Raw genomic sequence first — 43,793 nt, forward strand, 5'->3', positions numbered from 1 at the left:
ATGTCAGGCACCAAGAAAAGGAAGAGGTGCAAGAGCAGGCGCAGTTAACACTGCAGTAAACAACGCCCCCTTCTAGGGGGCTAATGCAAAGCCACCTTCTTTAGAAGGTGGATCTTTTACTTTAAATTCGAGTGAATGTTTACGATATGGTTTTACTTTCATGATTACTGACTCCAAAAAGGTGTCTACTTTTATGGAGTCAGATCATTTTGCCGAGCGGTGCGGTTGTTGGGTTTTGAAACACCCCTCAGCCCCAAGGGGGCATTTTGCCTAGCACCCAGAGCCTAGCGCCTATAACTCAAATCTAAGTACCACTTCAGCCTCTATTAAAGCAACTTTTGTTCTATTTATAAGCGGTCAAGTTAAACTATGCTTAATCTACAAATAACCTTGAAAAATGTGTGCTTATTTGATTGAAAACTAATCATTTAAGACTAGAGTACGATGGTGTTTGAATACATCTTATAATACAATCTGCGGTCTGAACTATAAGTGAACTCAATCACTTAGTACACAATATCGGTAGGGTAGCATAGCGTGGGTACATACGACTTAAAGCGTATTGTTGAAAGCATTTCAAATCTTAAAAGTGAGAACTTTTATAATGCAATATGCCTGTCTTTATCAGAAGTGCTTGGTGCTTCTCATGTTTTTTTAGCTCAAGTCGATGAGTCAACTTTGCATGCAACGACTATAGCTTTGTGTGCGCATGACGAAATTGTTGAAAACATCAGCTACGATATCCGCTGTACGCCTTGTAACAATGTCAGCTGTGGCAGTATCTCTAGTTTCAGCTCTGGTGTTCAGCAGTTATTCCCAGATGATCAGCTACTTGTCGATATGGGTATTGAAGCCTATGTGGGTGTGCCTTTACAAAGTATATCGGGTAAAACCGATACCATTCTTGTCGCGCTATTTCAGCATGAAATAAATGATGCGATGCAAATTGAGTCTTTTTTCTCGTTATTTACTGGTCTTATCCAGCGTGAAATCGAAAAAGACCGTTTTATTGCTAAATTAGATTTTGCAAATCAACTTATAGAACAAAGCCACGAAGCGATTTTTATTTGCGACCACAATGTACATATTACCTACGCGAATACCGCATTTACTAAAATGACGGGTTATTCGTTGGATGAAGTCTTAGGGCAAAATCCAAAAATTTTAAGCTCAAACAAGTATGACCCGCATTTTTATAAAGCAATGTGGCACCAAATTAATACTGAGGGAAAGTGGTCTGGTGAAATCACCAACAAAACCAAACAAGGTAAGTTGTACACGCAATTTTTATCGATAACCAAAATGCAAAATAATGGTGAAGATTGCTATGTGGCGTTTATTTTGGATATCACTGAGAAAAAAGAAGCTGAGCAGAAAATTTATTTTCATGCAAACCACGATCAACTCACCGGTTTGACCAATCGTTTTTACTTCAAAGAGTACTTATGCCAGTTGCTATCATCTTTGTCTTATCAAGATGATGAGAATACTAACTTAGCCGTTATCTACTTTGATGTTGATAAGTTTCAAGATATCAACACCGTTTACGGTTTAACCTTTGGGGATAAGGTTTTATGCGAGCTTGCAGAACGCCTCGATGAAAGCTTTAAAGAATCTGCTTTTTCGCGGATCGATGGTGATAGTTTTGCTATTTTACAAACTTATCAGCATGTCAGTGAACTTGAGCATGTTTGTAAACAAATTACCGCGTTACTTGTTGAGCCCGTTTCTATTGGCGGCATTAGTCAGCAGGTGTCAGTTACGCTGGGTATTAGTCAATTTGAGCAAACTAGCGCTGCTAGCTCACAAGAAAAAATCGAAAGAATTGCTCGTCGTTTAGTTCGCCAAGCTGAGCTTGCTACCTTGAATGCAAAACAAACAGGCGATGAATATCTGTTTTTCAGCAAAGAGATGGATAACAAGGTTAAAAAGCACAACTTACTGGTTGAGCAGCTTACACAAGCCGTAAAGAACAACGACATAGAAGTGTATTTTCAACCTATTATTGATATTGAAAATAATACGGTCGCTAAATTCGAAAGTTTAGTGCGATGGAACAACCAAGGGCAATGGGTATCACCTGCTGAGTTTATTCCGTTAGCAGAAGAGTCGCGGGTGATTATTCCCCTCGGTGAACTTGTATTGATTAAAACCTGCCAGCAAATAAAGGTGTTAGAAGCACAAGGTTATGAAAACTTTGTTTTTAATGTGAACCGTTCTTTATTTGAATTTACTGAGTTTAACCCTGAACGTAATGCATGGCTTGAGATTATTAAAGGGCAAGGGGTTAAACCATCTCAAATTTCATTTGAATTAACTGAGAGTGTTTTAGCGCCAGAAAATACCAACCATCTCGATGTGTTAAAGCAGTTGAAGCAAGCTGGATGTTTAATTTCGCTAGATGATTTTGGTACGGGTTATTCGTCTCTTAGTTATTTACGCCGCTTCCCAGTTGATGTACTAAAACTAGATAAGTCATTTATTGATGAAGTGCATGTTGATTTAGGCGATGAAGCGCTGGTTAAATCGATTATTCAAATGAGTCGTGTTTTGGGTATTAAAGTCGTTGCTGAAGGAGTTGAAGAGCGCGAGCAATTGGCTGTGCTAACCGAAGCCGGTTGTGACTATATACAAGGCTATTACTTTTCTAAACCATTGCCAGCAAATGATGTAATTCCATTTTTAACGCAATTTTCTCGAGAGCAGTAGGTAATTACTGTATGATTTTGACATCAAACAGTTAGCAAAGCTTGTGATGTCAGAATTAACCGCAAAGCAAAACATAAAGGCGATTGTTACAGCCATTAAGGCCGAAGAGCAATCGCTTAGATCGCATTACCCTATTCTTAACCAGCAAAACGCCATTGCGATGATTATTCTGCTGGCGTCGTTGTTTTCACTAATCGGTGTTGCGACACTTTATTACTTAGCGATTATTCCCTCGTGGCTTTGCATCATTCTGGCTGCCTTTATTACCTCGGTATCGCATGAGCTTGAGCATGACCTTATCCATAAGCAGTATTTTAGTAATCACCCTTTCATACATAACTTTATGATGTTAACCGTGTGGCTTATGCGGCCCAATACGGTTAATCCTTGGTATCGCAGAAAGATTCATTTACATCACCATAAAGTATCCGGCACCTCACAAGATTTAGAAGAGCGTTTAGTGGGCAATGGCATTAAATCGCCATTTTTAAGAGCCTTGGTCATTACTGATGGTCTGCTAGGTTTATTAATCAATACCAAGCGATTTAATAAAGAAATTAGTGGTTTTAAGTTTTTAAGCGTGTTTAATGCGGGCTTTCCGATTGCAACCGCGTATTTTGCGATTCTTTATGGGGTAATTGCTTATTATGCTGTGCAGTTTGTGCAGCCGTTTACATTGCCGCCGTGGGGAGCTGAGTTACTGGCGGGAGCTGAGTTTTTAATGGTGGTACTTATTGTGCCTAATATCATTCGCTCAACGTCTCTTAACTTAGTGACATCTTCAATGCATTATTATGGCGGTGTAAATAACTTGCTTGAGCAAACGCATGTGATCACCAGCCGTTGGTTTTTACCGTTTCAGTTATTTTGTTTTGATTTCGGCCGAACCCATACAATCCATCATTTTGTGCCGAACCAGCCCTTTTACATTAGGCAATTGATTAGCAAAAAAATACGCCTTATTATGGCCCAGCATGGAGTACGTTTTAATGATTTACAAAGCTTAAAACATGCCAATCACTATCCAGTAAAAGAGCAGCCACCTCAACAAGGAGTTTAATATGAAGGTTACCGGTCGTTGTCATTGTGGTGAGGTAACTTACCACGCAGAAGTGGATGAAAATAAAGTGATTAACTGTCACTGCACTGACTGCCAAATTATCTCGGGTGCGCCTTTTCGTACGGTTGTGGTGTCTGTGCCAGGTGGGGTTACCTTTACAGGTGCTGAGCCAAAAGAGTATATAAAAGTTGCCGAAAGTGGTAACCAGCGTGCGCAAGGGTTTTGTGGTAACTGTGGTACGGCCTTATACGCGACTTCTGTAGGTGCAGGTGAGCGTATTTATGGCTTACGTATTGGCGCCGTAGAGCAAGCTGATGAACTTATCCCTAAAGCGCATATTTGGTATCGCTCACATAAACCTTGGCTAGATAGCCTTAGTAATATGAGTGCCTTTGAAACCGCACCTAAATAGCTGTGGTTTCATATTTATTGCTGGCCGATGGTGATATTTCGGCCACTTAAATAACCAAATAAAGCACACAACAGGCTAGATGCAATACACAGCCAAAGTGCTCCTGCCCAGTTATTAAAATAACTATGTAAGGCGCCCGCAATAATAGGGCCTGTTGCAGCCAATAAATACCCGATACATTGCGCCATACCCGATAACGCCGCAGCTTGCATTGAGTCATGAGTACGCAGGCTTACAAATGATAAGCCTAAGATAAAGCAGGCACCTGAGCAAAACCCTAAGGTGACTGACCAAAGCATAGCAAAACTAGGCGCAACTAATAATCCAACAGAACAAAGCGCGCCAAGTAATGCCAAGCTTAGGGTTAAGATGCGTTGATCTTTTAATTTGGCAAGTAGTGGAATAAGCACAATACCTGGTAGCGCTGAGGCTACTTGAAAGGCGCCTTGCAAAGCACCCGCGTGCTGCGCACTATGGCCGCCTTCTATTAAAATGCTGGGTAGCCAACCTAGCATGATATAAGTGAAAAATGAGTTAAAGCCAAGCAATAACGTAATTTGCCAAGCAAGTGCAGAGTGCCAAATTTTGCTTTGTGTATTGTTCGACACATGTGCCTGTTTTGGCATGGTATGTTGCTTAAGTTGTGGTAACCACACAACAATAGCCAGCACAACCAATAAGGCATAACTGGCAAGCGCCAATTGCCAACCAAGTTCTTTATACTCAGCCAGCGGAATGATGAGTGCTGAATAGCTGCCACCAAATATGCCCATCGCTAAAACATAACTAGACGTCATCACAGCGACTTTGTGTGGAAAGTCACGTTTTATTAAGCTTGGTAATAACACATTGCCAATCGCGATACCGACACCAATTACAGCGGTACCAATAAATAGTACGGTGGCAGAATCAATAACACGAGACACAACCCCTATGCCTATGAGTACCAGGGCAATAAACAGTGATACTTCAAGGCCGCATTTTTTAGCAAGGCTTGCAGCCATAGGTGAAGCAACAGCAAATGCAATTAAAGGTAAAGTCGTCAACATGCCGGCTTGTGATGCATTTAACTTAAATTGTTCAATGATCTGTTCAAGTACCGGTGCAATACCAGTGATAGGGGCACGTAAACTAGCTGCAATAAGAAAAATGCCCAGCACTAAAAGAAGGTTACGAATTAGATTTTGAGAAGATGACACGCTGTTTAGGAACTATAGCAATAGGTACATTTATCATACCAAAACACTAAACAGCGTGGGTGAACTATGAGATAGCTCACCAAATAATGCGGTTACTTAAAACTGATAACTTGCTGATAACATGGCGTTGCGCGGTCTACCCGGAAAGTAGCGGTCGCCACTAAATGTGGTGTAGTCAGCGCGCTCTGCATAACGCTCGTCAGTTAAATTGTTTATTCGTGCCGTCACACTAAGGTTAGCTGATAGCTGCCACGCTGCTCGTAAATTTACTAATGAGTGGCCTTGGTAACTATGCTGGTTTTCAGGGTCAGTAAAGTAGCTGCTGGTGGTATGTAGCTCAAGACCAACACGCGTCATGTCGTTTGCTTGCCAAAGTAGCTGCAAGTTCGCGATGTTACGTGGAGCAGTATCTATGAGATTACCATTGATATTAATCCCGCTGAGTAATTGGTCATAACTGTATGTATGTTTGGCGTGGCTCGCGGCTAACTGCATAGATAGACTTGGCGTAATGGCATAAGCTAACTCAAGCTCAACACCACGGTGCTGGGTTTGGCCATCATTGACGTAATAAAAATCACTGTCGCGGAAAATTACGTTCTTTTTATTCATTGCATAAAAGCTAACTACATAATGCAACTGTGCTTGTTGACCTTTTAAACCAAGCTCTAGGTTTTTAGCTGTTTCAGATTTTAGATCTGCGACATTTTGTTCACGCTGTAACTGATAAAGCTCTGCCGCTTGCGGTGCTCGATAACCTTCTGAAGCATTGGCGTAGATAAACTGGTTTTCAGCATATTGATAGCTTAAACCAAGCTTAGGCGAAAAGTTGGTAAAGCGATTTACACCGCTTTCTGGTCGAGAATAGCGACATCCACCCATTGCGCATTCTGTGCCATCTTCTTTTGTACGACCAGCCAACATATGGTTGTTGTAGTCATATCGCATACGCTCGTATCGGCCACCAAGGCTTATAAGTAACTCATCAAGTTGCCAATCAAGATTCACAAACGGTGCTAATAGGGTGCTTGTTACTTGATAATCATAATGTTTGCCTTGTGGCACGGTGGCGACTAAAAATGCTGAGCCTTCAGTTGGGCTATCTTGATATTGTAAAAAATCAGCATCCGTAAGCTCACCATCAAAGCCAACAGTTAACAGGCTAGAACCTGTTAACTTATGCTGCCAGCTTGTTTGTAGGCCAACACCTTGCTGAGCATTTTCTTCAAGGGGAGTACCCGGTAAAAAGTGCTTAAAGAAGGTCATGTTTTGATCGCGGATATAAGGCGTTAGGGTAAAGCTGTTAGCCTCATCTTGTGTCCAGTTTAGCTTTGACCAAACACGCAAAGAGCGAGCTTTACGAAATGCATCAGGATTAAAATTAGACTGAGCTATTTGCTCATCCTTATAGCTTTCAAAGCCCTCGATGTAGCCAGCTGTTTGCTGATCTAAATGGGTGTAAGTCAGGCCTGTACTTACACTTAATTTTTCGCCATCAAAACGGTGGCGTAGCGAAAGTTTTTCTTGATCAACACTTTCGTCATCACGATAACCGGTATCTCGGGTGAGCGTGGCATTAATGCCTAAACCTTGCTGGCCAAAGTCACGCCCCGTACCAAGTTTGTAGCGAGTGTAGCCAAACGAGCCATAATCAAAACCAAGTTGGTTGTGGTCATAGGTCGTATCTGGCGTGATCACGTTGACTACACCATGCACTGCATTTGAACCATAAAGGGCAGAGCCCGGGCCTTTCAGTACTTCGATACGTTCAGCCATTTCTGTGTGGGCTTCGAATAATTCATTGATGTTGCAAAAACCAGCTGCGCGAAGTGGAATACCATCTTCAGCGGTAAGTAAGCCACCGCAGGCACCAGCACCAGAAAGTACAGGCGAACGTAGAGCGGGTAAATACTCTTGGCCGTTACCGTGTTGAAGATTAGCACCGGCCACTTGCTTAAGGGCTTGTTCAATATGGGTAGGAGCGATTAGGGCTAGTTGCTTTTGTGAAATACTGCTGACCACAACTGGCAATGGATCTGCCAACACTTCGCTGCGCGAGGCGGTTGTTGTAATATGTTCTAGCTCATTATTAGCGAAAGCTTGATGGTTAAATAATGAGGTGCTCACAAGCACTGAGAGTATCGACAACTTCATGAAAACCCTTTGGTTAGGTACAACAAAAACCAAAGGGTAACTGCTTTTTAGGATGGGTAAAAGCTTTCGCGATTAATAACTTTGTCTGTTATGCGCTACGGCGATGTACGGCAAAACCTGCCAGTACTGCAACTAACCAAAATAAGCTACTGCCGCCAGTACCATTTCTGTGCGTGACATTAGCTACTTTTTCTTCTTTAACGCGGGTTTTCGTAAATAGTGCCAAAGAAGTTTAAAGAAATGTAAAGATTGGCTTTCTAATGTGTTGATATGTAAGCAGTTACGTTTTTAAATTGTAACCCTTCATCTATGATTCAGGCTAAAACGTTAGGCTTTTTATCAAGAGCAAACGTTGAGGGTCTCTATTATGAATAAATTACTTACTATCTCAGTTGCCATTTTAGGTTTGAGTTTGATGCCTATGGAAGCAAACGCGAAACATGATCGTGACCATGATAGATATGAACATAAGCACGAACGTAAAAAGCATAAAAAGCATAAAAAACACCACAAACATCACCATCATGACAGACATGATCGTTACGATAGATACGACCGTTACAGCTACCGTGATTTACCACCTGGTTTATACAAAAAAGTAGGGCATGGTGGTGGCTTACCACCAGGTTGGTATAAGCGTTATCACCATGGTGATATTCTTGACCGTGATATATATCGTCATGGGCGAGTGATTAAACGTCGCGACCGAAATGGGATTATTGCCATCGAAATCGATGACCGCCTTATTCATCTAGTACACGATACGCGAGAGATTTTATCAATCGTTACTCGCCATCGTTAATCCTGTCAAAAGCCGCTTAGCGGCTTTTTTTAGCTGTTTCATACCCAGTTCAGAAAAACTTGCTACGCTTAATTGGAACTAACAAAAGGAGCACTCGTATGAAAGCATTGTTAACAGTTGCAGTAATAGGTTTGAGCTTAGTGACGGCTGGCGCACTTGCGAAAGATAAAGACAAGGATAAGGACAAAGGTAAAAGCCTGCCACCTGGCCTAGAAAAGAAACTTGATAATGGTGGCGATTTACCACCTGGTTGGCAAAAAAAATTACGTAAAGGCGATATTCTTGACCGTGATATTTACCGCCGCGGTAAAGTGATTAAATCACGAGACAGAGATGGTCTAATTTCAATTCAAGTTGACGATACTGTCGTGCGTTTAGTGGAAGATACCCGAGAAATTATTTCTATTCTGAGCCGCTAATTTTGCTTGAATCGATCATGACTTATGGATTGAGTTCACTATTGGCCATGTTGCTAGTGGTCTCAATCTTGCCATTTTCATACTCCCAACATTACTTAATTCGCAGTTGTGACTTTGTACGCTTACAAGTGGCTTACCTTGCTTGTGCGAGTTTAATTACTGCAAGCTATTTAATCAGTCGAACGGGCTCTGTGTTTTATATTGGTTGCGCTCTGGCGAGTATCATCGTGCTGCTTTTACAAGTTGGCTGGATTTATCCTTACACAAGGCTCGCTAACAAAGAAGTTGCCTCAAGTAATAAAAGCGATAAGCACAGTATTCGTATAATGTCGGCAAATGTACTGATGTCGAACAATGAATATGACAAACTCATTGGCTTAGTTAAAACGCACCAACCTGATTTCCTCATTACGTTAGAGTCTGATCAAACTTGGCAAAATGAACTGAGCAGTTTAGAACAAGAGTACCCATATCGTGTTTACTGCCCAAAAGATAATCGTTATGGCATGCACTTGTACAGTAAGTTTAAAATCAAACAACAGCAAGTTTGTGAGCTTATAGAAAGCGATATCCCCTCAATCCATATTTTGTTTGAAGATGCCGATGGCGTAGAAGTACAAGGGCACTTTATTCACCCTGCTCCTCCGAGCCCCACAGAAGAAGACAGTTCACGACCCCGTGATACTGAGCTGATAATTTTAGCGAAAGCACTTAAAAACAGACAGCGACCTTGTATTGTTGCCGGTGATCTAAATGATGTTGCATGGTCGCGTAGTACCCGCTTGTTTATGCGTATTAGTGGTTTGTTAGACCCACGTAAAGGGAGAGGCTTTTTTAATACGTTTCATGCCAGTTATTTCTTTATGCGCTGGCCACTTGATCACCTTTTTCATAGTAATGAGTTTAGTGTTAAGCGTATTGAGCGTTTGGCTAAGTATGGCTCAGACCATTTTGCACTACTTACTGAACTTGTTTATAACCCCGATTCTGACAATCAAAAACAACAAGCGCAGATTGATAAAGAAAAAGCAGTGGATGAGTTAAAAATGCCAGCAGCGTCTAAGCAGCAAGTGCCAATGTTTGAAAAGTGATAACCTTATTCAGGGCGGACAATTAGATATAAGAAAGGGCTCTAACGAGCCCTTTTTTGTAGTTAGTCGTTGATCATAATGGTTTTGATATTAACAAATTCTCGTAGTCCAAAGCCGCCGTGTTCACGGCCATAGCCACTGTCTTTTACACCACCAAATGGTAAGTTCGGCTGCGCAAGACCATAGCCATTAATATTAACCATGCCGGTATCAAAATGGTGCTTTGCAAGCTCAATGGCTGCTTGTTCGTCTTTTGAGAAAATACCGCCACCAAGACCATAGCGAGAGTCATTAGCAATTTGCATAGCCTCATCATTATCTTTTGCTCTGATAAGCGATGCTACAGGGCCAAATAATTCATCATCATAGGCGGGCATGCCCGGTTTAATGTTTTCAAGCAGAGTCGGGGTGTAATAAAAGCCTGTGTGCTCAGCAACGTTACCGCCGGTAACAATGCTCGCACCCGCATTTACTGATTCAGTCACTTGCTGATGAAGTTTATCGCGCAGATCTTTACGGGCCATTGGACCGAGCGTGGTTTTTTCATCATTCGGATCACCAAGAACAACTTGTTCAAATTGCTCTTTAATTAAGGCTTTAAAATCATCGTATAAAGCATCAACAACAATAAAGCGTTTTGCAGCAACACAGGTTTGCCCGTTATTGATCAAGCGCCCTTGTGTACATGCGGTAATCGCGGTATTTAAGTCAGCATCATCGAGTACAACATAGGCATCGTTACTGCCAAGCTCAAGTACCGTTTTCTTAACCTGTTTACCTGCAAGCTCAGCCACTTTTTTGCCTGTTTCGTCGCTACCAGTAAATGTCACACCTCGGATAGCTGAGTGCTCAATAAGTTTGCTTGCGGTTTTGCCGTCAATCAGTAGGTTTTTAAAGCAATAGTCATCAAAGCCAGCTTGAGCAAATAATTGCTCAATTTTTTCCGCCATGCCAAATACATTGCCAGCATGTTTTAGCACCGTGGTATTACCCGCCATGATATTTGCACAAGCATAGCGAATGACTTGATAAAGCGGGAAGTTCCAAGGTTGGATACCTAAAACGACACCGATTGGTTGGTAGCTAATAATTGCACGGCCGTCTTGCATATCACGGCTTTTATCAGCAAGCACTTGTGGCCCTTGCTCTGCGGTATAGCGACAAATTGCAGCGCAAAGCTCAACTTCTTGTAGGCCTTGTTGATATAACTTGCCCATTTCATCGGTCATTAATTGGGCTAACTCTTGTTGATTAGACTCAATTACTTGTGCAAGTTGATTGAGTAATTTAGCGCGCTGCTCATGGGATGTGGTGCGCCACTTTAAAAAAGCTTGATGACATTGGTCAACTTCACTCTGTGCTTGTTGCAGCGACAATAAATTATACGTATTTAAGGTTTGCTCATTGGCTGGATTGATTGTAGTAACAGTATCAGTCATCATTATCTCCTTACAAAATTGTAGGAAAAGGTTTGCAAGGCTAATACCTAATTTTTCGCTGTTCTAGCTATTTGATTTAATTGCCTTTTATTTTAATTTAATCTTAGCTGGGCACTTTTTTTCTGTAAAAACTGCAACAGGCTGCAAAACTTACAAGGAATACGTAATGACAAATTCTGTGTTAAATACCAAGCTTGCGATTATTCAAGCGCCAATGGCGGGTGTGCAAAACGCCAAACTGACAGTGGCTGTTTGTGAAGCTGGGGGGCTTGGCTCGTTACCTTGCGCTATGCTCTCGGTTGAGCAACTAGTCTCAGAGCTTGATTACATTAGTCAGCATACGGACAAGCCGTATAACCTTAATTTCTTTTGTCATCAAACACCTGACTATACACAGGCTCAGCAAACTGCATGGCATAATGTACTTGAGCCTTATTTTGATGAGTTTGCTGTCGATGCCTCACAATTTACCCGTAACGCTTCACGTCAGCCTATTAATCAGCAAGTGATCGATATTATCGCCCCTTATAAGCCTGCCGTTGTGAGTTTTCACTTTGGTCTGCCAAGTAAAGAGATTGTTTCTCAGATTAAAGCCTGGGGCGGGACGGTTCTTTCATCAGCCACAACATTAGATGAAGCTCGCTGGCTACAAGCAAATGGTGCCGATGCGGTTATTGCACAAGGGATTGAAGCTGGTGGTCATCGAGGCCATTTTTTATCGATGGATTTATCGCTACAACCAACCACTGTGCAATTAGTACGAGAGTGTGTAAAGCTTGATATTCCCGTAATTGCAGCAGGTGGAATTTGCACAGCGGAAGATGTAGCTCAGTACCAAGCATTAGGTGTATCTGCTGTGCAGGTAGGGAGCGCTTACTTACTTTGCGAAGAAGCGACAACAAGTGCTTTACATCGTGAAGTATTAAAAACGGTTAAGCCAAATTCAACTGAATTGACAACCTTATTCTCTGGCCGACCGGCCCGAGGAATACGCAACAGAGTGATGCAAGAGTTAGGCGCGATGCCAGAGCAGGCGCCGCCTTTTCCGTATGCATCGATTGCGATGACGGCATTACGTGCAAAAGCAGAGGCTAAAGGCGACAGTGGTTTTTCACCGCTTTGGTGTGGTGAGCGCTTTGTGGCTCGAGAAGGTATTAACGCCCTGCAAATTACTGAATTACTAATGCAAGGTTGGCAATCTTGACAGATACCCAGTTACTTCCACTAGGTGATAGTTATCATCAGCTAGCCTGTGAATTTCGTAACAAACTTGCAAGGCAATGCGCTATAAAGCGGTACGCAAAAGGTGATGTTTTATTGCAGCAAGGCGACGAACAAGATGCAGGTTACTTAATTATATCTGGGGTGCTTGGGGCGTTACATGCATCCTCGCAGGGGGCGCAAAAGTGTAAAGAGTTTTACTTTCAAGATGAATTTGCATTACTTTATGGTAACTGGTTAACTAAAGCTCCAGCGCTTTATCAGCTAAAAGTAATACGTGATGCTGAGCTTATTAAGGTGCCTTTGGTTTTATTTGATAGTACCGACTGGCAAGTAATAAAACATAAACTAATTAGTCAGCAATTATTGTTTAAAGAAGCAAAAGAAGCGTTTTTATTACTCAATACTCCTGAGCAGCGTTACCAATATTTACTAGAACAAAAGCCGCATTGGCTTGAACAACTGAGTTTAAACGAGGTTGCTATGTATTTAGGGATCTCTGCGATTTCTTTATCGCGAATTAGACGGCGTCTTAACTTAAGTTAAGGCGCAGCAAAATAGTGAACATTACACTGCTGATTTTTCAGGAGTCGTTATGTTTATTTTATCTCAGTGCTTAGTTGCCATTGCCACATTACTCGATTTGGCTTCATTTCAGTTTAAACAAAGGCAGGCAATTTTAGCTTGTTTGTTTAGCTCGGTTCTACTGACATCTGTGCACTTTATGCTGCTCGATAACTTTAGTGCAGCTAGCTTAATGCTGATTGCAGCACTACGTTATGGCTATTGTATTTTTGCCCGCAAAAGCTGGGTGATGATAGCTTTTATGCTTTTGAGTATTAGCGCAGTACTATTTACTTGGCAAAGCTGGGTTAGCTTTATCGCGTTGTCGGCAACATTACTGCAAACTTATGCTTCATTCCAAGGCAAAGATTTTACCTTACGCATACTGATGATTGTTGGCACGATTGGTTGGATAGCCCATAACGCTTTGGTTTTTTCACCACTAGCAGTGGTAATGGAAACGGTATTTTTAGTAAGTAATTTAGTGGGCTTATGGCGCTTTTATGTTCACCCTAAGCCCGCTTAAATTTGATTTAAGACTTACCTAGCATGCGACTAAGCATGCCATCTTTGTCAACAAACTGGTGTTTAAGTGCTGCGGCAATGTGCAAGGCTAAAATCACCACAATGATTAGCACTGAACTGTGGTGTACAAAGCTGCCTGTATCAGCAAGCCAAGGTGTTTTCTCTGGTGCACTCAATAGCTCAAACTCAAAGAAGCTAATTGCACGACCGCCCGCATAGCTCATGATAAAGCCAGAAAGCGGCATAGCTAGAGTAGCAAGTAACAATAAGCCATGAGTGAGGTGAGCAACTGCTGTTTGCCATTTAGACATTGCAGATGTTGCAGGTAATGCACCTTCTTTAATACGCCAAATAAGGGTTGCGTAAAGTAATGTAAAGTAACTCAAAGAGTGTCAGCAATGAGTTTTAATAAAAAGGTTTCGCGCTGAATCGATAGGCCCTGCTTTTCACTCATTGCCATGGTGGTTTCGTTATGCGCGATGGCATCAAAAATATTCACCCACTTAGGGTGCATGCCATTTTGCACTTCGTAATGCTCCATTTTGGGGTCTGTAAATTCATCGCTAATTTCACAGTAGTAGCAATAGGATTTGATATGAACACAATCAAAGTCGTCTTTATACCAAGTCCTAACTTCTTCGTATAACCCTAGTGGCTGCTTTATTTGAATTTGTTGTGCGCCTGTTTCTTCATGTAACTCTCGTAGAAGTCCTTGCTCAATGCTTTCGCCTTCATCAACGCCACCACCAGGTAGGCTGTAGTCATCATAACGGGCGGTGTATAAAAGTAGTATTTGTTCACCTTTTAAAACAATGGCGCGGGCAGTGTGACGAATGAACACCGTTCCATAGTCATTACTTAAACTTGGGTGAATTACTTTTCTTAATAACTTCATAGGATTACAACTTTAAATTAATGCAAGTACAGCTTGGCTTAATATTAAACGTGCCATAATAACCTTTTTTTCGCATTTAATTCATTATGCTTACCCCAAATTGAAACTAATAAGGTAATATAACTGGAATTAAGAACTATTTAGGTATTTAGCGCATATAGTTTCATTTCATTATAACTATGCGTAAAATGACAAAAAAAGCTTAGGGAATGAATATGTTAAACGTACTTTTGGTTGATGATGACAGTGAGTTTAGTGATGTAGTTTGTCACATAGTTGAGTTCCTCGGGCACAATATAAATACCGCAGCGAACCTTGCTGAAGCGGAGCAATGGTTTGAAAACAATACGTTTGACCATGTTTTTTTAGATTTCATGTTGCCTGATGGCAGCGGTCTACATTTACTTGAACACTTAAAAGTAATCGGTCAATCGCCTCGTGTTACGTTAATTTCAGGTCACCCTTCAGTAAAAGGTAAGTTGGCTGAAATGTGTGAACCAAATGTAGGCCACCTAGTTAAGCCACTGCAACGTGAAGACATTGAGCGTGTACTTAACCCTAAAAAAGCAGCCCCTAAGAAAAAAGCAACGCCAGCAATAAAGCGCCACTTCGGCACTCTAATTGGTGAATCAGAGGTGATGCAAAAGCTTTACACTATGATTGAACGCGTCGCAGCAACTTCTGCCAATGTAATGTTAATGGGTGAAAGTGGTGCTGGTAAAGAAGTGGTTGCTCAGGCGATTCATAATGCGACTGAGTGTGATGGTCCGTTAGTGGCAACCAACTGTGGTGCATTTTCAAAAGAGCTGATTGGTAGCGAGCTTTTTGGTCATGAAAAGGGCGCATTTACAGGGGCGATTGCTCGTAAAGAGGGGGTGTTTGAGCAAGCTGCTGGTGGTACTTTATTTTTAGATGAAGTGACCGAAATGCCAATTGATATGCAGCCAAGTTTACTGCGCGTGCTTGAAAGCAAAAAAGTAACCCGAGTGGGTGGCACAAAAGAGCAAGCAGTTAATTGCCGTGTTATCTCTGCAACCAACCGCACCTTGACCGATCTTGCGCAAAACAATGTTATCCGTGAAGATATTTACTTTCGTTTAGCGGTATTCCCAATTGATATTCCACCGCTTCGTGAGCGAAAAGAAGATATTCCACTGCTTGCAAGCGCCTTTTTAGAGCAACTTAATGAAGAAAACGGCACTGACTTTAAATGGCAAGCGGCGCAAATCAAAGAGCTTGAAGCCCATGATTGGCCAGGGAACGTACGTGAACTTCGTCACGCTATTCACCGCGCCTTTATTATGAGTGACCCTAAAGGCACTGCTATTACCTTACCTGAATCACTAGAGTCGCCATTTTCTAAAGTGAATAAAGAGAGCCAAGCAAACCAAGTTGTTGCAGGGCAAACCATTGAAGAAGTTGAAAAAGAATTGATCCACGCTACTTTAGATAAAGTACAAGGTAATAAGACGATTGCAGCACAAATGCTGGGGATCAGTACGAAAACACTTTATAACCGTTTAAATGCTTATGGAGGCATTGGCGAATACAAATAAAAGGATAGCTATGAATAATAACGAGTCTTTACGAAAAATGGTGCACGATGCCCGTGCGCCGCTGAACCGTATTTCAATGAATGCAGAGTTAGTTAAGCTCGTATTAGAAAATGATATGCCAAAACAAAAAGCACTAGAGGCATTAAATAAAATAATATCTAATTGTCAGCAGTGTAGTGAGCAATTACAGGAAATAAGCGACACTCACGCAGCTGATTAAGCACTTAAAAACTGGGAAGCAAATGCAAAAACAAAAAGGAAAAATAGCAGTCAGTTGGGCTGGCTTTATTGCCGTGGTTCTGTGTATCGTGGTGGCTAATGCGTTTTTAGCCCTTAATAGCATTCGCTCACTCACAGAAACACAAAGTAGTCTTGATAACACCAACTCGCTTAACACAGCGATTGAGCGTTTGCATTTATCTGTAGTGCAAGCTGAGTCAGGTCAGCGTGGTTATCTACTTACTGACCGAGAAGATTATTTACTGCCTTACAATGATGCAATCGCTTCAATGCAGGCGCAGATCATGCTTGTGAAAAGTTTGCATTCTGAAATTGAAGGTCAAGCAGACCGCATTGCTCGTTTAATATATTTAGTAAACGACAAAGTGGCAGTGATGACTAAAACCACCGATCTGGCCCTTGCAAATAAAGACGTTAAAGCTCGCCGCTTGTTATTAACTGACCAAGGTCGCGATTTATATAAAGATATCCGCGCTGCAGTTGATGAAATTCAAATGCGTGAACTGAACTTTAAAATAGAGCAGTTTGCAAAGCTTTCTGAGATTAGAAATGAAGCTAAGCTAACATTTGCGATTACGGCTGTGACCAGTACCTTATTGATTATAGGTATGTTTGTATTAACTCGTATTAACCAACGTAACCAAGCTAAATATAGAGCTGAACTTGAAAGCCAAAATGAGAATCTAGCGGCAAAAGTCGCAGAGCGCACCCAAGAGCTAACCATATATTCAGACGAGTTAAGCCGCTCTAACAGAGAGTTAGAAGACTTTGCTTTTGTTGCAAGCCATGATTTACAAGAGCCACTACGTAAGATTCAAGCTTTTAGTGACCGCCTCGAAAAGATGTTTAAAGATGAGCTTGGTGAAAAAGGCGTCGATTATATTAGCCGCATGAAAAGTGCTGCTCAGCGTATGTCTAATTTGATTAATGACCTACTCGAATTCTCACGTGTAACCACCCGTGGTAAAGACTTTATTGATACTGATTTAAATGAAGTTGTTGCAGAAGTTCTTGATGATCTTGAAATTGCGATAAAAGAATCTGAGACCACAGTGAATCTTGATACTTTACCGCATATTCAAGCCGATCCAAGCCAAATGCTGCAATTGTTCTTAAATATTCTTTCTAATGCTGTGAAGTTTAGGCGTGAGGATGTTGCGCCTGTGATTGATATTACATACCAGCGAACGTCAGAATTTAGCGAAACTCACAATAGCGATGTGGAGTGGGAAGTTATTACAATTTCAGATAACGGCATAGGTTTTTCTGAAGAGTACCTCGAAAAAATATTTGTTCCGTTCCAGCGGTTACATGGTCGTTCACAATATAAAGGCACAGGCATAGGATTATCGGTTTGTCGGCGTATTGTTGAACGTCATGGCGGAGAAATAACTGCAAGTAGTCGCGTTGGTGAGGGTGCAAGCTTCACTCTTAAATTACCCGTGGAAACATCGCTTTTCACATTACAAGGAGAGGCGTAATGCCACTTAATAAAGTTAAACCAATTACCATTTTAATGGCCGATGACGACGAAGATGATCGTTTATTAACCCAAGATGCATTGGCCGAAAGCCGTGTATTAAACGAGCTGTTTTTTGTTGAAGACGGTGTAGAACTGCTTGAATACCTTGAGCGTAAAGGCAAATTTAGTGAAAAAGAAAACTCGCCTCGTCCGGGCTTGATTCTACTTGATTTAAACATGCCGCGTATGGATGGCCGAGAAGCTTTACAAGTCATCAAAGCCAACCCTAACTTGAAGGGCATACCGGTTGTGATTTTAACCACATCAAAACAAGAAGAAGATATGGTTAAAGGCTACGACTTGGGCGCTGCATCATACATCACTAAACCGGTTACTTTTGAAGGTTTAGTTGAGTTAATGCAAACACTAGGGAAATACTGGGTAGAGTTTGTAGAGCTGCCAACATCACAAAACGATTAAGTCCAATTCGCATAAATACTTAATTAAGCAAATTGGAATAAGGAATAAGAATGTTAGACAAGGTAACCCGATTACTCTTAGTAGAAGACGACGAAGACGATTATATTCTTACTTGCGACTACCTAGACCAATTAGGTTCCCATACATTCGATGTTGAGTGGTTAAGTTGCCCTGAGCAGGCCATTAGTGTGCTTAGCGAAAACAAGCATGATATTTGTTTGTTAGATTATCGTTTAGGTGCCTCTGATGGTTTAGAAGTGCTAAAACGGGCCGTGGCGAATGGCTTTCGCGGCCCTATTATCATGCTAACCGGGCAATCAGATGAAGCCCTCGATTCTGCGGCGCTCGATGCCGGAGCTGTTGATTATCTCGTTAAAAATGAAATGAGCACCGGGCGTTTTGCTCGTGCTATACGTTACGCGTTAGCCCGCCGAGATGTTGAAGATGAGCGTGTTGAGCGTTTAAAAGCAGAAGCAGAAAACCGCTCTAAAGACCGCTTTCTGGCCCATTTAAGCCATGAGCTACGCACTCCTCTGTCTTCTATCTTGGGTTACACAGAGTTACTCATGCAAAGCGGTAAGAACCAGCATGCTCAAAATGAGTTGGGTGTGATTTACCGAAATGGCAAACACTTACTGAGTTTACTCAATGATGTGCTTGACCTATCAAAGATTGCTGCCGATAAACTGGAGCTCAATTGCAGTGATGTTAACTTAGATAGCCTAATGGCTGACGTTTATACCTTAATGCGCGTTTCTGCGCTTGATAAAGGCTTATCGCTTAAGTTTGAGTCGCAGCAAGCTCTGCCTTTAGTTATAAACACAGACGCTACTCGGTTACGCCAAATCCTAATTAACATCATCAACAATGCAATCAAGTTTACCAACCAAGGCGAGATCACAGTGCGAGCTTGGACTGCTTGGGTTAATGAACGAGAAATGCTGTTTTTTAGTATTAAAGATACAGGCCTTGGTATTCCAGCCGAAAAACAAGCATTGATCTTTAAGCCATTTGAACAAATTGCTGATGTAGAATCACGAGATGTCGGTGGAGCAGGGTTGGGGCTTGCTATTTGTTCAGAGTTACTTAGTCGTATGCAAGGTTCTATTGAACTTGAATCAACGCAAGGCGTGGGCTCTGAATTTACCCTTTCGATTTACCCTGGCAATATTCGAGATATTGAACGTCAAGTGCTGCGCTTTGATTCAAACCCCGATTGCCAGCAAAAACTAGCAACGTTAAAAACCACTGGGCGAGTGTTGGTGGTCGACGACCTAAAAGATTTACGTAATCTCGTTGGCCATATGATCACCAGCACTGGCGCAGAAGTGGATTATGCCGAGCACGGTAAACAAGCAATTGAAAAAGTAGCCAGTGCCGAGCAAGCGGGTAAGCCTTTTGATATTGTATTTATTGATTTGCATATGCCGGTTATGGGCGGCAAAGAAGCCACTATTGAGCTTCGTAAAATGGGTTATCAAGGACCAATCATCGCGCTTACAGCTGCCACCATGAAAGGGGTGAAAACTGAGTTAAGTGCGCTTGGCTTTAACGATATGATTGCAAAACCGGTTGATTCTGGGTTGCTTTACCAAGTGCTCAATCATTACATTTGCGAAGGCAATACAGAACCAGTAGTTGAGCAAGACGACAGCCCTGAAGTGACCTTACAGAGTACGCGCTATTTATTGGTTGAGGACGACGGTGATGCAGCGCAAATCACTCAATTATTGCTTGAAAGTTTAGGTGTTGAAACTGTTATAGCACCAAGTTGTGCTGCGTGTCTTGCGACCCTGAGTGACGATCAAAACTTTGCTAAAGTGTTACTCGATATGCATTTGCCTGATGGCGAAGGGCTTGATTTAGCCCATGAAATAAAACAGCGCCACCCTGACTTAAATCTAGTCATTGTTAGTGGCGCAGAGCCAGAGCCAGAAAAAATTGAACAACTTGAGATTGAACAAGTGTTATTAAAGCCGATTAACCTTGGCTTGTTATCTGAGCTGATTGGCGGCTAATTGAATGCCTTATTATAAGCTCTGGTTCAAATAGCGTTTGTAGTGGTGGGGTTTGTTTTTGATAAACATGATTTAACACCCAATCTGCTGCCATGCGACCCATCTCATCTATTGGGTAATTAACGGTGCTCAATTGTGGGTAAACGTGACGGGTGAAAAATACGTTATCGTAACCCATAATCGACAATTGCTTAGGTAAAGTTAACCCTAAATCCCGCGCGCTAGCCATGGCGCCTACAGCCATTTCATCATTGGCACAGATGAGCGCTGTGAATGGATGCGTTTGTTGATGAAGTGCTTTTAAACCTTCGTAACCACTCGCTTCCATGAAGTCACCTTGGAATAATAGATTTTCATCAAACTCAAGATTAAACTCAGCAAGGGCCTGTTTATGTCCTTCTAGACGGTCTTTGGCATCTTGTTTCCAAAGCGGCCCGCTGATGTAGGCAATATTTTTATGACCTTGCTCTAACACATGCTTCGCCGCTAAATAGCCACCTTTAATGTTGTTTAGCAAAATACAGCGGTCACTGAGTTCGCTGATATAGCGGTTGATCAAAACAAATGGCGTACGGCCTTTACTGAGTTTTATAAGGTAGTCGTCGCTGACTGCTTCAACATGCAAAATAAGGCCATCGCAGTTACGGCTAATTAAAAATTCAATCCCTTGTTTTTCGCGTTCTTCATCACTGTGACCCGCAGCAATAATCAGATGTTTGCCTTGATTACGAAAGGTATTTTCAATGCCACTCATCATAGGCCCATAAAACGGACCTTGTAATTCAGAGACCAGTAGGCCAACACTGTTCGAGCAATTTGATGCTAATGACTGAGCAATTGAGTTAGGTCTATAGCCAAGCTCATCCATTGCGGCAGTGACCTTTTTACGAGTTGCATCACTGACATTTGCATTGTTGTTCATTACTCGTGAAACGGTTGCAAGAGAAACACCTGCAAGTTTCGACACCTCGTAAATGGTGGCCATATTATTCCTTTTTATACAAAATTATGGATGCTGCTTTAACGATAAATCGGCACTGATCTGCTCAACTGTTTGGTTATCCAGAATATACCTTTTCATGATAAATGCGACAAGCATACTACCTATTGCTGGATAAAGGGTAAATGAAATTAAGATACCCGAAAGCGTGTTTTCACTGAGTTCGGTATTAGCTTCATAGCCATAAAATGCCAGTAACCAACCTGCAATGGCACCGCCAAGGGCAAGACCAAGCTTAATAAAAAAGACCACGCTTGCGTAGACTAGGCCTGTTAGCCTTTCACCGGTTTTCCATTGCCCGTAATCTATGGTGTCGGCCATTTTTGCCCACAGTAGCGGGGTTGCCATTTGCGTGAAGAAACACCATAAAAAGTACACCGCAAAGGCAAGTATCAGCTGTTCGCCCGGCAACCAAAATGCCACGCAACTAATTGCCGCAGAGATATATTGCAAACGAATATAGGCGGTTTTCTTATCAACACGTTTGCTGAGTGGGTTTGCACATGCGCAGCCCAAAATATTACCTATCATGCCGATGGTAACAAAGTAGGTGACTAGCTCTGCTTCACCAAGCACATATTTTACATAGTAAATGGCAAGGGTGGTGCGCAGTACCATACTGGTTAACAGCATAAATGCGGCAAAGCACAATACTTTAAATGGGCCATTTTGCCATAGCGTATTCATGCGGGTTTTCCAGCTCAACGATGAGCTGTTATGAGCTGCTACGCGCTCTTTGGTAAAGCGAAAACAAATTAGAAATAAGATCACACCTAAGCCGCTCATCAGGGCCATAGTGAGTTGGTAGCCCGTAGCGTTATTACCTTTGCCAAGCCAGTTTACCAAAGGCAAAGTACAGGCACTGACAATTAAGCCGCCCAGCATACCAAACACAAAGCGATAAGATTGAATGGATACTCGCTCTTTCGGGTCGCCACTTAATACCCCACCTAAGGCTGAGTAAGGAATATTAATCGCGGTGTAAACCAGCATTAGCAAAGTGTAAGTGACAAACGCGTAAATGACTTTGCCTGACTCAGGCAGGTCTGGCGTGGTGAAGGTGATCATGCTGATCACCCCAAATGGTAAAGCAAGCCAGAGTAAGTAGGGACGATAGCTTCCCCACTTAGTGCGGGTTGAATCAGTTAAAGCTCCCATTAATGGGTCGGTAATTGCATCAACGACTCTCACCACCAAAAACAAGGTGCCAACAATCGCGGGTGAAATACCAAAGATATCAGTATAGAAAAAAGTTAAAAATAACATCACCGTTTGAAAGATGATATTACTTGCTGTGTCGCCTAATCCGTAGGCTATTTTTTCTCTTTTTGTCAGCATGTGTGTTCTCGATTGTTGTTATTTTTATCGCTGTTTGAGTAGCGCGCGATATTGTTTTGCGCTTTCTTTTAAAATGCGTTGTTGGCTTTGATAATCAATATAAACTAACCCAAAGCGCTTTTCGTAGCCATACGCCCATTCAAAGTTGTCCATTAAGCTCCACGCAAAGTAGCCTTGAATATCAACGCCTTGGCGAATTGCATCACACACTGCATTTAAATGAGTATGATAATAATCTACCCGCTCGATGTCGTTCACTTCACCGTTTTCTAGTGTGTCGGCCATGGCTGCGCCATTTTCGGTAATATACATTTTTGGCAAATCATATTGCTGATGAAGTGATACCAAAAGTTCAGTTAAACCTTGTGGGTAAACTTCCCAGCCCATATCGGTAACACGAACATCTGTAAGGTTTGCTTCTTCAAACCAGTTATCAGCGGTATTTCTGTAGTGTATGCGGGTATAGTAGTTAACGCCAATAAAGTCGACAGCTTGGCTAATAATCGCCATATCGCCAGCAATAATAGTTGGCTTAACTGCATCAGCTAAATCATCCAGTAAAGATGGGTAAGCACCTTCTAAAACCGCTTTGATATACCATTGATTATGGTATTGATCAGCAAGCTCAGCGGCTTTTTTATCATCGGCGGTTAAAGGGTAGGTCGGGCTGAAGTTTAATACGATACCCGCTTCTGTATCCGGGCAGTTTTTACGTAATACTTGCATTGCAAGACCGTGGGCAAGCAGTAAGTGGTGCGCAGCTTGTCGGCCAGCTTGTTGCGATTTAATGCCAGGTGCATGTACACCCACTTCATAACCTAAGTAGGCACTACAAAATGGCTCGTTCAAGGTGGCGAATGAATCAACTAAGTGACCAAGGTGTTGAGTAACAAGTTCGGCATAGTCTTTAAATTTATAGGCTGTCTCGCGATTTAACCAACCGCCATTATCTTCAAGGTATTGGGGTAAATCCCAGTGATATAAGGTGACGTAGGTCTTAATATTACGTGCTTTTAACGCCGATAATAGCTGAACATAAAACGCCATACCTTGCTCGTTAACCGAGCCATCTTGTTGCATGACTCTCGGCCACGAAATAGATAAGCGGTAAGCATCGACAGCCAAATCTGCAATCATCTCGATATCTTGCTGCCAGCGTGCAACATGATCACAAGCTACATCGCCATGGCTGTTATCTGCAATGGTGCCAGGCTTTTCGCAAAATGTATCCCAAATACAATCGAGGCGCTTATCGCGTGCCCCTTCAATCTGAAATGAGGCTGTTGCCACCCCAAAAGTGAATTCGGGCTTGAGCAAAGCCGAATCTGGTAACAGTGAGATTGATTTATACACAGTTAATACTCGTCCTTTGGGTTAGTGTAAGGCTTGAATATTTAGAGCTTTGACTCGGCTGTAAGCGCTTACATTTTTTCTGCAAATAAATTGCTAAATATGATTTATATGCTATAAATGTAAGCGCTTACATTTAATGTTGCAACATTTTTCGCTATTTGTTGTTAGTGATTAAGTACCAGAGTTTGCTGTAACAAACTGATAAATATAATTAACTAGAGAAGAAAATTATGGCTCATGTATCAACTCCTGTTTCGGCTGCAGCAGGCCAAGCAGATATGCCAAAGCAGCATTTTGCGCTGGCATCATTGACCACATTATTTTTTATGTGGGGATTCATCACTTGTCTTAATGACATATTAATCCCTTACTTAAAAGGCATGTTTTCACTTAACTATACGCAGGCTATGCTCATACAGTTTTGCTTCTTTGGTGCGTATTTTGTGATGTCGATTCCGGCAGGCAAGTTGGTCAGTCGTATTGGTTACCAGTTTGGTATTGTTGTCGGCTTAGTGGTTGCAGCCATTGGTTGTGCGCTGTTTTACCCAGCTGCGGTTGCTCATGTGTATGAGTTATTCTTACTGGCCTTGTTTGTACTGGCCTCGGGCATCACTATTTTACAAGTATCTGCCAACCCTTATGTAAGTGTTCTTGGTCCACAAAAAACAGCGTCTTCGCGTTTGACTATGACACAAGCGTTTAATTCTTTAGGAACAACAGTCGCGCCAATTTTTGGTGGTTGGTTAATTCTATCTGAAATTAGCCAAGCAACGGCAGAAGAAGTGAAACTCCCTTATTTAATGTTATCGTTAAGCTTATTGGTACTTGCGGTTATCTTTGCATTTTTAAAACTGCCAAAACTAGGTAAAGAAAGTGATAGCGAAGCGGCACATCAAGACTTAGAAGACTTTGTTGATTTAGGCAGTGTTTGGCGTTACCGCCACCTTATTTTAGGTGCTGTAGGTATCTTTGTGTATGTAGGCGCAGAGGTAGCGATTGGCAGCTTCTTAGTAGGCTTTTTGACCCTAGATAACATTGCTGGTTTACCTGAAAATGAAGCAGCGCATTATATTAGCTACTATTTTGCAGGTGCTATGGTTGGCCGTTTCATTGGTGCTGCTGTAATGCAAAAGTTTAATGCCGGTAAGGTACTGGCGTGCCACGGCTTATTAGCAGTACTGCTGGTTGTTATTGCCATGACAGGTGAGGGAAGCCTTGCTATGTGGGCAATTTTACTTGTGGGGTTATGTAACTCTATTATGTTCCCAACCATTTTCAGCCTTGCTCTACATGGCCTTGGTAAGTATACATCAAAAGGCTCAGGCATTTTATGTTTAGCGATTGTAGGTGGTGCGATTATTCCATTACTACAAGGTGTGTTAGCAGATTCTATTGGCGTGCAAATGGCGTTGTTTTTACCTATCGCATGTTATTTATACATTACTTACTTTGCGCTGGTTGGCTCAAAAGTATCGACTCAGACTCAGTAATCTTCATAGGTGTAAAAATGAAATTGAAAAAAACATTCACACTCTTCTCGTTAATGATGGCAGGCGCCAGCATGACAGCTTGCTCTGGGCAAGATAAGGTGGCAAACGTGAGCGCTGAGCAAGAAATTTGGCCAAACATCGAAACGGGCATTGCTGCAAATCCAGAAATGGAAGCAAAAATTGCGAAAATGCTGGCAAATATGACCCTTGAGCAAAAAATTGCGCAAATGATCCAGCCAGAAATTCGCGATATTACCGTTGAAGATATGCGCAAATACGGCTTTGGTTCTTACCTTAATGGCGGTGGTGCATTCCCAAATAATGATAAACATGCCAGTGCCGCAGATTGGATTGATCTTGCTGAAAAAATGTATCAAGCCTCAATTGATGACTCGCTTGATGGCAGCTCAATTCCGACTATGTGGGGCACCGATGCCGTGCATGGTCACAATAATGTTATTGGTGCGACACTATTCCCTCATAACATTGGTTTAGGTGCAACAAACAACCCTGAGTTAATCGAAAAAATTGCCGCCGCTACTGCGCAAGAAGTGATGGTAACAGGCATCGATTGGGTATTCGCGCCTACGGTTGCGGTTGTTCGTGACGACCGTTGGGGCCGTACTTATGAAGGTTATTCTGAAGATCCTGAAATTGTGAAAGCATATTCAGCAGCCATTGTTAAAGGGTTGCAAGGTGCGGTTGATGACGACTTTTTATCAGATAAGCGCGTGATCAGTACCGTTAAACACTTTTTAGGTGATGGCGGTACCGAAGGCGGTGATGACCAAGGTAATAACACAGCATCTGAGCAAGAGTTATTTGATATTCATGCGCAAGGGTATGTGGGCGGCTTAGGTGCTGGCGCACAAACTGTAATGGCGTCATTTAATAGCTGGAATGGTGAAAAAATTCACGGTAGCAAATACCTACTTACTGACGTACTAAAAGGCAAAATGGGCTTTGATGGTTTTGTAGTTGGTGATTGGAACGGTCACGGCCAAATTCCAGGTTGTACTAATGGCAACTGTGCACAAGCAGCAAATGCCGGTCTTGATGTGTACATGGTGCCAACAGATGCATGGAAACCTCTTTACGAAAACCTTATCAAACAAGTTAAAAGTGGCGAAATTGCGCAAAGTCGCATCGATGATGCTGTAACACGTATTTTACGTGTGAAAATGCGCGCAGGTTTGTTTGATAAGCCAAGCCCTGCTAAGCGTCCGCTTTCAGGTAAAACAGAGATCATTGGCAGTGCGGAGCATCGCGCAGTTGCAAAGCAGGCAGTGCGTGAATCACTGGTTCTTCTGAAAAATAAACAACAATTGTTACCGCTCGCACCAAGCTCAAACGTATTAGTTGCCGGTCAGGGCGCTGATAACATTGGTATGCAGTCAGGTGGTTGGACAATCACATGGCAGGGTACAGGTAACGAGAATAGCGACTTCCCGGGTGGTTCTTCAATTTTTGATGGCATCAAAAATACGGTTGAGCAAGCCGGTGGTCAGGTTCAATACAATATAAATGGCGAATTTGAAGCTAAGCCAGATGTTGCGATTGTTGTATTTGGTGAGCAACCGTATGCAGAAGGGAATGGTGATTTAGATAATCTTGAATACCAACGCGGTAATAAAACTGATTTAGCCTTACTTAAAAAGCTAAAAGATGCCGGTATTCCTGTGGTGTCGCTATTTATTAGTGGCCGCCCAATGTGGGTGAATGCAGAGCTCAATGCCAGTGATGCCTTTGTCGCAACTTGGTTACCAGGTAGTGAAGGTGATGCAATCAGCGATGTTATCTTTAAAGAGCAAGATGGTTCTATCAATCATGACTTTAAAGGTAAGTTATCGTTCTCATGGCCAAACAACCCTGTAGGTAACCAAAACCGTGGCGATAAAGATTACGCGCCACTGCTGCCTTATGGCTTTGGTTTAACTTACCAAGATAAAAACACATTAGCAGATGACTTAAGCGAAAAATCACAAGTCGCCGCTAAATTAGAAGACTTAGTACTATTTGAGCGCGCCGTAAAAGCGCCATGGTCACTGCAACTACAAAGTGGTTCTGAGCTCCAAGCCATGACTAGTAGTCGTGCAGCACTTAACGCTGTTAGCGTAAAAACCTTTGATAAAGATGTACAAGAAGATGCGCGCGCAATCAGCTTTAACGGTAAAGAAGCGGCTGCGGTTCGTTTAATGGCTGCGTTCCCGTCGGATCTTCGTTCATACGTTGAAAAAGCGGGGCAGTTAGAAATGCAAATTAAGGTAGACCAAGCTGCTGATGCGCCGCTGATGCTGGGTATGCAATGTGGTGAAAACTGTGACGGTCAATTTGATATTAGCAAACAGGTTAAAGCAGCAAGTGATTGGCAAACCCTGACAATCGATTTGAGCTGCTTTGCTGAGCAAGGTGTGCAACTTGGACAAGTGTTCTCACCTTGGCAGCTAGCCACTGAAGGTGCATGGCAGGTATCGATTGCTAAATTGAATGTGACAACCTCGAAGAAAAACGATACTGCTATTTCTTGCAACTAACTTTTTTCTCCCTTAATGTTCCTCATGGCTAACAGTTGGTGTCGCATCTGTTAGCCTTTTTTATGTAAAGCCATTATTTGGTATAAATTACTTAACGGAGGAATAATGCATAAGGTTAGATTTGCAGATAAAACGTTTTTACCTAGTAAAATCATTTGTGTTGGCCGCAATTATGCAGCGCATATTGCAGAGCTTAACAACGAAACGCCTACAAATATGGTGCTGTTTGCAAAACCAAATAGTGCGATCACCGATTCCCTCAATAGTGAACACTTAGGTGAGACTTTACATTACGAAACAGAGCTTTGTTTTTTAGTTAAAAATAAGCAACTGGCTGCGGTTGGGCTTGGGCTTGATTTAACCAAGCGAGACCTACAAAGCACGCTTAAAGAAAAAGGCCTCCCCTGGGAGCGCGCAAAAGCATTTAATGGTTCAGCGCTTTTTACTGAGTTTGTTGCTGTTAATTCCAACTTACATTATCAATTTAGTCTAAAGATTGATGATAAAGACACTCAACTAGGCGATACAAAGTTAATGCTGCATAACGCAGAGCAAATCTTAGCTGAAATCAGTGAATTTATGGACCTGGAAGATGGCGACATCATTATGACAGGCACGCCTGAAGGTGTAGGGAAGGTTGTCGCTAATTCAACCTTTGTGGTAACACTTATGGATGGTCAGCAGGCGTTGCTATCTCATCAGTGGCAGGCTCTTTAAGCGGTTCTATAATGTAGCGCTGATAATATGTTGAAAACTCAGGAAAGCTTTGTTCGAGCCAAACTCGTTGACTTTGCTGATATCTCTCGCTTGGCAATACCTTGTTTTTCAGCGCTTCATTAATTTCTGCTAGCACTTTTTCGGCATAATTATTAGGTGCGCTTGTCGAGCAGCCTATGGCACCAAAAACCACATTCTGGGCTGGGTTTACAATAGTAAGCTTTTGAATATTCTTTTGGTGTTGTTGGTTGTAATAATCAGCTACAAATGGGTAATCAATTGTGTAATCAATGTAGCCATGCTCTAACTGTGATAGCAAAGCAAAATTTGGACTACTGCCATTACCACTTAGTGCTGCACTTTCGTAAAGCTTGGTATTTTTCGCTATCTTATCCAATTTACTGCCAAATTTACGTGCATCGTTTTGACCATAAATAAAGTTGGCATCTGTGAATAAAGAAATCAGTGATACAGGATTACCGTGTTTTTGCTTAATTTTTAGTATTTTTTCTTCGGTACTTAATACGCTAAACGGGGGGTACACTGTGGTTGGGATTGAGTAAGTAGCACGGTTGGTTTTTTTATCACGATGGATCATACATGCATAGCATGCCATTTGTCCGTCACTGAGATATTTACTGCCACGTTTTTGCGGCAACATCACTTTGCTGTGGTTAATGTCAGGTAATGCTTCAATCAACATATCGGTAATTTCATTGCATAGCCCACCATGGGGGTTAGCGTTACTTTTCTCGATATAGAAAGGCTTACCATCATTTTCAAGCCAGGTAATAGAGAGCTTGTCGGAGGCATGAGTAATGGGAGCAAGTAATACCCCTGCAACTACGCATACTACTTGTTTTATGTATTTACTCATTAACAACCTATATAGTGAAACACTATGAATAACTATACACTAAAGTATAGGTAAAGTTGTAGGTAGAGTATAAAAATGATGAATAAGTATTAATAAGCCTGTCAGGTAACAGGCTTATACTAATGCAAATAATTGCTTAGAAAGGCATAGGATAGCGGGTAAATACATCAGCGATTTTATCGTTAGCTTCATCGCTTAATTGCACCGAGAAAGCATCGATATTTTCTTTTAACTGCGCCATTGAGGTTGCACCTATAATCGTTGAGCTTACGCCATCCACTTGATCACACCAAGCCAATGCAAGTTGTGAAGGTGTTAAATTCAAGGCGTTAGCAATTTCAACATATTCAGCAATCGCAGCCCGTGATTGTGCTGTGTCTCTAAATAAGCCATTACGTTGCACTAGCGTCCAACGACTACCTTCAGGGCGGGCACCATTTAAGTACTTACCACTTAGCATGCCGCCACCTAGTGGTGACCAAGGTAGGTAAGCAATATCTTCATGAATACATTGTTCAATTAAATACGGCCAATCTTTGGCGTGCAATAAACTAAATTCGTTTTGAATCGATACCATGCGCGGAAGGTTATGCTGCTCACTTAAGCGTAAGTACTGGCTGATGCCCCAAGGTGTATCGTCTGATAAACCACAGTGCTTAATTTTACCAGCCTTGATACAGTCATTCAGACCTTCAAGAATATCTAACATGCCAGCGATATTTTGCTCAGTGTCAGCCTCAGAGAAGCACACTTTACCTGGCCATTGTTTACCAAAGTGCGGTGATGTACGGTTAGGCCAATGTAATTGGTATAAATCGATAACATCAGTTTGTAAGCGCTTAAGAGATGCATTAACGGCTTCAACCACTGCTTGGCGAGTAATATCGCCTGCATCGCGTACCCAAGGTAAGCCGTTACCCGCAATTTTAGTGGCAATGACAAGATCATCGCGTTTGTCTTTATTACGCGCTAACCAATTGCCGATGATCTCTTCTGTTTTACCGTAGGTGTCTGGAGAAGGTGGAACGGCATACATTTCGGCGGTATCAATAAAGTTAACGCCTTTATCTAATGCGTAGGCGATTTGTTCATCGGCATCGGCTTGGTTGTTTTGCATACCCCATGTCATGCTACCTAAGCAGACACGAGATACATCAATACCACTTCGACCAAGTGGGCTATAAAGCATAATAGATCCTTGTTAATCGCTAGAATGGGCTCTAAGTGCAGTTAATAACTCATCATTTAACTGCGCTTTTTTACCCGTTTTAAAATTAAACATAACCACTTGTGATGAGCCAATGGTTGTTACTGCGTCTTGGCTTTCACTAAATACAGTGTAATGCATCATAAAACGATCGTGTTCAATGTCACTAATCTTTACACCAACATGCACAGTATCAGGAAATGTCACCGGGCGTTTATAGCGGGCGTTGTTTTCGCTGATCACCGGACCCACACCTGTTACTTGTAAATCTTTAAGAAAGCCGAGTTGAGTAAAAAAATCGATACGGGCTGTTTCAAAGTAGCGAAAATACACCACATTATTGACGTGCTGCAGGGCATCCATTTCGCCCCATGCAACATTAATTTTTGTTCTGATAGGGTGTTGTTCTATAAACGATTGCATAGTAAATCTTCGTTGATTGTGAGAAATCTTAGGTTAGCAATATGCTGCTTTTAGCTCAAGGAAATTAGAAAGCTCAGTAGATTGTGCTAGATTTATAAGTTCACGCTTACGTAAAGTGTGAGCAAAATGAACACACATTAAAGGACCTTAATTATGCAGCAACTAACCTTGAGGGTGATAAAGTGGATTGCACTTTTCATCTTGCTAGCTCTAGCTTTGCTCTGTTATAGCATGGGCACAATGTCAGGATTTATCGCTTTAATTGTCGTGGGCTTGTTATTAGAAGCCGCGTTTTGGTTATTTGGTTTACGGCTTATTAGCCGTAAAAAACCAAACCAACAAAAAAGCCAAACCTCTTAGCTTGCACTCTCAGGAAGTTTAAATATAATAACTGTATATATGAACAGTTATTGTATTCCTGATGAAAAAATTCATTCACATCGATATGGACTGCTTTTATGCAGCCGTTGAGATGCGTGATAACCCCGCGCTTGCCAATGTGCCACTGGCTATAGGTGGTAATAGTCGTCGCGGGGTGCTTTCAACTGCTAATTATATTGCCCGTAAATATGGTGTGCGCTCGGCGATGTCGAACTATCACGCCAAACAACTGTGCCCCGATCTGGTTATCATGCCCGGACGAATGCAGGTTTATAAAAAAATCTCCACGCAAATTCGCGCCATTTTTGCAAAGTACACCGACCTTATTGAGCCGTTATCGTTAGATGAAGCCTACCTTGATGTAACCGACAGTGCTGCGTGCAAAGGCAGTGCAACACTCATGGCTCAGCAAATCCGCCAAGAAATCTATGACACCACCGGACTAACGGCCTCAGCGGGCGTCGCGCCAATTAAGTTTATTGCCAAAATTGCCAGCGATGAAAACAAGCCTAATGGTCAGTTTGTGGTATTGCCCGATCAAGTTGATGACTTTTTGGCGAGTTTACCGCTTGGCAAAATTCCTGGCGTAGGCAAGGTGACATTAGAAAAGCTGCAACTTAAAGGGCTTTACACAGGGGCTGATGTGCGTGCGAAAGGGGTTAATTGGATGCAGCAGCACATTGGTAATTTTGGCGTGTCTTTATATCAAAAGTGTGCAGGCGAGTACGTTGGCAAAGTGTCAACTGAGCGAGTACGAAAGTCACTCAGTGTTGAGCACACCTATGAATACAATAAAAATAACTTAGATGAGTGTCTAAGTCAGTTACCCCGCTTGATGGATGAATTAACTCGTCGTCTTGATAAACAACAATTAAACAACCGCATCAATAAATTATCGGTGAAGGTCAAGTTTGCCAATTTTGTCGTGACCAGTGCCGATCAAAGCCACCATCAATTAGACGAACGCATTTTTGCTGAGTTAATGAGTAAAGCTTATGAGCGAGGTAACAACCAGCCAGTACGCCTGTTAGGAATAGGTGTCGGAATAAAGAGTCAGGCTCACGAGCATTTTCAGCTGAGTATATTAGACTAAAGGTTAACACCTTGGTGCTTGAAAGTTTGTTAGTGTCTAGTTGGGGTGTTAGGCCTGCCTAGTTCAACACCTTAGACAACATTATAACTTAATAAGAGAGATGACTATGCAATCGGTCGTAATCGTGCTGCTCGGAATAGTCGGTATGTTGTTCGGATGGTTCTTTTATTCGAAATTCATCGCCGAAAAAATATTTAAAATGGATGATAATTTTGTCACACCAGCTCATGAACTTGAGGATGGTGTGGATTATGTGCCAACTAACAAAGTTGTGTTATGGGGCCACCATTTCACCTCTGTCGCAGGTGCTGCGCCAATTGTTGGCCCTGCCATTGCCGTATACTGGGGCTGGGTGCCTGCGGTACTGTGGGTAGTATTTGGTACTATCTTTTTTGCTGGTGTTCACGACATGGGCGCTCTATGGGCCAGTGCGCGTAACAAAGGCAAATCAATGGGCGCTTTATCTGAAAGTGTAATTGGTAAACGCACCCGTGCATTATTTATGATTGTGGTGTTCTTAGTACTACTGATGGTGAATGCGGTATTTGGTGTGGTGATTGCCAAGTCATTTGTATCGCAACCCAACGCGGTATTCCCAGCTTGGTCAGCGATTGTCGTGGCCTTAGTTATTGGTCAGTTGCTACGCCGTAAAGTGTCGTTAATTCCGCTTTGTTTAATTGGTGTGGGAATTCTTTATTACACCATTTACCTTGGTAGTGGCATGCCGATTTCATTACCTGATGAAATGTTTGGCTTAAGTGCGAATGCGAACTGGATCATCATCTTATTTATCTATGCAGCCATTGCTTCATTATTGCCAGTATGGATGCTTTTACAGCCACGCGACTTCATTAACGGTATGCAGTTATTGGTTGGTTTAGTTTTACTATATGGTGCGGTTTTTGTGTCAATGCCGGATATCACAGCGCCTGCGTTTAATACTCAAACGGCGGTTGATACACCAAGTATAATTCCATTGCTATTTGTGACCATAGCTTGTGGTGCGGTATCGGGTTTCCACGGTATTGTGTCTTCAGGTACCAGTTCTAAGCAGCTTAACAAAGAAACCGATGGTCGCTTTGTGGGTTACTTAGGTGCAGTAGGCGAAGGTATGCTTGCGCTTATTACACTAGTTGCAGTAAGTGGTGTTGCACTTGCGGTATCTCCTGAAGAATGGCACGAAATTTACAGTCACTTAGGTGCCGGTAGTGTGAGCGCCTTTATTAATGGTGGTGCTAACTTAATTGAAAGTGGTTGGGGTATCTCGCAAGAGGTGGCATCAACTTTACTTGCCGTAATGGTGGTCTTGTTTGCGGGGACTACGATGGACTCTGGCGTACGCTTGCAGCGTTATATCATTCAAGAGTGGGGTGATATTTATAATATCAGCATCATTCGTAATGGTATTGTAGCTACACTCATTGCAGTACTTAGCTGTTTACTGCTTGCCTTTGGTGCTGGTGGCGCTGACGGTAGCGGCGGTATGATTATTTGGCCATTATTCGGTTCGACTAACCAAATCTTAGCAAGCTTAACCCTACTGGTTATCTCGGTAATGCTTATTAAAGCGAATCGCCCGGCTAAATACACCTTGATCCCAATGAGCTTTGTACTCGTTATGGCGTTCTTTGCTGGGGTTATTAAACTGGGCGAGTACTACCAACAAGGTAACTGGTTACTGGTGACACTTGATTTGTTAGTACTGGTTGTGAGCGTACTGGTTATGCTTGAAGCTTGGTCTGTGATTGTTAAGCATCGTAAAGACTCAGCACACATTACAGAGCAGTAAACTTAGCTTGCCAGCCATATCGTAAGCTGTCTTACTTGGCTGGCAATAGCGCTCTAAATCAATGATAATAAGGTCCTATGTTTCTAACAGCAGGACCTTTTTTATGGCATACCCTCATGCAGTTGCAGCCCCGCAATTAGCGGATGCAAATCACGATGCATTGATTATTATCGGTGATGATTTTTCTTCTTTAGCAGATGCAAGCTTAAGCCAAGCTATTAGCGCTCAACGAGCTGTAGACGCACGTATTGGCAAACAAGTGACATTACTTGTTATTGACTCTAAACGCGTTATTTTAGCGCCTACAGGCCCTCTAAACCGTGATTATGATGATGTACGTCGTTACTTTGATGCCGCGAAGCAAGGTGTACTAGAGGCGAAAGCATCGGGTAGCACTCAGCCTGCAATTTTACTTTCTAACGTAAATCAAGATAGCCGTTACAAGCATGCCCTTGAAGTGGCTTATTTAGGTGCTTGCCAAGCGCTTTGGCAACCACTTGAGGCACGTGAGTTTCACGGCCAAGCGATTGAACCAATTAGCCAAATTAGCCTAGTGGGTGCAGATGAAGCAATGAGCAAAGCGCTTAATGCTATTGCTGCAGGTCAATATGCTGCACGTGATTTATGTGGTACCGAACCTGAGCGTATGGCACCACCTCGCTTTGCTGATTACTGCGTTGAGTTATTTGCTGATAGTAAGGTGTCTGTTGAAGTGATTTCAGATATCAACACTATCGATAAAGATTACCCAATGATGAGCACCGTAGCGCGCGCATCTTACGCTGTTGAGCGTCATCACCCACGTGTTGTAAAACTAGAATACGTGCCTGAAGGCGACGTTGAGCGTACCTTAATGTTTGTTGGTAAAGGTTTAGTTTACGATACCGGTGGTGCAGACCTTAAAGTGGGTGGCTTTATGGCAGGTATGAGCCGCGATAAAGGCGGTGCAGCTTCGGTTGCTGGCTTTATGAAATCAGTGGCTGACTTTGCACCAAAAGGCGTAAAAGTGATTGCTTACTTAGCCGTAGTTCGTAACTCAATTGGTTCTGATTGTTTTGTTCCTGATGAAATCATTACCAGCCGTGAAGGTGTGCGTGTTCGTATCGGTAACACAGATGCTGAAGGCCGTTTAGCAATGGGTGACCTATTAAGCGAAATGAAAGATCGTGCTTTAAACGAAGTAAATCCAGAGCTATTCACTGTTGCAACACTAACAGGCCACGCAGCTCGTGCGATGGGTCCTTACAGTGCGTATGTTGAAAATGGTCCAGCTCGCGCAGCGAAAATTTCACGCCAAATTGCTGACTTAGGCGATTTATGGGCAGATGGCGCCGAAGTATCTCGTAGCCGCCGTGAAGATTATGACTTTATTCGTCCTCGCACGTTAGCTGACGATGTATTATCAAGTAACAATGCCGCTTCTGCAGTGACAGCTCGTGGTCACCAGTTCCCAATGGCATTCTTAGCGATTGTTGGTGGTTTAGATAAACATGGTACTGAATCAGCGCAACCATTACCGTATGTTCATATGGACATCGCAGGTAGCGGCGTAGAAGGCGGTGATTGGCAACATGGTAAGCCTACCGCAGCAACAGTAAGCAGCTTATTCGCTCGTTATTGTTTATAAGCTAAAAGCTATAAGTTTTTAGTTTTAAAAGCCCCGCACTGCAGTGCGGGGCTTTTTTGTGGTGTTAGTCGAGCTTGAAGCGGTTAACGACATCACTTAACGCTTGTGAGCTTTGCTTTAAGTTTTCACTGGCGTTCGAGAGTCCTTCGGTATTCGACAGTGATTGTTCGGTTGATTGTGAAAGCTCATTAATCCGTAAATTAACCTCATCTGCGGCGCTGGTTTGTTGCTCGGTAGCGCGGGCGATTTGGCTGTTCATATCTTTAATAATAGAGACAAGTCGCTCAATCTCACTCAATGAAGTATTTGCTTCACCTGCTTGTGAAACCGTTTCAGTTGATAACTGTTGGCTTGCCGATACAGCATCAACAGCAGCTTGTGCGCCTGTTTGTAGTTTACTGATCATGGCTTGAATTTCATCAGTACTTTTACCTGTGCGACTTGCTAATGTACGCACTTCGTCAGCCACTACGGCAAAGCCTCGACCTTGTTCACCAGCACGGGCCGCTTCAATGGCAGCATTGAGAGCCAGTAAGTTGGTTTGCTCAGCAATACCTCGGATAACATCAAGTACTGAACCAATGTTGTTACTCTCTGCGGCAAGATCCGCCGTTACCTTACTCACTTGTTCAATATTATGCGACAGGGTCTCAATGGCGGTGATAGTCTTGTTAAGAACCTGCTTGCCCGCTTCAGCATTTTGCGCTGCTTCATTAGCGGCATGCTCAGCTTGGTCGGCATTTTGACTAACATCGTGAATTTGATGGGTCATTTGTTCCATCGCGGTTGCTACTTGTGTTGAGCTGTCGTTTTGTAGCTCAATAAAGGAGTGATTGGTTTTACTGGCATCATCAACGCTATGGGCAAACTGATTTACTTGCTCGGCATTGTGGGCAACATGTTTTAGTGACTCACGCATTTTTGCGGTGTACAAGTTAAAGTAGCGCGACAAACGAGACACTTCGTCATTGCCATTTTCATCAAGCTTTTGGGTTAAGTCGCCTTCACCTTGTGAGATGTCTTTCATCATGTCGGCGGCAAGTTGGGTTGGGCGAAGAATACTATTGGCAATTAGGTAGCTTAGCGCAACCAGTAGGGCAATGATCACCACTGCGGTGATAATGACATGAGTACGAAGCGAAGAGAATGCCTCTTCAATGGTATCAATGTAGACACCAGAACCAACAATCCATTGCCATTTATCAAAGCCTTTTACGTAGGCAATTTTATCAACCGGCTCGTCTTTACCTGGCTTTGGCCACTTATAAGGAATAAAACCTTTACCTTGTTTTTTGACAATATTGACCATATCGACAAATAACAACACGCCATCTGGATCTTTACTGCCCGCTAGCGATTTACCATTTAATTCGGGCTTAAATGGGTGCATGACCATCACGGGTTGATAGTCGTTGATCCAAAAGTAATTGCTGTTGTCATAACGTAGTGCAGAAATTGTTTCGAGGGCTGCTTGTTTGGCTTGTTGCTCACTCAGCTTACCTTGCTCAAACAACGCATAATTATGCTCAATAATAGAGTAAGCAGACTCAACAAGGTTTTGGGTTTTTATGTATTGCTCTTGCTTTAGCGAGCTGTATTGCTGAGTTAAACTCGAGACGCTTAAAAATATCAGCCCTATCACGACCACACTCACTAACATGGCGAGGCGCTGAAAAATTGTAAAACGGCGAAAATTCATGTGTATTCCTTCGTCATGCCCATAGGAGCAATGTATTAAGCGTAGCTAAAACAGGTCGAAAATCTAGTTAAATAGTAGAATACATTGAGACAAAAAAAAGGCTGATTTAACAATCAGCCTTTAGTCTAAGTTACCGAAATTAAACGTGATTACTCCACGTTAAAGTGTCGGTTGAAGAAACTGGTGATGGTTTGGTGTAAGTGCGTTTGTACGCTCTTGCCACGTAAACTGTGTTTTGAACCCGGGTAAGTCATCATTTCGAACTGCTTTTCTTGATCTTGCAGTTGTTTGAATAACTTAGTGGCGTGAGTGAATAACACGTTATCATCTGCCATACCGTGGTAAATCATCAGTGGGCCTTTTAAGCCTTCGGCATATGGGAAAACTGCACTTGCTTCGTAACCTTTCGCGTTAGTTGCAGGGTGACCTACATAACGTTCAGTGTAGTGAGTGTCGTAAAGTGCCCAATCAGTTACTGGCGCACCAGAAACACCGGCTTTGAAGTAGTCGCCCGCTTTAAACATAGTCATAAGCGCCATATAACCACCGTAGCTGTGGCCATAAATACCAATACGTTCAGGGTCAACGTAATCAAGGGTACGTAAGAACTCGACACCTTTGATTTGGTCTGCCACTTCAGCAACACCTAAGTGCTTATAAATCACGTCTTCAAACTTTTTACCACGGTTGTATGAACCACGGTTATCAAGTTGGAAAATAACATAGCCTTGTTGTGCCATGTACTGGAAGTATAAGTTTTTACTACGCCAGCTGTTCGTTACGCGCTGAGCATGAGGGCCGCCATAAACGTTAACAATAACTGGGTGCTTTTTACCATGTTGGTAATTAGTTGGCTTGAATAAACGGTAATGCATGATTTGTCCGTCTTCAGCCTTTAACGTGCCGTATTCAGGCGTGATCAAATCAGCTAGGTAAGGCGTTAATGGGTGTGACTTATCTAACTTGTTTTCTTCAAGCCAAGTGATAAATTCGCCATTAATTTTACGTAATGCTGCAGAGCCAGGCTTATTCACTGATGAGCTGTTATCGATAAAGGTTTTGTTATCTTTAGCAATCACCACATTATGGTAAGCACCTAGCTCAGTTACGCGTTTAATTTCGCCTTTTTTGAATAGCGGTACGCTGTAAAGGTGGCTCTCAAGTGCTGTATCTTTACGACCTGCAAAATAAACGATGCCTTTTTTCTCATCGATACCTTTTAAGCTATCAACAACCCATTCACCTTGGGTGATTTGACGGATCATTTCACCGTTTGTGCGGTATAAATAAAGGTGTTTAAAACCGTCGCGCTCAGATGCCCAAACGAAATGTTTCTTATCGTTTAAGAACTGCAAATCAAAGTGCAGGTTAATCCAAGTATCACTGGTTTCTGTTAGGGCAACGGTTTGTTTTTTAGTGTCGCTATTATAAAAACGTAACTCTAAGTTATGTTGCGAGCGGTCTTGCCATTGATAAGAAAGTGTTTTGTTATCTTTTAACCATTTTGCGCGAGCGATATAAATATCTTGATCGTCGCCTAAATCAACCCAGTCAGTTTTTTGATTGTTGATGCTTACAACACCTAACTGAATTTTAACGTTGTCGGTACCTGTAAACGGGTAGCGTTGATTAAATAGCTTTACTTCATCGGCGTAAATTTCATTACGGATCGCTTCTTTTACTGGGCTTTCATCAACACGGGTATAAGCGATTTTAGACTCATCACCAGACCACCAGTAGCCAGTCATTCGACCCATTTCTTCTTGCGCAACAAACTCGGCCATACCGTTTTTAATAACGCCGCCACCATCTTTACTTAATTGGATTTCTTGACCCGTTTTTAAGTTAAGTGCGTAGAGGTTTTGCTCACGAATAAACGACACATAATGGCCTTTAGGTGAGAAACGTGCATCGGTTTCAAATGCTTCAGTGTCGGTTAGTTTACGGCTTTTAGCTGAGGCAAGCTCATAATAGTAAAGGTCGCCATTAAGCGGGAATAAAAGCGCTTTACCGTCTTTTGACCATTTATATTCTAAGATCCCTTTACCAAAAATACGTTGGCGCTCACGGCGTGCTTTTTCTTCATCAGATAAGTTTTCTGGACCAGAAAATAGTGCAGCAGAGTCAACTAATAAGCGGTTTTTGTTATCTTTTAAGTTGTATTCCCATAAGTCGTAGCGATTGTAATCATCGGTTTTACCTTGCAGGTAAGTTACACGACTGCCATCTGGAGAGAATTTAAGTTGTACAGGCGCTTTACCTGCTAAGCTTGGATCGTCAAAAATACGTTCAAGAGTGAGTGGTTCAGCGGTCACACTGAATGCTGTTGCCACCACTGGCAAAGCAAGTGAGAGAGATTTAATTTTTTTTAGCACAGGAGTACCTTCGCTCGAATAAAAACTGCCACGATGGTAATGGTAAGCTTAGGCAACTGCAACAAAATGCTATAAAGTAGGGTTTGTTTACCCAATATCAAAGGATTTACTGATGAAAAATACTGATACGCCGTTTTCTTTGGCCCCAGAACTACAACGCGATTGCATTGAGCTTGCTGATTGGCCACTGTGTAAAGTATTGCTGATGAATGATAGCCAATACCCTTGGTTTATTTTAGTGCCAAGAGTCGCTGGCGTTAAAGAGATTATCGACCTTTCTGAAGAGCTACAAATTACCTTATTACAAGAGTCGGGCAAACTGAGTAAACTAATACAACAGGTGTTCAACCCAGACAAACTCAATGTAGCAGCACTAGGGAATATGGTACCGCAATTACATGTTCATCATATTGCGCGTTTCACAACTGATGCAGCTTGGCCAACACCAATTTGGGGTAAATTACCAGCAGTACCTTATAGCGACGAACAAATTGCCGCATTAAAAGCGCATTTTTAAACTGTTTGTTCTAGCAAGATTGGACTAAGCTAAATGGATGATGCACGAAGGGGTACGGAATAAATGAAACACACAGTGTTTGCCGTGTTGCTTATTCTGAGCTCTTTTTCTTGTTTTGCAAAAAGCTATTACTTTGTTGGTAGCCACTTTCCTGCCATTTTAGAGCAAGATCAACAAGGCACAGTGGTTGGCTTGGGTGCCGATATTGCTCACGAAATTTGCAGGCGTTTAGGGCATGAGTTGGTAATTGATATCATGCCACTAAAACGCGCTCTAAAAATGGTAGAGCAAGGTCAGGCTGATGCCATTATTGGTCCTTACAAATCCATTATACGTCAGCAGTATATGCAATTTAGTGACTTGCCCTTTTACGAAGACCCGATTGTTTTATATACCAAAAAGAACAATGATGTGACTTGGGTTGGAAACTTTGCCAGCCTTCGTAAAGATATTATTGGTACAATTCGAGGTTGGAACTATGGTCCTGAATTTAAGCGTAACGAGGCAAATTTATCGCTATCTGAAGTGGGTAATGTGCGGGCTAGCTTTTTACAATTGATGCATAACCGAGTTGACTTAATTCTTACCCATCCTCGGGCTGCAAAGCCTGTGATCGACAGTTTAGATATAGCAGATAAAGTGATTATGTTATCGCCGCCGGTGACGGTTAATCAGGGCTACTATGGCTTTAGTAAACAACGCGAACTCGATGAATTTATTGATGCTTTTAATGCCGAGTTTCAAAAAATGCTGATCAACGGGGATATTGTAGAACTAAACTCCAAATATGGTTTGAACTTCGTTGCACACTAGTCGTGTTTTACTCGATTTCGGGCAACAAAAAACGCTGCAATTGCAGCGTTTTTTGTTAGAGAAGAATAAGGCTTAAAGACCTAATACTTCTTTACCTTGTTTGAAAGTAACATCAACAGGGATGTTAGCTTGGCTTAGTTTTTCTAAGTCTTTAGCTAGTTCAGCTTTGATGTCGCCATGAGTTGCGATTAGCTGATCAACTTTTTGGTAATCACCGTCACCTTGAATAGTAAGGATTAGGTTAGATAGTTTCTCCATTGCTTGGCTCATTTTCTCCATGTTAACGCTGTATAAGCCGTCAGCATTTTTAGAGAATGCACCTTCTTCAGCGAAGAAGTTAAAGCGGATCATGTTCGCTTTACCGTGTGCGCTTGATGCACCAAAACGCACTGAGCGGAAGATACCAGCCATAAAGGTGATGTAGTAATCCTCTAACGTACCGTCAGTGATCTCGCCTTTCTTAAGTAATTGCTCAACCATGTAAAGACCTAAGATATCCGCTTTACCTTCTTCAAGGGCACTTGCATGCTCTTGCAATGATTGGCGAACAGTTCCTTTACCAGTAATGGTGTTTTTAATACCTAAACCGTGCGCTACTTCGTGGAACATAGTGTTTGCGAAGAAAGCATCAAAGGTAATGTGTTTACGCTGCTCAGGAACAATTAGCTGCTCTGAAATTGGCACTAAGATTTTATCGAATTTAGCGCGCATTGCGTTTTTAAGCTGTAAACGTCGAGTGCCTTTTTCTAGCTGAACTTGTTCATCATTTGGCAGGTTGATAGCAATTGTTTTACTACCTGCATTTGAGTGGCCTGCGTAATAAACAACATCATAAGCATTTAGGTCAGCATCAGAGCCTGGGACTTCTTGCTTGTATTTTTCGTCTACAGGTAAACCTTTTTGTAGCTCAGGTAAGAAAGCGGCAAATTTAGCTAAACGCTCGCTCCATGCTAAATCTTTAATTAATACATAAGATTCATACGCTGCACGGTAACCAAATAATTGATCTTCATAGGTTTCGATAGGGCCAATAACCACGTCAATTGGGTTATTTTTCATATCCATCCACGCAAAATCAGATGGTTGGAAGTCATCACTTACTAGTGCGTCTGCGCGCATGCTTAGGTAGTTAGCAAATTCTTTATCATCAGCCAATTTACTTGCTTCGCGTAATAAATTAGCAGCTTTTTCTAGCTCTTGTGCGTACTCAACCGAGTAAGCCACGCTATAAAGAAGGCCTTTTTCATCGCGCTTGATCACTGAGTAAAGACCGGTTTTGTCATCAACGATTGCGTTGTTTAATTCTTCTTTTGTGATATCGCTCGGGTAAAATTCAGCGCCTAAAGGCTTTTCTTCATAGCCTGACAAGAATACTTGGTCACCGTTTAAGCGATCCCAAGGGCCGTAGTTGATATCTGCAAACTTCTGAACTTTTTCATCATTAATTTTTGCTAAGAAAGCGTCTTTGCTCTCACCAAATGCTTGGCGCCAAAATAGCTCATCCATGATTTTTGAGGCATCGATTAACTTGCCAATCATTTGCTTCTGGTTATCGCTTAAGTGGCTAAGATCAGAAGTAAGCGTAAAGTCAGTGTAAATGTCTAAGCGGCTTTTCTCAGCATTGATAAGTTGTGGGTTGTTTTGTTCAGTAGTTTGCTTTGTTTGCTCTGCAGCAGGCTTAGTTTGAGAAGTGGTAGCTTGCTGGTCAGAACATGCACCAAGGAAAACAGCACCTGATAAGATAAGTGCTTGGCTAATTTTATTTAATGTCATTTTTTTGCCCGTTAAAAAAGTGAGAGTCATTGCTTAGAAAACAAAAAGTCTATGCATTAAAGCAAACCTGACATATATATGGCAAGTTTACAGCACTAGAAGCAATATTTATTAGGGCGTGTTGACCTTTGTGGATTAAAATTTGTTCACTCTAGGGGCGATTTAATCGCGGCGCGAGATTTGTAACCTAGTGGGCTAAGTAAAAATCGAGCAAAGCTACCGCGTCCTGCTCACGCCCCTTACCTACATCCATGTAGGTAACAAAGAGTTAATCGCCCCTAGGAAGAACCTGAAGGGCAGCGCGTGTTTGGCATTGATGCTGCGTTATCGCCTATTTATGTGGAACAACCACACTACATAGGCTCTGCCTTGCCTAAATACCAAACACACTGCTGCAAAATTAATCACAAAAGGTCAACGATGAAATGGTCTCCTCCCTTTCGGCATCGCAATGTGCCAAACTTGGAATTGAACGATTCAAGTAATAAAGCGAGGAGACCGAGATGAATATTACAACAGTTGGATTAGATTTAGCAAAGAA

38 protein-coding genes are annotated in these 43,793 nt (G+C 42.2%); 23 read left to right on the plus strand and 15 right to left on the minus strand.

Features of this window, described 5'->3' with window-relative positions; genetic code table 11:
- The first annotated feature begins 537 nt into the window (after positions 1–537).
- Genes ABMY41_RS14425 through ABMY41_RS14435 form a run of 3 tightly spaced genes read left to right on the plus strand, consistent with a single transcriptional unit; the run spans position 538 to position 4,181 of the window.
- Positions 538–2,709 (plus strand): GGDEF domain-containing phosphodiesterase, encoded by a 2,172-nt coding sequence (locus ABMY41_RS14425; protein WP_287244086.1) that lies wholly within the window; start codon positions 538–540, stop codon positions 2,707–2,709.
- A gap of 46 nt (positions 2,710–2,755) precedes the next feature.
- Positions 2,756–3,769 (plus strand): fatty acid desaturase, encoded by a 1,014-nt coding sequence (locus tag ABMY41_RS14430; protein ID WP_062566115.1) that lies wholly within the window; start codon positions 2,756–2,758, stop codon positions 3,767–3,769.
- Position 3,770: 1 nt separating this feature from the next.
- Complete coding sequence (locus ABMY41_RS14435) at positions 3,771–4,181, plus strand: GFA family protein (RefSeq protein ID WP_175081098.1); 411 nt, start codon at positions 3,771–3,773, stop codon at positions 4,179–4,181.
- A gap of 14 nt (positions 4,182–4,195) precedes the next feature.
- Here the strand turns inward: ABMY41_RS14435 and ABMY41_RS14440 are convergent, their stop codons facing one another.
- The 3 genes from ABMY41_RS14440 to ABMY41_RS14450 all read right to left on the minus strand — a co-directional run bounded on the left by ABMY41_RS14440 (position 4,196) and on the right by ABMY41_RS14450 (position 7,760).
- Positions 4,196–5,380 carry an MFS transporter gene (locus ABMY41_RS14440; RefSeq protein WP_289098230.1) on the minus strand — a complete coding sequence of 395 codons (1,185 nt, stop codon included), beginning with the start codon at positions 5,378–5,380 and terminating at the stop codon, positions 4,196–4,198.
- 96 nt (positions 5,381–5,476) lie between these two features.
- Positions 5,477–7,534, minus strand: a complete 2,058-nt coding sequence (locus ABMY41_RS14445; protein ID WP_349275180.1) for a TonB-dependent receptor — start codon at positions 7,532–7,534, stop codon at positions 5,477–5,479.
- A gap of 88 nt (positions 7,535–7,622) precedes the next feature.
- The gene (locus tag ABMY41_RS14450) at positions 7,623–7,760 is read right to left on the minus strand and encodes a hypothetical protein (RefSeq protein WP_175080233.1); all 138 of its coding nucleotides are present in this window, start codon (positions 7,758–7,760) and stop codon (positions 7,623–7,625) included.
- Between the two features lie 141 nt (positions 7,761–7,901).
- Here ABMY41_RS14450 and ABMY41_RS14455 point away from each other — a divergent pair, with 141 nt between their 5' ends.
- The 3 genes from ABMY41_RS14455 to ABMY41_RS14465 all read left to right on the plus strand — a co-directional run bounded on the left by ABMY41_RS14455 (position 7,902) and on the right by ABMY41_RS14465 (position 9,846).
- Positions 7,902–8,336 (plus strand): hypothetical protein, encoded by a 435-nt coding sequence (locus ABMY41_RS14455; RefSeq protein ID WP_175080235.1) that lies wholly within the window; start codon positions 7,902–7,904, stop codon positions 8,334–8,336.
- A gap of 98 nt (positions 8,337–8,434) precedes the next feature.
- The gene (locus ABMY41_RS14460) at positions 8,435–8,755 is read left to right on the plus strand and encodes a hypothetical protein (protein ID WP_062566111.1); all 321 of its coding nucleotides are present in this window, start codon (positions 8,435–8,437) and stop codon (positions 8,753–8,755) included.
- A 17-nt stretch (positions 8,756–8,772) separates the two neighbouring features.
- Positions 8,773–9,846 (plus strand): endonuclease/exonuclease/phosphatase family protein, encoded by a 1,074-nt coding sequence (locus tag ABMY41_RS14465; protein WP_175080289.1) that lies wholly within the window; start codon positions 8,773–8,775, stop codon positions 9,844–9,846.
- A gap of 62 nt (positions 9,847–9,908) precedes the next feature.
- Here the strand turns inward: ABMY41_RS14465 and ABMY41_RS14470 are convergent, their stop codons facing one another.
- Positions 9,909–11,285 (minus strand): NAD-dependent succinate-semialdehyde dehydrogenase, encoded by a 1,377-nt coding sequence (locus tag ABMY41_RS14470; RefSeq protein ID WP_349275212.1) that lies wholly within the window; start codon positions 11,283–11,285, stop codon positions 9,909–9,911.
- Between the two features lie 166 nt (positions 11,286–11,451).
- On the opposite strand from ABMY41_RS14470, the gene ABMY41_RS14475 reads away from it, so the two are divergent.
- The 3 genes from ABMY41_RS14475 to ABMY41_RS14485 are packed head-to-tail and all read left to right on the plus strand — an operon-like array spanning position 11,452 to position 13,596.
- Positions 11,452–12,489 (plus strand): nitronate monooxygenase, encoded by a 1,038-nt coding sequence (locus ABMY41_RS14475; RefSeq protein ID WP_349275183.1) that lies wholly within the window; start codon positions 11,452–11,454, stop codon positions 12,487–12,489.
- On the plus strand, positions 12,486–13,052 hold the full coding sequence (locus ABMY41_RS14480) for a Crp/Fnr family transcriptional regulator (RefSeq protein WP_287245583.1): 567 nt from the start codon (positions 12,486–12,488) through the stop codon (positions 13,050–13,052). The genes ABMY41_RS14475 and ABMY41_RS14480 overlap by 4 nt, the downstream gene beginning before the upstream one ends.
- Positions 13,053–13,101: 49 nt before the next feature.
- Entirely contained in the window at positions 13,102–13,596 is a 495-nt protein-coding gene (locus ABMY41_RS14485; protein ID WP_175080242.1) for a YgjV family protein, read from the plus strand.
- Positions 13,597–13,603: 7 nt separating this feature from the next.
- Here ABMY41_RS14485 and ABMY41_RS14490 read toward each other — a convergent pair whose 3' ends face one another.
- Both ABMY41_RS14490 and ABMY41_RS14495 read right to left on the minus strand, forming a co-directional pair.
- On the minus strand, positions 13,604–13,981 hold the full coding sequence (locus ABMY41_RS14490; protein ID WP_349275186.1) for a cytochrome b/b6 domain-containing protein: 378 nt from the start codon (positions 13,979–13,981) through the stop codon (positions 13,604–13,606).
- Positions 13,978–14,490, minus strand: coding sequence for an NUDIX domain-containing protein (locus tag ABMY41_RS14495; protein WP_287245576.1), 513 nt, complete (start codon positions 14,488–14,490; stop codon positions 13,978–13,980). Before ABMY41_RS14495 ends, ABMY41_RS14490 begins: the two co-directional genes overlap by 4 nt.
- A gap of 215 nt (positions 14,491–14,705) precedes the next feature.
- On the opposite strand from ABMY41_RS14495, the gene ABMY41_RS14500 reads away from it, so the two are divergent.
- The 5 genes from ABMY41_RS14500 to ABMY41_RS14520 are packed head-to-tail and all read left to right on the plus strand — an operon-like array spanning position 14,706 to position 20,246.
- Entirely contained in the window at positions 14,706–16,046 is a 1,341-nt protein-coding gene (locus tag ABMY41_RS14500; RefSeq protein ID WP_349275188.1) for a sigma-54 dependent transcriptional regulator, read from the plus strand.
- Positions 16,047–16,056: 10 nt separating this feature from the next.
- The gene (locus ABMY41_RS14505) at positions 16,057–16,266 is read left to right on the plus strand and encodes a histidine kinase dimerization/phospho-acceptor domain-containing protein (RefSeq protein WP_349275189.1); all 210 of its coding nucleotides are present in this window, start codon (positions 16,057–16,059) and stop codon (positions 16,264–16,266) included.
- A gap of 22 nt (positions 16,267–16,288) precedes the next feature.
- Positions 16,289–17,767, plus strand: coding sequence for an ATP-binding protein (locus ABMY41_RS14510; protein WP_349275191.1), 1,479 nt, complete (start codon positions 16,289–16,291; stop codon positions 17,765–17,767).
- On the plus strand, positions 17,767–18,228 hold the full coding sequence (locus ABMY41_RS14515; protein ID WP_287242392.1) for a response regulator: 462 nt from the start codon (positions 17,767–17,769) through the stop codon (positions 18,226–18,228). Before ABMY41_RS14510 ends, ABMY41_RS14515 begins: the two co-directional genes overlap by 1 nt.
- A 50-nt stretch (positions 18,229–18,278) precedes the next feature.
- On the plus strand, positions 18,279–20,246 hold the full coding sequence (locus ABMY41_RS14520) for a response regulator (RefSeq protein ID WP_289098247.1): 1,968 nt from the start codon (positions 18,279–18,281) through the stop codon (positions 20,244–20,246).
- Here the strand turns inward: ABMY41_RS14520 and ABMY41_RS14525 are convergent.
- The 3 genes from ABMY41_RS14525 to ABMY41_RS14535 are packed head-to-tail and all read right to left on the minus strand — an operon-like array spanning position 20,209 to position 23,937.
- Positions 20,209–21,231, minus strand: coding sequence for a LacI family DNA-binding transcriptional regulator (locus ABMY41_RS14525; RefSeq protein WP_251603846.1), 1,023 nt, complete (start codon positions 21,229–21,231; stop codon positions 20,209–20,211). The genes ABMY41_RS14520 and ABMY41_RS14525 overlap by 38 nt on opposite strands.
- A gap of 21 nt (positions 21,232–21,252) precedes the next feature.
- A complete protein-coding gene (locus ABMY41_RS14530) occupies positions 21,253–22,584 on the minus strand; it encodes a glycoside-pentoside-hexuronide (GPH):cation symporter (protein ID WP_349275194.1) in 1,332 nt (443 codons plus the stop codon).
- A gap of 24 nt (positions 22,585–22,608) precedes the next feature.
- A complete protein-coding gene (locus ABMY41_RS14535; protein WP_175083264.1) occupies positions 22,609–23,937 on the minus strand; it encodes a GH1 family beta-glucosidase in 1,329 nt (442 codons plus the stop codon).
- 278 nt (positions 23,938–24,215) lie between these two features.
- On the opposite strand from ABMY41_RS14535, the gene ABMY41_RS14540 reads away from it, so the two are divergent.
- From ABMY41_RS14540 to ABMY41_RS14550, 3 genes are all read left to right on the plus strand, one after another.
- Positions 24,216–25,427 carry a sugar MFS transporter gene (locus ABMY41_RS14540; protein ID WP_349275214.1) on the plus strand — a complete coding sequence of 404 codons (1,212 nt, stop codon included), beginning with the start codon at positions 24,216–24,218 and terminating at the stop codon, positions 25,425–25,427.
- A 17-nt stretch (positions 25,428–25,444) separates the two neighbouring features.
- Positions 25,445–27,961, plus strand: coding sequence for a glycoside hydrolase family 3 N-terminal domain-containing protein (locus ABMY41_RS14545; protein WP_349275196.1), 2,517 nt, complete (start codon positions 25,445–25,447; stop codon positions 27,959–27,961).
- A 105-nt stretch (positions 27,962–28,066) separates the two neighbouring features.
- Positions 28,067–28,678: a fumarylacetoacetate hydrolase family protein gene (locus ABMY41_RS14550; protein WP_287242754.1), complete on the plus strand. Its 612-nt coding sequence runs from the start codon at positions 28,067–28,069 to the stop codon at positions 28,676–28,678.
- Here ABMY41_RS14550 and ABMY41_RS14555 read toward each other — a convergent pair.
- The 3 genes from ABMY41_RS14555 to ABMY41_RS14565 all read right to left on the minus strand — a co-directional run bounded on the left by ABMY41_RS14555 (position 28,629) and on the right by ABMY41_RS14565 (position 31,185).
- The gene (locus ABMY41_RS14555; protein WP_287242753.1) at positions 28,629–29,555 is read right to left on the minus strand and encodes an ABC transporter substrate-binding protein; all 927 of its coding nucleotides are present in this window, start codon (positions 29,553–29,555) and stop codon (positions 28,629–28,631) included. The genes ABMY41_RS14550 and ABMY41_RS14555 overlap by 50 nt on opposite strands.
- Positions 29,556–29,691: 136 nt before the next feature.
- Positions 29,692–30,744 (minus strand): aldo/keto reductase, encoded by a 1,053-nt coding sequence (locus ABMY41_RS14560; protein ID WP_349275199.1) that lies wholly within the window; start codon positions 30,742–30,744, stop codon positions 29,692–29,694.
- A 12-nt stretch (positions 30,745–30,756) separates the two neighbouring features.
- Positions 30,757–31,185 carry a thioesterase family protein gene (locus tag ABMY41_RS14565; RefSeq protein WP_138616064.1) on the minus strand — a complete coding sequence of 143 codons (429 nt, stop codon included), beginning with the start codon at positions 31,183–31,185 and terminating at the stop codon, positions 30,757–30,759.
- A gap of 153 nt (positions 31,186–31,338) precedes the next feature.
- Here ABMY41_RS14565 and ABMY41_RS14570 point away from each other — a divergent pair, with 153 nt between their 5' ends.
- The 4 genes from ABMY41_RS14570 to ABMY41_RS14585 all read left to right on the plus strand — a co-directional run bounded on the left by ABMY41_RS14570 (position 31,339) and on the right by ABMY41_RS14585 (position 36,075).
- Entirely contained in the window at positions 31,339–31,545 is a 207-nt protein-coding gene (locus ABMY41_RS14570; protein ID WP_349275201.1) for a hypothetical protein, read from the plus strand.
- 61 nt (positions 31,546–31,606) lie between these two features.
- Positions 31,607–32,659 carry a DNA polymerase IV gene (gene dinB / locus ABMY41_RS14575; protein WP_349275202.1) on the plus strand — a complete coding sequence of 351 codons (1,053 nt, stop codon included), beginning with the start codon at positions 31,607–31,609 and terminating at the stop codon, positions 32,657–32,659.
- A gap of 106 nt (positions 32,660–32,765) precedes the next feature.
- Positions 32,766–34,448 (plus strand): carbon starvation protein A, encoded by a 1,683-nt coding sequence (locus tag ABMY41_RS14580; protein WP_063529047.1) that lies wholly within the window; start codon positions 32,766–32,768, stop codon positions 34,446–34,448.
- Between the two features lie 103 nt (positions 34,449–34,551).
- Positions 34,552–36,075, plus strand: coding sequence for a leucyl aminopeptidase family protein (locus tag ABMY41_RS14585; RefSeq protein ID WP_289098255.1), 1,524 nt, complete (start codon positions 34,552–34,554; stop codon positions 36,073–36,075).
- A gap of 64 nt (positions 36,076–36,139) precedes the next feature.
- Here the strand turns inward: ABMY41_RS14585 and ABMY41_RS14590 are convergent, their stop codons facing one another.
- Both ABMY41_RS14590 and ABMY41_RS14595 read right to left on the minus strand, forming a co-directional pair.
- On the minus strand, positions 36,140–37,774 hold the full coding sequence (locus tag ABMY41_RS14590; RefSeq protein WP_349275205.1) for a methyl-accepting chemotaxis protein: 1,635 nt from the start codon (positions 37,772–37,774) through the stop codon (positions 36,140–36,142).
- Positions 37,775–37,923: 149 nt separating this feature from the next.
- Entirely contained in the window at positions 37,924–40,149 is a 2,226-nt protein-coding gene (locus tag ABMY41_RS14595) for a S9 family peptidase (RefSeq protein ID WP_349275207.1), read from the minus strand.
- A gap of 112 nt (positions 40,150–40,261) precedes the next feature.
- On the opposite strand from ABMY41_RS14595, the gene ABMY41_RS14600 reads away from it, so the two are divergent.
- A complete protein-coding gene (locus tag ABMY41_RS14600; protein ID WP_349275209.1) occupies positions 40,262–40,666 on the plus strand; it encodes an HIT domain-containing protein in 405 nt (134 codons plus the stop codon).
- Positions 40,667–40,729: 63 nt separating this feature from the next.
- Entirely contained in the window at positions 40,730–41,479 is a 750-nt protein-coding gene (locus ABMY41_RS14605; RefSeq protein ID WP_251603861.1) for a transporter substrate-binding domain-containing protein, read from the plus strand.
- Between the two features lie 72 nt (positions 41,480–41,551).
- Here ABMY41_RS14605 and ABMY41_RS14610 read toward each other — a convergent pair whose 3' ends face one another.
- Positions 41,552–43,252 (minus strand): Zn-dependent hydrolase, encoded by a 1,701-nt coding sequence (locus tag ABMY41_RS14610; protein WP_062566085.1) that lies wholly within the window; start codon positions 43,250–43,252, stop codon positions 41,552–41,554.
- Positions 43,253–43,793: the final 541 nt, after the last annotated feature.

Source organism: Pseudoalteromonas sp. BZA4 (assembly GCF_040104395.1).
GTDB lineage: Bacteria > Pseudomonadota > Gammaproteobacteria > Enterobacterales > Alteromonadaceae > Pseudoalteromonas.

Coding starts and splice junctions, on each gene's coding strand:
- ABMY41_RS14430 (WP_062566115.1), top strand. CDS start 2,756: ATGTCAGAATTAACCGCAAAGCAAAACATAAAGGCGATTGTTACAGCC.
- ABMY41_RS14435 (WP_175081098.1), top strand. CDS start 3,771: ATGAAGGTTACCGGTCGTTGTCATTGTGGTGAGGTAACTTACCACGCA.
- ABMY41_RS14445 (WP_349275180.1), bottom strand. CDS start 7,534: ATGAAGTTGTCGATACTCTCAGTGCTTGTGAGCACCTCATTATTTAAC.
- ABMY41_RS14455 (WP_175080235.1), top strand. CDS start 7,902: ATGAATAAATTACTTACTATCTCAGTTGCCATTTTAGGTTTGAGTTTG.
- ABMY41_RS14460 (WP_062566111.1), top strand. CDS start 8,435: ATGAAAGCATTGTTAACAGTTGCAGTAATAGGTTTGAGCTTAGTGACG.
- ABMY41_RS14465 (WP_175080289.1), top strand. CDS start 8,773: ATGACTTATGGATTGAGTTCACTATTGGCCATGTTGCTAGTGGTCTCA.
- ABMY41_RS14470 (WP_349275212.1), bottom strand. CDS start 11,285: ATGACTGATACTGTTACTACAATCAATCCAGCCAATGAGCAAACCTTA.
- ABMY41_RS14475 (WP_349275183.1), top strand. CDS start 11,452: ATGACAAATTCTGTGTTAAATACCAAGCTTGCGATTATTCAAGCGCCA.
- ABMY41_RS14485 (WP_175080242.1), top strand. CDS start 13,102: ATGTTTATTTTATCTCAGTGCTTAGTTGCCATTGCCACATTACTCGAT.
- ABMY41_RS14495 (WP_287245576.1), bottom strand. CDS start 14,490: ATGAAGTTATTAAGAAAAGTAATTCACCCAAGTTTAAGTAATGACTAT.
- ABMY41_RS14500 (WP_349275188.1), top strand. CDS start 14,706: ATGTTAAACGTACTTTTGGTTGATGATGACAGTGAGTTTAGTGATGTA.
- ABMY41_RS14505 (WP_349275189.1), top strand. CDS start 16,057: ATGAATAATAACGAGTCTTTACGAAAAATGGTGCACGATGCCCGTGCG.
- ABMY41_RS14510 (WP_349275191.1), top strand. CDS start 16,289: ATGCAAAAACAAAAAGGAAAAATAGCAGTCAGTTGGGCTGGCTTTATT.
- ABMY41_RS14515 (WP_287242392.1), top strand. CDS start 17,767: ATGCCACTTAATAAAGTTAAACCAATTACCATTTTAATGGCCGATGAC.
- ABMY41_RS14520 (WP_289098247.1), top strand. CDS start 18,279: ATGTTAGACAAGGTAACCCGATTACTCTTAGTAGAAGACGACGAAGAC.
- ABMY41_RS14525 (WP_251603846.1), bottom strand. CDS start 21,231: ATGGCCACCATTTACGAGGTGTCGAAACTTGCAGGTGTTTCTCTTGCA.
- ABMY41_RS14530 (WP_349275194.1), bottom strand. CDS start 22,584: ATGCTGACAAAAAGAGAAAAAATAGCCTACGGATTAGGCGACACAGCA.
- ABMY41_RS14540 (WP_349275214.1), top strand. CDS start 24,216: ATGCCAAAGCAGCATTTTGCGCTGGCATCATTGACCACATTATTTTTT.
- ABMY41_RS14545 (WP_349275196.1), top strand. CDS start 25,445: ATGAAATTGAAAAAAACATTCACACTCTTCTCGTTAATGATGGCAGGC.
- ABMY41_RS14550 (WP_287242754.1), top strand. CDS start 28,067: ATGCATAAGGTTAGATTTGCAGATAAAACGTTTTTACCTAGTAAAATC.
- ABMY41_RS14555 (WP_287242753.1), bottom strand. CDS start 29,555: ATGAGTAAATACATAAAACAAGTAGTATGCGTAGTTGCAGGGGTATTA.
- ABMY41_RS14560 (WP_349275199.1), bottom strand. CDS start 30,744: ATGCTTTATAGCCCACTTGGTCGAAGTGGTATTGATGTATCTCGTGTC.
- ABMY41_RS14565 (WP_138616064.1), bottom strand. CDS start 31,185: ATGCAATCGTTTATAGAACAACACCCTATCAGAACAAAAATTAATGTT.
- ABMY41_RS14570 (WP_349275201.1), top strand. CDS start 31,339: ATGCAGCAACTAACCTTGAGGGTGATAAAGTGGATTGCACTTTTCATC.
- dinB (WP_349275202.1), top strand. CDS start 31,607: ATGAAAAAATTCATTCACATCGATATGGACTGCTTTTATGCAGCCGTT.
- ABMY41_RS14580 (WP_063529047.1), top strand. CDS start 32,766: ATGCAATCGGTCGTAATCGTGCTGCTCGGAATAGTCGGTATGTTGTTC.
- ABMY41_RS14585 (WP_289098255.1), top strand. CDS start 34,552: ATGGCATACCCTCATGCAGTTGCAGCCCCGCAATTAGCGGATGCAAAT.
- ABMY41_RS14590 (WP_349275205.1), bottom strand. CDS start 37,774: ATGAATTTTCGCCGTTTTACAATTTTTCAGCGCCTCGCCATGTTAGTG.
- ABMY41_RS14600 (WP_349275209.1), top strand. CDS start 40,262: ATGAAAAATACTGATACGCCGTTTTCTTTGGCCCCAGAACTACAACGC.
- ABMY41_RS14605 (WP_251603861.1), top strand. CDS start 40,730: ATGAAACACACAGTGTTTGCCGTGTTGCTTATTCTGAGCTCTTTTTCT.
- ABMY41_RS14610 (WP_062566085.1), bottom strand. CDS start 43,252: ATGACATTAAATAAAATTAGCCAAGCACTTATCTTATCAGGTGCTGTT.